Source organism: Emergencia sp. 1XD21-10, assembly GCF_009936045.1.
GTDB lineage: Bacteria > Bacillota > Clostridia > Peptostreptococcales > Anaerovoracaceae > Senimuribacter > Senimuribacter intestinalis.
In genome coordinates this window covers 173,014-230,684 of record NZ_QWEQ01000002.1, presented here as the reverse complement: position 1 = coordinate 230,684, position 57,671 = coordinate 173,014, and the positions used below count along the sequence as shown (strand labels likewise).

Genomic DNA, 57,671 nt, shown 5'->3' with positions numbered 1-57,671 from the left:
CTGCAGCAGGCGTTTCTCGCTTTTTTTGCGGTCTGGATGTTAGAAGGGGAAATCTTTGAGGCAATCAGAAAGGGAAATCTTGCCTATGAATTGGCAAGACCTGTTGACATCTATAATATGTGGTTTGCAAGAAGCGTTGCAAATCGGCTGTCGCGGGCAGTTTTGCGGTGTTTTCCTATTTTGCTGATTGCGGTATTTGTGCCTGCGCCTTACGGGCTGTGCATGCCAGCCAGTTTGCCGTATTTTATGTTGTTTCTGGCAGCGATGGTATTAGGACTTGCAGTGACCGTATCGGTATGTATGCTGATTTATGTTCTTGCTTTTTTTACCATATCGCCTCGAGGTGTTCGCATGGTTTTTACTTCTGCCATAGATTTTCTTGCCGGTGCAATTATTCCCATTCCGTTTTTTCCAGAGAAGTTGGCGAAGGTGCTGGAGATGCTACCTTTTGCAGCTATGCAAAACGTTCCTCTGAGGATTTACAGCGGAAGCCTTAATGGCACTGAACTGGTACAGGCTATCAGTCTTCAGATCTTTTGGCTGGTTGTAATTACCTTGATGGGAAAGATTTTGTGCAGAAAGGCAGAAAAAAGTGCCGTGGTGCAGGGAGGGTGATAACGATGAAGAAAATAAAAAAAGCAGTCAGGCTTTACGGGCATTATGTGTCCATCAGCGTGCGCTCAGCCATGCAGTACAAGGCATCATTTCTCCTTACAGCTGTGGGGCAGTTCTTGGTATCTTTTAACGTTTTTTTGGGAATCCTTTTTATGTTTAAAAGATTTTCAGCGGTGGAAGGCTTTACATACAGTCAGGTGCTTTTGTGCTTTTCTATTTTGCTGCTTGAGTTTTCTTTGGCAGAAATGGTCGCCAGAGGCTTTGATATGTTTCCAGATATGGTACGAACGGGGGAGTTTGATCGTGTTCTGGTTAGACCGCAAAGTGAAGTCTTGCAGGTGCTTGGAAGTGAATTTGAACTGACGCGTATGGGAAGGATGCTGCAGGCAGTAGTGATGTTCGTATATGGGATTTCAGCTGGTGGCGTTTCGTGGGATATTACAAAGGTTCTTACCATTATCAATATGCTTGTAGGTGGTATTGTGGTATTTTCAGCCATGTTTCTGATCTATGCGGCATTCAGTTTTTTTACCTTGGAAGGACTGGAGTTTATGAATATTTTTATTGACGGTGCCAGAGAATACGGGAAATATCCCATGGGTGTTTATGGAAAAAAGATATTGCAGATTACGACTTTTGTGATTCCCTATGCTCTGGTGCAGTATTATCCGTTTCTCTATTTGATTGGACAGGAAACCTCGAGATTCTTTGTATTTGTGCCGCTTCTGGCATGCTGGTTTATGGCGCCGGCGTGGCTTTTATGGCGGTTTGGTGTGCGAAGCTATCAGTCCAGTGGATCGTGATATGTGGTTTGAACACCAGGGTAAAGCAGCAAGAAAAAAGTTGTGCATTGAAGCGGAAAACGCCTCCTGCACAACTTTTTTTATTAAAGTCCCAGACCGAAGTTGTCTTTGACTCTCTGCATTACAGGATTTGCAATTGCCTTAGCTCTTTCTGCGCCATCTTTTAGGATTTCAATCAGTTCCTCTGAATAACGGATTTCTTCGTATCTGGCTTTAATCGGTGCTAAAGCATCGACCACGATTTCCACCAGGTCTTTCTTGAAATCACCGTAACCTTTGCCTTCGTAGGTCTTTTCGATTTCGTCTAAAGATTTGCCGGACAGTACAGAATAGATGTTCATCAGATTGCTGATGCCAGGCTTTGTTTCTGGATCAAAGCGCACTACGCCTTCTGAGTCAGTGGTCGCTTTCATGATGGATTTCTTGATTTTAGCAGGATCATCCAGCAGGGAAATTCTGCTGTGAACATTTTCTGCGGATTTGCTCATTTTCTGGGTCGGATCGTCCAGTGCCATGATGCGGGCGCCTTCTTTCATGTAGCGACCTTCCGGTACGACGAAGGTTTTTTTCTTGGTATTGTTGATTCTGATGGCGATATCGCGAGTTAGTTCAATGTGCTGCTTCTGGTCATTGCCTACAGGCACGACGTCAACATCGTAGAGCAGGATATCGGCAGCCATCAGGAGCGGGTAGGTGAAAAGCCCTGCCGGTGCGGATTCCTTGTTCTTGCTTTTTGCCTTAAACTGTGTCATGCGGGAAAGTTCGCCGGTATAGGAATTGCAGGTCAGAACCCATGATAACTCCGCATGTCCAGAAACATCGGACTGCACGAAAATGATGGATTTTTTTGGATCGATGCCGACTGCGATATAAAGCGCGGCAACGTCCAGGATATGTTCTTTCAGTTCCTTTGGATCCTGCGGAACGGTAATTGCGTGCATGTCCACGATGCAGTAAATACATTCATGATCGTCCTGCAATTCAACAAATTGACGCAGAGCGCCCAGATAGTTGCCAAGGTGAATGTTGCCGGTCGGCTGTACGCCGGAAAATACTCGTTTCATGTTATAAACCTCCGTTTTATTCATGTGTATGGAATATTAGTTATTCCTGTAATCAAAAATTCTCGTTGTCTTTTTTTCGCTGCGGGGCAGGCTGCCTACAGCAACGGCCTTTGGCTCAATCGCCAGTCCGACCTTTGTCTTAAAGGCAGAACCAATGGAGCTTTCAGCGGCGGCAGTGTCAATTCCTTCTTCCGTTTCAACAGAGAGGGTGAGGACATCTTTGCCGTTTATGTGGTCGATGGAAATCTGGTATTCGCTGCTGACGCCATGGATGTCCCGCAGGATATCTTCTACCTGACCGGGATAAATATTGACGCCCTTGACTTTTACCATATCATCACTTCTTCCTATTATACGGTCAATTCTCGGAAATTTCAAGCCGCAGCTGCAGCTTTCCGGTACAATTCTTGAAAGGTCGTGGGTTCTGTAACGAATCAGCGGTGCGCCTTCTTTGCGAAGGGTAGTGATGACGATTTCACCGGTTTCGCTGCCAGGTACGTTCTTGCCAGTCTGTGGATCAATGATTTCGATGTAGAGATAATCGTCCCAGTAGTGCATAGGAGTTTCTCTGCTGCAGTTGATGCCGATTCCCGGACCGTAAATTTCGGTCAGTCCATAAATGTCATAATGTCAATGTCGATGTCCTTATATTTTTTCTGATAGAGATTGCCGGAAAAAGTGGTTACGCAGCGGAGCTGCTGTTTCATCAAATTAAACTGTGTGTCATTCATTTTCATGTTTTGTACCTCATCTTTCTTCGTGTTTTGGAAGGGGAGAAAGACTTTTGACAAACAAAAAAGCTTTCGCCCCGATAGGGACAAAAGCTGCAGCTTCTGCGATACCACCCTAATTCGCTTATCCTCACGGATAGGCGCACTCTGAACATACTACCATATGTCCTTCGATATAACGGTCGAACCCGTCTTCCATACTACGCCTAAGTGATAAAGGCGATTCAGGTTGCCCTCCCAAGTCCATTCACACGACATGCATATCACTGCAATCTCACCACCTGCAGTTCTCTGTAGACAGCTTCTGCCTGCTACTACTCTCGGTCAACGGTTTATTTTTTATAAAATTTGTTATAGAAAATACTAACACAAAGATGAAGTCTCGTCAAGGGAATTTCTCCTTTTTTCTCGGCAGCCGTATTCAGCAGCATCGTGCCATAAAAAATTACACAAATATAGCGTACCATAGCTACCGTGCCGGCTCGCTACGCTTATTTGATATGTGTTCTTTGGCAGGAAGGCGGTATGATAAGGAAGACAGGGGAGGGGAATTGTGGTATAATGAACGCAAAGGATTAAATCGGCGTTGCCGCAAGGAAGCGTTCATTGAATCATGACTTCTGATTCTATTTTCAGCGGAATCGTCATGGTATAATGAACGCAAAGGAGTTTACTAATGACACAGAAAAAATCATCAAATATCTATTTGCCTCAGCTGCCCGGTGCTGACAGGGATTTCTACTCTTGCGCATGGAGGTGTAGGCAGGAGGAGCAGGATATAGAGCAGGTTCGGTTCAGTGGCGAGCATATTGAAGAAGAGGATTTTAGCGGACTGAATTTCGATACCGTAATTTTTGAAAATTGCACGTTGATTCGATGTCGCTTTAAGGGTGCAGACTTTAAAACTGCTCTGTTCAAAAATTGCCAGCTGCCGGGATGCAGTTTTACAGGAAGCTGGTTTAACAGTACTGAGTTTGATAATTGCCAGCTTGTGGGCACGGACTTCAGTCAGTGCAGCATCAGCAACACCTTTTTTACAGACTGTGCTATGGCGATGGCGAATTTTACAGAGACAAAGCTGGAGCAGTGCACCATTGCTACATGTGATTTGACCGATGCATTTTTTGCAAACTGTAAATTAAAAAAGCTACAGATGGATAAGAATCAATGCATTGGAACGGAATTTTTTAAAACGAAACTAAAGGACGTTGATTTCACTACATGTATTTTGGAGGGAATCAGGGTATCTAGCGAAAATGGTGAGCTGAAAGGCGCAAAGGTCAGCCTTTTTCAGGCTGCGGAGCTGGCGAAGATGCTGGGAATTGTCATAAAAGAGTAGCGCGAAGCGTTTGACACCGACTCTGGAACGTGCTATTCTACTATATAGAAGAACTTGCTATTATACAGAAGGAAAAAATATGAAAGATTATAAACTAGAAAAGAAATTTCATGAGTTTCGCGATCTGCGCGATTTGCTTAGAACATCTGCAGAAAAGTATGCGGATAAAGTGGCGTTTGTGACGAAAATCAAGAACAAAGAAACCAAAGAAGTCAACTATATCAACACCACCTATGCAAAGCTCTTTGAGACCATGGGACATCTGGGCACAGCACTGATTGAATGTGGCTATAAGGATAAGCGCATTGCAGTCATCGGTGAGAACAGCTACAGTTGGTGTCTTGCATACTTTGCAGCAAGCTGCGGCGTGGGTATCACAGTGCCTCTTGATAAAGCCCTCCAAAAGGAAGAAATCGTAAGCTGCCTCAATCGAAGCAAGGCGGAAGCAATTTTTTATGATAAGAAAAGTGCGAAAATGATTGAGGAAATCTTTGCGGAGAAATCTACAGGTCTTTCCATGATCGTAGCCATGGATTTTCAGTCAGAGACAGGTGTGCTGCTGATGGATCTTCTGGACAAAGGTCGTGCGCTGGTAGAAGGCGGCGACTTTAGATATCTGGAAGCCGAAATTGATCCGGACGCAATGAATTATCTGCTTTTTACATCGGGAACGACGGAGCAGTCCAAAGCGGTAATGCTTTCTCATCGAAATTTCATGAGCTGTAACTATGGTATGAACTGCGAAGAACTGTTTTTCCCCGACGATGTGAATATGATGATTCTGCCTTTGCATCACTGTTACGGTATGAGTGGGCTTCTGACTTTCCTGTCCCAAGGCATGAAGAACTGTTTCTGCGAAGGACTGAAATATGTAAGCGCAAACATGAAGGAATACGGCGTATCCGTTATTATGAGTGTGCCGCTGCTTCTTGAAAACATGTACAAGAAGATTATGAAGGGCATAGAGAAACAGGGCAAGAGCGGCAAGGTGCAGGCGGCACTGAAGATTTGTGATTTGACTGAAAAAGTAGGAATCAATGTGCGACGGAAGCTGTTTAAAGATATCATCGATCAGATGGGCGGAAGAATGCGCTTTATTATCAATGGCGCAGCGGCTTTGGATCCGGTAGTTGCTAAGGGACTTAATGACTTCGGCATTCTTACAGTACAGGGCTATGGGTTGACGGAGACATCGCCGACCATTTCCAGTGAGACTTATCGCTATCTGAAACCGGGTTCTTGCGGTAAACTGATGCCTAACGTAGAAGGAAAGATTGTCGATGTCAACGAAGAGGGCATTGGAGAACTCGTCATTCGCGGCGACAATGTTATGCTGGGTTACTACGATAATCAGGAAGCTACTGATGAGATGATTGTAGACGGCTGGCTTCACACAGGTGATCTTGCATATTTTGATGAGGAGGGCTACTTGTTCATCTGCGGACGCAAGAAGAACGTTATCGTCATGAAGAACGGTAAGAATGTCTATCCGGAGGAGATTGAAAATCTGATCAACGTACTGCCTTATGTGGAAGAAAGCATGGTCTTTACCAGAAACAAGGCAAATGATGTGGTGCTCTGGGCAAAAGTCGTTTACGACAAATCCTACCTTGATGAAAAGAGCATGAGTCTGGACGACTTGCAGGCGCAGCTTGATCTGGATATGACTGAAATCAATGCCACTATGCCAGCTTACAAGATGGTGAAGAAGTACTTCCTATCGGATAAACCAACCGTCAAGACCACAACGCAGAAAACCAAGAGAAACGAAGAACTCAAGCAGATTGAAGCGGAAATGAAAGAACTTGGATTATAATTTATGGCAGATACAAAAGCAAAACAGATTTATGAGCAGCTGGAAGAAGATTTAATCTTCGGCAGATTTGATTATCGTACTTTTCTCAACGTTGGAGAAATTGCCGCATCGTACGGTGTCAGTAAAGCGCCGGTCCGGGACGCTCTGCAGATTTTATGCAGCAAAGGATTTGTAATCAGTTATCCGGGCAGAGGCTATATGGTAAACTATTTCACCGATGAAGAAGTGAATCAGATTCAGGCTCTGCGCAGACATCTGGAAAAGTTCAGTGTGCAGACTGCTGTAGAAAACGCCAGAGACGAGGAAATACAAGGACTTGAGGTCTATTTGGAAGGACCGAACAAGAGCAACAGCAAATTTCATATCGGTCTTGCGGCAATCGGAGGAAACCGGCAGCTTGAGGATATGGTGCGGGATTTAGTTTTTAAAGTGGCATATTCCCAAAATGAAAGACTCCTTGCACTACAGAAAGAGGATTACAATATTCATCGAGAAATTATCAATGCAATGCTGGCACGGGATTTAGAAAAAGCCCAGCGAGAAATCGAGAAAGATATCATAGCGATTTGAGGAAATTTTAATCTAAGGACAGTAGGAATAAAAGACGAGCGTAGAAGCGCTCGTCTTTGCGTTTGTGTTAGTGGAAATTAAAGGTTGTTTTTATATCGATACAATTTTGTTGACAATTAACGACGCTTGTGATATCATTAGCTTATCGATATTCTGCTGACATGTTCAGCGAAATATCGATAAGGAAAAGAGCGCTCAGGACACTGGAGACGGCCGATCCATTGGCGGAGTTTTCTTTTTCTCAAACTGAACATGCTACAGAAAATGTTAGTCCTGATTCAGTTAAAGCAATGATTCGTTATCACTAAACCAATCTATAAGGAGCTTGTCATGAAAGATAGAAACAAACTACCGATTTCGACTAAATCATGTTTTGCAATAGCAGATTTTGGTAAGAATTGCCTTATTATTTTTAACACGTATTTTTTATTGTACTTTTATACGGATATCATTCAAATTGATCCGGGTGTAGCCGCTATTATCATGGGTATTGCAAGAATTTGGGACGCAATCAATGACCCGATGATGGGCGTTATGGTAGACAGAACCAAGTCAAAAGAAGGCAAGTGCAGATTCTGGCTGAAATATTTCTCCGTTCCTGCAGGTGTATGTCTTTTCCTCAGCTATTTTGTTCCGGAACTTTCCGGCAGCAGCAAGATTATTTGGGTTGCTGTAACCTACATTTTCCAGGGTATGGCAACAACCATTACCAGTGTTCCTCTGAATACGCTTCTTGCTCGTCTTACCGACAACAGAGAAGAACGTGTTAGCCTGGGACAGTACAAGGCTGTCGGCACACTGGCTGCAAACCTGATTATTCCGGCTATTTCTCTGCCTATGGTAACGAAGCTGGGCGGTATGGATTTGGAAAAAGGCTTTGCCCTTGTTGCAGCGATCTATGCCGTTGCTTATGCGCTGTGCCACTTAGTCGCATACTTTGGAACCAAAGGCTATGAGAGAACCTATGAAGAAGAAATCGAGCTGGAACCGGAAAAGAAAGACGATGTTACAATCGGTCAGATGTTATCTGCGCTGATTCACAATAAGTACTGTCTGATTGTCAGCTTGTCGTATATTGGATATCTGCTTTATGCCTCCGTCATGGGAAGCACTTTGGTGTATTACTTACAGTACAATATTCAGAATACCGGTCTGATGTCAGCATATTCCATGATTGGTACAGTGACAGCAGTTCTTCCGATTCTGTTTATGAGATGGCTTTCTTCTAAAATCGGCAATGCGAAAACCTGCTTTTTCGGATGCATTTTAGCAATCGCAAACTATGCGCTGAGATTTATTACAAGAGACGCATTTACACCGCTGCTGTTCTTCTGCTGGGGCGTAGAGGGTATCGGTCTTGGACTCTTTGGAAATATGATTTTCCAGTGTATCTTAGACTCTATGATTTACGGAAAATGGAAAACAGGCGTTGATAATCAGGCCAGCATTATGTCAGTGTTTACTTTTGCGCAGAAGTTCGGACAGGCGATCGGCGGCGTTGTTGCAGCAGCACTGCTCACTTTAGTGCCTTACGTTGCGGGCGCGGAAATGCAGGAAAACTCTGTATTACAGCTGTTCTTTGCTGAAAATATTACCATACCGGCAATCGCCTTTGTTGTAATCGGACTGCTGTTCCTGTATATTGCGAAGATTGAAAAGCAGATTCCGCAAATGCAGAAAGAAATCGAAGAACGCGAAGCTGCTGCAGAAGCAAGATAAACGGCATCTGAAAAGGAGTATTTGAAATGGAAGCTATTTTGAGAAAATTTGAATCAGAAGGCAAAGCGGCTGCAGGTGGAATTGAGATTTCTTATAAAACCTGCTGCGGCGATTATCCTCTTTACGGAGAAGACGGAGCATTGCTTGGCACGATGTTTACATATTCTTATGTGCGGACAGATGTTGAATCTTCTCAGGACAGACCGGTGATATTTGCCTTTAATGGAGGACCGGGTTCTTCTGCTCTGTGGCTGCATACAGGACTTTTGGCGCCGAAGCGCATTAGACTTGAAAATCCTACCGCGCCGCAGACAGTAGCGCCATTTGAACTTGAAGAAAATCCTAATTGCCTTTTGGATCTTTGCGACGTTGTTATCATCGATCCGATGGGAACAGGCTGGAGCCAGATTATAGAGGAAACAAGGCAGGCGGAGGCTTATTCCTACGAAAAAGATGGTGAAATTTTTGCGAGATTCATCGAAGATTGGATTAGAAAAGAAAATCGTTGGGACAGTCCAAAATATCTCATGGGTGAAAGCTACGGAACGATGCGTGCTTGTGTGATTCCGTCAATTCTTATGGGCGGACCGATTTGTGCAGGCGCTGTATCAAAGGGCATTACCATCGATGGCATTATCATGATGGGAACGGGACTCAATGTGAATCCGCAGCCAAACTGGTGGGACGAATACGGTGTTGAGAAGATGGTGCTGGATCTGCCGACTATGGCGGCGTGTAACTGGTATTTTAATCGGGAAGAGAAACCTGATTTACACGCATTTATAGCGGAGGCGGACGCCTTTGCAGGAAAGGAACTTCTCGCTGGATTATACCGTGGAAACAGAATGACCGAAGCAGAGACGAAGTCTTTCATCGAGAAACTGACCTATTTTACAGGACTTTCTCCATCTTATTTAAAGAAAAAGAATTACCGCATCAGTCTTAGCGAGTTCAGCAAGGAGCTCCTCGGCGATGAGGGCCAGGAAATCGGCATGTATGACGGCAGATTTGTCATGCATGCAAGCGGTCAAATCGGTATGGCAGACCCTGTTGCAGATGACGGCGCTATGGGACGCTATACACCTGCTTTCCGTGGTGGATTCCTGAAACTGGCAGAAGAACTGGGAATTGACATTGATATGCCATACCACATCATCAATTTCAATGTAAATGGTATGTGGAAGTTTGACGGAATAAAGACACCGCTGGAATATCTGCGGGCGGCGCTGCGCAGAAATCCGAGCCTTCGGGTACTGCTGACCAACGGCGTATATGATTTGGTAAGTACCATCGGGCAGGCGCGCTATGCGGCGGGACATCTGGATGCTGAGAAAGGGCAGGTGATTCTGAGAGAGTATCCGTCGGGGCATATGTCTTACGTAGGCGAAGAAAGCGGAGAAAAATTATCTCAAGATATCAGAGATTTTATTGAAAAGGAGGAGATGGAATCATGTTATTGAATCGTTGCAGATTAGTAGGTGCTTTGTCTGGCGGTGTGGAGAGTGAATGCGGCGCAGTTGAAATAGAAAATGGGAAAATTTCAGCAGTCTATGACAGGCCAAAGGAAAACTATGAGGGTGAAGTCATCGACTGCGGCGGCAAAACTTTGCTGCCGGGGCTGATGGATACCCATACCCATTTAATTGGAATTCGTTACTTCACGGCGGATATGATGAGAGATCCGATGAAGTTGTTCATGAAAACCGCAGAGGTCAGCAAGCGGTATCTGGATTACGGATTTACAACGTTGAGAGACTGCGGCACACCGCTGCGTGTTGCAAATTATGTTCGTGATGCTTTTGCGTCTGGCTTGATGACAGGACCTAGAGTCATTTCCAGCGGACATATCGTTTCAACGACAGAAATTGAAGAAGCGGATATTATCTATGATATGTATAAGTGGGGTGATGGTCCTGACGAGCTGATGAAGCTGGTGAGAAAGGAGTTAGCTGAACACGCCGATTTTGTAAAAATTATGGCGTCAGGCTCCGCTTTCCACAAGCAGGGCATTCCGGTACAGCCGATTATTACCAAAAGAGAAATAGAGGCGATTATTGAGGCAGCAGATTTAAAGAGCGCTTATGTAGCGTCTCATGCTCATGGCGACGGCGCAATCCGTCTCAGTATTGAAAGCGGGGTAAGAACCGTGGAACATGCGTCATTCATCAGCGATGAAACCATCGAAATTCTGATGGGAAAGAAGAATTGCTATTTGGTACCGACCCTTTCTGCAATGTACCAGAATCCGGCGCAGACACCGCCTGAAATGGAATTTCTTTTAGAAAAGCTGGCAAATATGCTGAAACTGACAGCGGGCAGAATTAAATCTGCCTATGAAGCAGGACTGAAACTGGGTTTTGCGACAGACAGTACTGTAGGCATGGATCAGTACGAGGAGGGCATCGAATTTCGTTTCAGAAAGGAACTTTGCGGCATGAAAGATTTGGATATTTTGCTGCAGGCGACTAAGTACAATGCTGAAATTCTTGGCATTGAAGAAGAAAATGGCGAAATTAAGGAAGGTTTAGCTGCTGATTTGATTCTGGTGAACGGAAAACCGGAACAGGATATTTCTGTCATGTATCATAAGCCGGAAGCAGTATTCCTGGCTGGTGAAAGGGTGAGATAGAAATGAAAATCGAGAAAACAAAATCCTATTTGACAGAGAAAAGCTGCATCTTGCGGGGTGAAGAAGTCGCTTATAAAGCAGCAACTGAGGAATGGACCTTTTTCGATGATTGCGGTGAGGCTGAGGCGACAGCATATACCATAGCTTATGAGCGTACCGACTGCAGCGAGGCAGGAAGACCGGTGCTCTTTGCCTATAACGGCGGGCCGGGTTCTTCCAGCGCTGTGATTCATCTGGGCGCTCTTGGTCCAAAAAGAATAAAGTTTGGCGACGCAGTTTCCATGGATTTTATGCCGCCTTTTGAAATGGAAGATAACCCTGATACGATTTTGGATATTTGTGATATTGTGCTCATCGATCCAGTGGGCTGTGGTTATAGCCGCCTGCTGAAAAAAGAGGCAAAGCATAAATACTATTCGTCTGACGGAGACGCCATTGAAATTGTGCAGCTTATGAACAAATGGCTGAGCAGTCACGACAGATGGAACGCTCCGCTGTTTGTCATGGGTGAAAGCTACGGAACCATTAGAAATGCACTGGTTGCAGATAAGATTTTCTATAACGAGGGAACAGGCCTTAGCAGCTGCAATACGCTCCATTTAAGCGGTGTGGTTATGCTGGGAACGGCGCTGGATCACGGACAAACACCGTTTCCTGTAGATACAGCAGTACTGAATTTTAGCTCCATTGCGGCAAGCTACTGGCTGCACCATCAGGATGGAAAGCCGTCCTTGGAAGACTTTACAAAGGAAGCTTCGGAATTTGCATATCGGGAATATCTGCCAGCGCTGGCCCTTGGCAGCCGTCTTGAAGAAGGGGAGAAAAACCATATTTTGGAAAGACTGGAGTATTTCACAGGGCTGGATGCGGAAACCCTTTTGAAACTGAATTTGCGGGTAGAAACAAAGAATTATCCTTTAATCGGTATGGCGAAAGAGGGATACCGTCTCAGTCGTTATGACGGCAGGTTCAAAATGGACGCATTGGAGGATATTTCTACTTATGATATGTTCGGTGACGATGCAATCAGCGCAATGGCGATGCCTGCTTTTGTCCACTGTTTTAACAGTATGATGAAAAAGGAACTGACCATAGAAAATGACGATCTGTACGATAATTTAACCATGGACGTCAGCGAAAGCTGGGATTTTCATACCATGAAACCGCCGGTTAAGTGTCTTGAAAGCGCTATGCGCAAAAATCCGAAGATGAAAGTTATGTTTGGAACCGGATACTATGACATGGTAACGACTTTGGGCTATACGGAGTATTTGGTTGCATCACATGATTTGCCCAAAGACCGGATTCAGTTTGAAGCCTATGAATCAGGTCATATGCCGTACTTAGGTGAAGTGACAGCGGCTAAGCTGGGCGAAGATCTGCATAAGTTTATCCAGTGGGCATGCAGATAATCGGTTTGATTTTGGCAGGGATGTCCGCAATCCTTGGCGGAAGTTCTGTGGTTGCGACAAAGGCAGGCATGGGAAAGGCGGATGTTTACTGGGTCAACGGCCTGAGTAATACCATCATCTTTTGCATGTTTGCAGCAGCGGCAATCCTGTTTGGCAGCTTCAATCAATGGGGGCTGGTGGAAAGCTGGCCTCTTTTGACGGCTTCCGGTTTTTTTCTGGGCATATCTTGGGTTTTCTATTATCTGGGGCTGAAAGACGGTCCGGTCAGCGTGGTGCTGGCACTGCAAAATCTGTCCATTGTTATGACGATGGTTCTAAGTGCGGTGATACTGCGGGAACATATCTCAGGCGCTATGCTGGCAGGCGCAGTGTTGATGGTAGCGGGGACTGTGCTGATGATTGAAAGAGACGAGGAAAATAAATCATCGCAGGAGAAAAACTGTGCCAGTCGAAAATGGATTGTGTATGAGGTTTTGTCTGCTGCATGTATATCGGTTTCTCATATCTTGACGAAGATGGACAGCTCACCGGTAGACAGCAATTTTGCCAGTGGGATACGGTATTTTATCGTAATGATTATGATGTGGATTTTGTATCTGGCGAAGCAGAAAGAGGAAAAACCAAGGAGCAGGCACCGGCAAAAGGCATGGTCCTTGGCGGCAGGGGACCTGGTAAAAATCGTATTAGGCGCTATTTTGCTTGGCGGCGGATATATCTTTTTCTATAAAGCCTTGATTTTTGCTGATGTCAATGTGGTAACAACGATTTTTCGTATGAGTATCATTTTATCTGCGGTGTTGTCGGCGGTGTTCTTAAAGGAAGCTATGCTACGGAAAAAGATAGCGGCTATTTTGATTATGACGGCGGCTTTGGCGCTGTATGTGATGTGAAGTAAAAATAAAGAAAATAGCAAAGGACGTCCTGATGATTTGGGACGTCCTTTTGCGTAAGACAGTATGCAATTATTTTTGATAGATTACTTTTCCGTTTAATACTGTCATCTCGACCTGAGCATCTTTGATTTTTTCAGGCGGGATATCGTATATATTTTGGTTCAGAACGACTAAATCGGCGTATTTACCGACCTCGATGGTGCCGTTTATTTCCTCGGAGTAGGAAGAGTAGGCTGCGTCTTTGGTGAAGAGACGAACCGCTTCGTGAACAGACATGGCCTCCTCAGGAATCCAGCCTTCCTCCGGCTGTCCGTGAATGTTTTTTCTTGTGACAGCAAAGTAGATGTTTTCCAGTACATCAAAGCTTACAACCGGTGCATCGGAGCCGCCGGACACGGGAATGCCCATGTCCAGCATGGATTTCCAGGCGTAGACCTTATCCATACGCTGGCTGCCGATGCGGGACTCCACGATATCCATGTCCAGATCGAGAAATACCGGCTGAATGTATGCAATGATATGATTTTCCTTCATATCGTCCAGCACCTTTTGACTGGTAATCTGCGCATGGACAATGCCGTGACGGTCTTTGGGATTATCCTTTCGATAAGGGGAGGCAGTAATGGCTTTGATCACCATATCCATAGCCCTGTCTCCGATGCAGTGTACAGCAATCTGCATGTGATATTTGTCGCAGCAGGCAATGATTTCGTTGAGCTCTTCTTGCTTGTAGATAATCAGTCCGGTGTTATCCGGTTCACCCTCGTAGGGCTGCGACAGAGCAGCGGTTCTTGCGCCCAGGGAACCGTCCTGCAGTAGCTTGACCGGACCGATTGTGAAGAAGTCGCCTTGCTGACCAGTTCGATAGCCTTCCTTTAGAAAATCCTTTAAATCCACAAATCTCTCAAAGAGGCATTGTTCATAGATACGAAGATTCATTTCCTTGCGATTGTCCAGGGCTTTGAAAGCAGACATAATTCTGCGCCAGTTTTTACCCGGAAGGGAAGCAAGGTCATCAGACTGAATAGCGGTGACACCTGCCTCGTTTAGTTTGCTGATACCGAATTTGATGTAATCTTCGATCTCTTCCTGACTGGGAGCATCCAATACAGAATAGAAGAACTGAACAGCATTTTCCTTCAGAATGCCGTGAACTTCATCTACGTCACGGCAGATTTCCGGGTATTCTTTGATCTCCTTCAGCCTTTCCAGCCCGCAGGAGTTACATACTGCAGTGTGTCCGCAGACGCGAACCATGATAATAGGAATGTCATCTGCCAGTGCGTCCAGGTCCTTTTTGTCTGGATACTTGGGCACGTCGAAAAGTTCCTCGTTCCAGCCGCGGCCAAAGAGCCATGACAGCGGTTTTTCCTTTCTGATTTCAAGTCTTTTAGCTGCAGCGTCCAAAACGTCCTGCACACTGCGGCAGTCAAAGAGTTTGATGGAGTTTTCTACAAAAGCATAGTGGAGCATATGTAGGTGACTGTCAACAAAACCAGGCAGCAGCATTTTCCCTTTCAGATCGATGCGCTCTTTACAGGAAAGCGCAGCTGCTTCCTCATCGGAGCCGACAAAGGTAATTCTCCCATCAGTAATTCCAACGGCTTCTGCCATGGTATCCTGCTGGTCTAATGTGCTCACAATTCCGTTGTAAAATAATGTATCCATTGTTATGCGTCCTTTTTCTGTGCTTTTTCTTTATCCTCAAAGAACAGGTGCATATCCGGGTCGATTTTGCCTTCACCCAGGTAACGTGCACGGTAGTCCTTTAACAGCTTGATGAAAGTGCCGCTGAGCAGGAACAGGGTTGCAACGTTAAAGAAGGTTGGGAATACAGTAGTAAAGTCTGCAATGACCCAAAGCTGTGCAGGGGTGCCGTTTCCGTATACAGTCAGTACAGTTACGATAAGACCCCACAGCGGTGTTCCGATGAGGAATACTTTGGAAGCAATTTTCTTTACTTTTTCTTTTCCTTTCAGAGCATGGTCTAAAATAACCTGATAGTAGGTGAACCAGCCCGTGGAAGTGGTCATGCCGAACAGGAAGATACTGATAGCGATCATAATTCTTGCGAAGGAGCCGATGACGGATTCGAAAGCTGTCAGTGTCAGGGTCGCTCCCTGCAGACCGCTGTCCCAGTAACCAGTTACAATAATAACAAGTCCTGTCAGGGAACATACGACGATGGTGTCCATGAATACTTCAAAGGCGCCCATCAGTCCCTGTTTTACAGGGTGATCTGTGTTTGCAGTAGCGTGTACCATTGGCGAAGTACCCCAACCGGCTTCGTTGCTGTATACGCTGCGAGCAAAGCCAAGTCGCATAGCGTAAGCCACTGTTGCGCCAAGGAAAGCGCCGGAAGCAGCCTGTGTGGAGAATGCACCTTTAAAGATCATAGCGAAGGTGTGAGGCAACTGGTTAGCGTTGATAATCAGGATAGCGATAGCTGCGATGATGTAAAAAGTGCACATAATCGGTGTCAGATAGGATGCAACAACGCCGACCTTTTTGATACCACCGATGATGACGATGTAAATTCCGATTACGTAAAGAATCGCAGGTACGATGAGAGGCAGTCCAAAGGTGTTGCCGACAGCTTCAGATACGGTGTAGTTCTGTAATGTGATGAACCATGTCATAAAGATACAGCCGCCGAAAATAACAGCAAAGACTTTCCAGAATTTATATCCTTTTTCCTGACCCAGACCTTTCTGCATGTAATAAGTAGGACCGCCGCGGAATTCGCCGCCGGGAGTGGATTCTCTGTAATAAACAGCCAGTGTAACTTCTGCCATTTTGATAATCATGCCTAAAAGAGCGGCAACCCATAGCCAGAAGAGGGCGCCTGGACCTCCTGTTGCAATGGCAGTAGCGACACCGCTCATATTGCTGACGCCGACTGTACCGCCGATAGCGATGGAAATGGCCTGGAAAGGAGTTAGTTTTTTCTTATCATCGGCTCCGCCGCTGCGGCGCTCTTTGTTGAAGAGACTGCCTATAATATGTCCGAAGTGACGGAGCTGAAAAAATCCGGTGCGAAGGGTTAAGTAAATGCCGGTGACCAGTATTACGATCAGAAGCGGCAGTCCGTAGAGGAAATTTGTAAACTGTTCAAAGAGTGCAAACATAGTTTCTACCTTTCTTTCTTGTTTTTTAGATTTGTAAAATTTTAGTTGCGCGCTATTAATTATATAGCAAAAAGCGTGCCAGTACAGAAAAAAGAGAAATTAAGTAAAAGTCAGGAAAGAAATAGGAAATTTTATTGCAAAAATGGGATTATTATCTTATAATTATCCGATAAAGGAAAATGAGCAAGGAAAGGGGAAGATTGATGAAGAACGTATGTTTGGTATTTAATAACAGAGAAAATTTTGCAGTATGTGATTTGCTTTTACGGAATTTAAAGTACGTGCTGGGAGATTGCATTGAGGCGAGAATTTGCTTTCTGGAGGAACTGAACCATGAGGCGCTGATAGATGCAGATTTGTTTGTTGTTTTATATGAAGACCGAGTTTACGCAATGAAGGATTATACTTCTTCGCTGGACAAGGTCATTGTTATGGGAAGAACCATTCAGCGGCAGTTTTTGCCTGAGGTTTTCAGTATTCCGGAAGGAACCAATGTGCTTGTGGTCAACGATTCGAGAGAAAGCACGCTGCAGGTTACCAATAACCTGTATGAGATGGGACTCAATCATTTACATCTGATTCCCTATTTAGAAGGGGAAAATGAGGCGCAGTATCGTGAAATCACCATTGCCATTACACCGGATGAAAAAGTGCCATCGTTTATTAAAAAAGCGATTAACATCCAGAACAGATATATCGATGTGAACACTTTTATTACGATTATCAATAAGCTGGGACTGCATAACGAAAGTGTGACGAGAAATCTTTTGAAGTACACCCAGCTGGTAGCTGAAAACAACAAGGGCATCAATGAGCGCTATGTAACGGAGCATCTCAAGACAGAAATGCTTAAGCGAACGATTAGAGATGCGCAAAATGCTGTTTTGATTTTGGATAAGGAGCTTCGCACTGTGTATGTCAATGATAAAGCACAGACGCTGCTTGGTATTGACGATAGAGAGGGCGTCAGTGTTTCCTCCTTTTTTGATGATGATATGGTGGAGATGATACGTCATGAAGAATTTGACAATCGATTGGTAAAATTTTACGGAGGCAATTATATTGTCACCAAGATTGATGTAAAAATTGTGGATCAGGTGATTGGATATTCGCTGCTGTTTAATGATGTCAAGGACATTAAGAACATGGAAAACGCACTGAATAAGCAGCTTGTAAAGAGCGGATTGGTAGCGAAATACACCTTTGACGATATATGCTGTGAAAGTTCTGCCATGCGTAAATCCATCGAGATTGCAAAGAAAGCTGCGCTTTCGGATTATACAGTTTTAATCAGCGGAGAAAGCGGCACCGGAAAGGAAATGATTGCACAGTCTATTCATAATTACTCCTGGAGAAACAGTCAGCCGTTTGTGGCGATTAACTGTGCGGCGCTGCCGGAGTCACTTCTGGAAAGTGAACTGTTCGGCTACGAAAAGGGCGCTTTTACCGGTGCGTCAGTCAACGGAAAGACCGGTCTCTTTGAGCAGGCCAGCAAGGGTACTATTTTCCTGGACGAAATCGGAGATATGTCTTTAAATCTGCAGGCAAGACTTCTGCGTGTGCTGCAGGAAAAGCAGATTATGCGTCTTGGCAGTGATAAGGTCATCGATGTAGATATTCGGATTTTGGCTGCCACCAACAAGGATCTGCGGGAAGCCATTGCTCAAAAAGAGTTTCGAGAGGATTTATATTATAGGCTCAGCAATATTCCTGTTGAACTGCCGCCTCTTCGCCAACGGTCGGAAGAAATTCCAAAGCTGATGGAGACTTTTCTCGGTGAATCTTACGAGAGGCTGACTGCCGAGGAGAAGACTGCACTTGCGCAGTACTCATGGCCGGGTAATGTGCGTGAGTTAAAAAATGCAGCAGACTACTATCTGCTTCTTGGAGAGTTGCCGAAGGGAATCGGCGCTACCGTGTTGCCGCAGCGGGAAGCAATTGCTACTGAGTCAAAGCCGGAGCCAGCAGATATTAGGGGACTAGTGCTGGATATTATAAGCAGACACACGGACACTGATTCCGGTATTGGACGCACTGCGATTTTGTGGGAGCTATCAAAGAGGGGAATCAGACTCAGCGATGATAAGGCGCGAAAATTGCTTCATACATTGGAATCGGAGGGCCTGATTGAAATCGGAAAGGGAAGAAGAGGATGCAGGGTGATTTGAAGAACAACCCAAGGGGCTTGCTTTGCCGGCAGGTTCCTTGGGCTGAAAAATTCATTTTATAGTTTTTAGTTCTTCGAAAGATATGCTGGTCAGTACTTTTCGCTTATACAATTTTAATATGTTGCTTTTTGGGAACGCGAATTATTTCTCAATCTCCCCAATCAGATTCACCATCTCGATTGCGCCAACTGCACAGTCATAGCCTTTGTTTCCAGCTTTTGTGCCGGCTCTTTCGATGGCCTGCTCGATGTTGTCTGTAGTCAGAATACCGAACATCACAGGAATATCCGCAGCTAAAGAGACGGAAGCAACGCCTTTGGAAACTTCTGCGCAGACGTAATCATAGTGGGAGGTAGTGCCGCGGATTACTGCGCCAAGACAGATGACCGCGTCGTATTTTCCGGACTTTGCCATTTTCTGTGCAATGAGAGGAATTTCAAAAGCGCCTGGGCACCATGCAATTTCAATGTTTTCTTCTTTAACGTCGTGACGTTTTAGACCGTCCAGGGCGCCGCCAAGCAGCTTTGATACGATAAATTCGTTAAATCTGGCGCATACGATGCCAACTTTGATTTCTTTTGATACTAATTTTCCTTCATAAATTTTCATGTTTTATTTCTCCTATCTTAAGATTAGATTTTTGTCAATATCATTTCCGGAGCGTTATACAGTAAGAGCAGTGCAGCTCTCCGGGAAAGATTTGACGTATGGTTTATTTATAATCCAGAATGTGTCCCATTCTTTCCTGTTTGGTTTTCAGATAGAACAGGTCGTGGGCGGTGGCAGGCATCTGAATCGGCACGCGCTCTGTGATGTCCATGCCGAACTCGGACAGTTCGTAAACCTTCTGTGGGTTGTTGGTTAAAAGCCGCAGGGTTTTCGCGCCCAGATCTTTTAGAATCTGCGCGCCGATATAGTATTCGCGAAGATCGCCCGCAAAACCCAGGGCAAGGTTGGCTTCCAGGGTATCCATACCCTGATCCTGTAGTTCATAAGCTTTCAGTTTATTGATTAAGCCGATGCCTCTGCCTTCCTGCCGCATGTAGAGGAGAATGCCTCTGCCTTCTGCCTCAATCTGGGTCAGGGCAGCGGCAAGCTGCTCGCCGCAGTCGCACTTAGCCGAACCGAAGGCGTCGCCGGTCAGACATTCAGAGTGTACACGGCACAAAAGATTTTCTCCGTCTCCGATATCTCCTTTGACCAATGCGATATGATGCTCGCCGTTGAGTTTATTGATATAGCCGTGTGCCATAAAGTTGCCGTATTTGGTTGGCAGTTTGGTAACAGCGACGCATTCTACCAGGTTTTCGTGTTTTTTTCTGTATTCCTGGATAGCTTTGATGCTGATGAATTTTAAGTCATATTTGGCAGCAAGTTCTTTCAACTGCGGGGTGCGCATCATAGTGCCGTCTTCCCGCATGATTTCGCAGCACAGACCGCATTCGGAAAGCCCAGCAAGGCGCATCAGGTCTACGGTTGCTTCTGTATGGCCGTTCCGCTCCAAAACGCCCTGCGGCTTTGCAAGCAGCGGAAACATGTGACCGGGACGACGGAAATCCTCTGGTTTTGCGTCACCTGAGACGCATTTTCTGGCGGTCAGTCCACGTTCCTCAGCGGAAATGCCGGTCGTGGTGTCTACATGATCGATGGAAACGGTAAAGGCGGTGCAGTGGTTGTCAGTGTTGTTGTCAACCATCTGGGGAAGCTGGAGTTTCCTGCAGATTTCTTCGCTCATCGGCATGCAGATAAGACCTTTGCCATGAACCGCCATAAAGTTGACGTTTTCAGTCGTGGCAAACTCTGCGGCGCAGATGAAATCGCCTTCGTTTTCTCTGTCCGGATCATCGGTGCAGAGAATGATTTTACCCTGGCGCAAATCTTCCAAGGCTTCTTCTACTGTACTAAACTCAAATTCTTTCATGGTGATTTTCCTTTCTTTTTTGTTTCTAATAATTGAATCCGTGTTCTGCAAGAAACGCGGCGGTGATGTTACTTTCTTTTTTCGCAGGAGCAGCGTTGGGATACTCAAAGGAGAGCAGCCGCTCCACATATTTTCCGATACAGTCGTTTTCCAGATTGACGATATCCCCCGACTTTTTATCTGCCAGTATGGTTTCAGATAAGGTGTGGGGAATGATGGAGACAGAAAAGCTTCGGTGCTCAAGCCGCGCTACTGTCAGGCTGATTCCGTCGATGGCGATGGAGCCTTTTTCTATGATATATTTTAGCAGTTGATCACCGCAGTTGATGGTGTACCAGACTGCATTGTCGTCCTTTTGAATCTGGGTAATCGTGCCTGTGCCGTCGATATGTCCGCTGACGATATGTCCGCCGAATCTGCCGCCCGCTGCCATAGCACGCTCCAGATTGACCCGGCTACCTGCGGATAAAGCCCCTAGAGAGGATCGGTTCAGCGTTTCGTGCATGACATCAGCGGAAAAGCTGCTTCCGTTAAAGCTTGTGACAGTTAGGCAGACGCCGTTTACTGCAATGCTGTCACCCAGATGAATGTCAGACAGGATTTTTTTGCAGCCGATGTGTAAAACCGCCGAAGCGGCATTTTTCTGAACAGCTGTCACGGTGCCGCACTCTTCTACAATTCCTGTAAACATGGCAAAACCTCGCTTTCTATGAGTAAATCTTCGCCGATGGCGGTAATCTTCGAATTAGTCAGTTTAACAGCTTCCGAAGGAAATTCGACGCCGTCTCCGGCAACAGGGGAGAGGGCATTTTTTCCTCCGAAAATCTTCGGGGCGATATATGCCTGCAGTCTGTTGACAATGCCGGCATGCAGCGCCGACCAGTTCAGAGCAGCGCCTCCTTCCAAAAGAATACTATCTATTTTCATGGTGCCCAGAAGCACCATCAAGATTTTCAGGTCGATAGAGCCGGAAGCATCCTTTGGAACCACTAGAATTTTACAACCTTTTTCCAGATAAGGTGCGTGGTACGTAGGATCATTTTCTGCCGTAGCAATCATTGTTTCCACTTCGGAAGCAGTAGTTACAATTTTTGACGTAAGAGGTGTGCGAAGATTGCTGTCACAGATAATGCGAATCGGATTTTTTCCGCTGCCATCAGCCAGTCTGCTGGTCAAGAGTGGATCGTCAGCAAGAACTGTACCAATACCGACCATAATCGCTGTGTACAGATGTCTGTCCTGATGAACCTTTGCACGGGCAGTCTCGCCTGTAATCCACTGGGAATGACCGGCGAAGGTAGCAATTTTCCCGTCCATAGTCATGGCATATTTCAGCGTCACATAAGGAGTGTGACAGGTGATATAGTGGAAAAAGATTGGATTCAGCTGGTCGCATTCTTCGCGAAGGAAATCGGTTGTGACTTTGATTCCGGCAGCTTTCAGGAGCTCGATACTTTTGTCTAAAACCTGCGGATTGGGATCGCGGGAACCGATGATGACATGGGAAATACCGCTTTCAATGATTGCCTCCGTGCAAGGCGGCGTTTTGCCGTAGTGACAGCAGGGCGTCAGGGTCACGTAGATAGACGCGCCTTTTGGGTCATTTCCACGACTTCTGCAGTCTGCAAGAGCGTTGCGCTCAGCATGAAGCTGTCCGTACTTTTCGTGAAAACCCTGTCCGATAATCTTGTCATTCTTTACGATAACTGCGCCGACCAGCGGGTTAGGGGCGGTATAACCGGCGCCCTTTTTCGCAAGATTGATGGCAAGCCTCATATATTTTTTGTCCATAGGAGGTATTCCTTTCCACAAAGCAAATGCATGAAAGAGCATGGAGACTAGCTGTTAGTACTTATTTCGGTTTTTTTCAAAAAAGGTACTAAAACTTTTAATCTGTGCAGCCTATTATATGGAAATTAAAGAATAAAATCTCATATAATGGAAAATTTGTGCGCAAATAAAGGGGTGATGAACCAAAACTGATGTAAAATTTTGATTGACAGCCGTGAAAGCCTCTGGGTTAGCATCGAATAACTGTTGATTTTTAGTACCTTTTCGTAAAAAATCGTCGAAAAGTACGAAAACAAAGTTTCATGCGGTTGCTATGTTTCTTTCTAAATAAAAAGTCCTGAATCGACATGGATTCAGGACTTTAGTTTGCAAAATATGCTTCGCCTATAAAAAACTCTGGAACTAAAAATTCCAGAGCATCATAAAACGAAACAAGAAATATCTTCTTCCATCCAGACTGTACTGTCGGTTCCGGAATCACACCGGATCAGCGCGGGAAGCGCTCGCGGACTATACCGCCGGTCGGGAATTACACCCTGCCCTGAAGATTCAATATGAACTTTTCAATATGGTCATTTTATACCTGTCAGATAGTTTTGTCAAGAACTATAGGAAATTTTGCTGTAGAAGTTACTATAGTGTGAGAAACTTAACCTAAACTGCGATTTTTAAAAAAAGATGTATAAAGTTTATAGTTAGCGATTTCATACTTCTTGTATTTCTTGCAAGATGATGGATAAATCTTAAAGAAAATTTGCATATAATGCAAGTTTTTTCTTCAAGAAATAATTATAAGTTCGCATCGTGATGAACATTAAGAATATTTTCCAAGATTTTTATACATTTTTTATATGTTTTCTGATTCTCGGTTAAGATTCAAAAATTTTTTTATACACTTTTTTCAAGAATGAATCGTTTTAAGTTAAAGCATTCTCTGTTTGGTGTATACCAATTTTTTCGCCATACTTGACTCGAGTTTCAAATCCAGCTGATGTATTGGCTAAAATGTCCGGGTCGATGATGGCGCTTCCTGCTGGAAGGCAAAGGATAATAGTAGAACCGCCAAAGTCAAAGTGACCTTTTTCCATGCCGCGGACTACTTTGCAGTTTTCTTCATAGTTGCAGATTTTTCCAACCATCAAAGCGCCGACCTCCATCATTAGCATGGTGCCAAAGACCGCACTTTCCAGATAGCAATAGGAGCGTGTGTTTTCTTTGTAAATGGGAAAATAATCGTTTGCGATGGGGTTGACTGTGTGAAACACACCGGGAATTTTATGGATTTTGCTTAGAATTCCGCTGTCTGGATAGCAGTACCGGTGATAATCTTTAACCGTAAGGCGAAAAAGCAGCAGCTGACCTCCTTCATATGCTTTGGCAGCCTCTTCGTCACGGAGCAGACTTTTCATCGTATACTCTGTATTCTTAATTGTAAACCGGCTGTCTGATGTGATGGGATAAACGGTAAGTCTGCTGTCACAAGGTGCGATGAGATGCGTTTCCGTTAGGTCAATGGGACGGCATTCTGGTTTAATTTTTCTGGTAAAAAAATCGTTATAGGAACAAAATTTACGAGATTCGTACTGAGTCATGTCGATTTGATTTTTACGAATAAATGGCTCGATTGCAATACGAGAGATTTTGCGGGACAGGAAAAAACCTCCAAATTTTGAAATTTGGGGGGGTATCAAAAAACGCAAAAGGAAGCGCCCGCAGGCGCTACTGTAAAGTTTTTCTAGAAGTTTGTCCTGACCATCGTCGGTGTAGATGATATTTCCTTTTCTGTCTTTGCAGTCCATAATTTCTACCTCGTTACACCAGCGCCGCAGGCAGCAGGTGTTTTGAATAAGCAAAGGTTACAGCGATGGCAACTGCCACAATGAGAACCAGCAGAGCGAGAACCTTATTGCTAGGCTTTTTCATTTTAAAGTCAGCGATGAACAGAGTACCTGTGCCAAAGAGCATGACGATGAGAATCAAGACAAAAGCTCGGGTGGTTACCACAAAGCGAAGCAGAAAAATTAGCGGCAGAATCACTGCAATAGAAGTAATCGGAAGTCCATGATAAACCTTTTCGTGTTCTTCTTCTGAAAAGAAATTGTTGGTTTCGATTACGTTGAAAAATGCCAGCCTGATGACGCCGCAGATACAGTAAAAGCCGATTGCAAGCATGCCCAGACTGCCGCGAACCCCCAGACAATAGCACAGAAGTCCCGGCAGGGCGCCAAAGGCAACGACATCACAAAGGGAATCCAGCTGAATGCCGAAGAGTTTTTCGTCATCGGTTCTGTCCAATTTGCGTCTGGCAACCTTTCCGTCAAACATATCGAAAAAGCCAGAAAGGGCGAGGCAAAAGACTGCCATTTTGAAGTGCCCTGTGGTGGCAAAAGTCATGCCGATCATAGCTGATAAAAGACTCATATAAGTAAGTATTACTGTGTAGTTATAAAATCCGATCATTTTTTTTCTCTTTTCCCTCTCTAAATACAACAAAATATGCAATAACAGTAAAGACCGCACTGATGAAAAGCTGTGTGTAAAAGCTGATTCCGCGGCTGACAATCATGACAGGAATGGTCAGCACACTGCCGCAAATCGGCAAGAACACCGCCTGAAACAAGTGCTCGCTGATTCCCATACCACCAGGCAGCGGAAGCATGTCGACTGCAACGGAAATCATCGCCTGCAGGGTAACGGCCTCAAGGGCATTAATCCCTGTGATATCAAAGGAACAAAGCACTAGCCATGTGATAAAGAATAAAAAAATTCTCTGCAGGAATGTCAATGCCAAAACGTTGAACAGAATCCTCTTGTGATGTTCAAAATAGCTAGCAGCAGCGCTGTATTTGTCCATACTGCCGGAAAGCTTTGATTCAAAGCTGTGGACTTTTTTTGAGCTGGTAAACCTTTTTAGAAGAAAGAAGCACGCCATAACAATGCGTTTTGCAAGACCGGGTGAAAATACCAGGCATAGCATGCCGCCTACACACAGGACGTTTAGGAAAATCCCAAGCCAAACCCAGTGCATAATTGGATCAAGGCAGGTCATGACGAAAGAGGGTCTTAAAATCAGAACTGCAATTCCGATAATGACCAAAACCAGCTTGTAGGTAATGGTGACAAGTAAAAGCACCAGAGTCGACAGGTGCACAGGCAGTTTGTCCTTTTTCATGAACAAAACCTGAGCAGGCTGTCCGCCAGTGGCAGATGGTGTAACCAGACTGAAGAAGAATCCTACAAAAGAGTAGAGAAAACAGTGATTCAGCTTTGGTTGCTTCCCAAGACTTCTCATCAGATAAAATATAATCACTGATTCGCCGAGAATAAAGCCGATGACCAGCACTACTCCGAGGAGCCAGTAAAGGCTGTGGGCATCTTTCACATAGGACATGATCTTGGAAAAGTCCTGACCGTGAAAGACGTAGTACATGGTAAGGGCAAAACAAACCAGCAGAAATATGCAGTTAAAAATAATTTTTTTCTTATGACTCATTGCAGTAGTCTCCAAATACTTTCATATGTATTTTTGCAAAGAGCCGCTCGGGCAGTTTGTAAGCATTGCAGTGCATGCTCAGCGTAAAACAGCCAAGAGCAACGGTGATGCCGCCGATGACATCGACGATATAGTGCTGCTTGGTAAACTGGGTGGAGATGAAAACCAGAATTGCAAATACCAAAGTTCCATATCGATAAGTCTTTGGAAGCGTACTGCATTTTCGGATTCCCAGATAGCACATCAGGCTTGCCAAACAGTGGATAGACGGAAACAGGTCGTAGGGCATATCCATTGCATAGATGAATGCCATGGCGTTGTCCCAGAATCCGTCACCAGTAATTTCTGGCCTTACATTAGTAGTCGGAATCAGCAGAAAGAACACACCGCAGACGACTCTTGCAAGCATATCGGCAAAGACAAAGCGATACCAAAATTCCTTGCTGTTTTCCCTCGCTGTCAAAGCGTAGCTGATGACCCAGAAAGGAAAGCTGAGTACATAGATTGATACCCAAGCAGGACAAAAGGGCACGCTGCGGTCAAAGCCCGTCGTAAAGTCATAATGGTAAAGATTTGAGCCCAGATGCTGTGTAATAGAGTAGACGAGGCAGTTCCATACAAAACAGCCTATCAATGAAAAAAACGCATAGGCAGGAATCCACTTGTCCATATGCGTCCCGTACCAATTTTGAAATTTCTTCTTCATCTCTTTTTCCCGTTCCCTAACAAAGTTCATCTATTATAGTATATCCTACTAAAGTCTTATTTTCAAGAAAAACGGGAAAAGCTAAGAAAATCTTAAGATTTTATCAAAATTTTTCAAGTTCTGTCGAAACTGATTTACGACCGGAAGATAATCATATCCTCGCCGATTTTCACGATGGACTCCCAGGGAAGCTGCATGGTGTCATGTCCTGCGGTGAAGCGGCTTTTAGACACAAAGTTGGGCACAAGCAGCGCTCTGATTTTTCCTGTCTGCTCGTCAAAGAGAATTTCTGCATCCCAGAAAGAGCCGTGACGGCTGCCTTTGGAAAGGTCGATGACCTCTTTATCTCCGATTTCACTTAATAGCATAAATTACACATCCTTTGCAGATAATATATTTAAATTTTACGACGAAAGGGTGAAAAATATGAGTGAAGAAAAAGAAAAACAGGAAGAAAAAAAAGAAACCAGCGATTTGATTAAGGAGCTGGGTATTTTAACGACAGGAACAAATTTCCAGTCAGACTATCAGTATATCAATATTATCGGCAGCATTGAAGGGCATACCACGCTGCCAAGCGATAACAAGACTACCAAGTATGAACATCTGATTCCGCAGCTTGTGGTAGTGGAGGAAAATCCGGATATTAAGGGGCTTCTGCTGATTTTAAATACTGTCGGAGGCGATGTGGAAGCAGGGCTTGCCCTTGCGGAGCTGATTGCGTCTTTATCAAAGCCAACTGTGACATTAGTCATCGGAGGTGGTCACAGCATCGGTATTCCTCTTGCCGTTTCTGCGGATTATTCCTTTGTAGCTGAGACTGCGACTATGACCATGCACCCCATTAGAACCAGCGGCACACTGATTACAGCGGACGCAACATTTGAGTATATGCGAAAGACGCAGGAACGAGTGGTAGATTTTATTGTCAAACATTCTCATGCATCAAAGGAAGATGTAGAAGAAAAGATGAATCAGACAGGAAATATGTCCAACGATGTGGGCACGGTACTATTCGGCTCTGACGCTGTAAAAATGGGGCTGATTGACGAAATCGGCGGGCTCAGTTGCGCACTGAAAAAACTGAAAGAATTAGCAAATAAATAAAATTATAGGAAAAAATGGTTGACAGTTATTTACAAAAATGATACTATATCCCTACCGAAAGGAGGGAGTGTATGGAAATTATAAAAGTGGGTATTGCTTTGGAGGATCATGCCTTTGCGCAGGCTCTTTCCATTGTCCTTGCCAGAGAGGACAGCTGCATGCGCTTTTATCTTTTAGGCAGTATAGCCGAAGGTGACTTTTGTGATTTGATTCTGACGGAGAAGCCTTCAGGTGATAAACGGGTCATTGAACTTGTCCGCGATATGGCGGCTGTACAGTATACGGGTGAGCCGCCTTACCGGCTATATCGCTATATGGAAAGTCAGAATTTGATGAACAGTCTTCTTTTTATTTACTTTAAGGTAACAGGTAAAGTCATTGAAACCAAAGGTGACAGCAACTGCAGACTGCTGGTGTTTCTCGGAGAAAGCGGCGGCTGCGGCACCACATCGTCAGCCATTGCTACAGCCTGTATGCTGCACAGGATTTATGGTAGCAGATCTTTGTACCTAAATCTCTGTCCCATCGATGATTCCAGAAAATATTTGTCTGAGGATGGGGAACAGAGTTTGATGAAGCTGCTTTACTATCTGGATCAGGAGAAAGAGTTTCCTATCAGCGCATTTATTACAGAAAGGGAAGAGTTGGATTTTGTAAACACGGGCGTGATTAATTCCTACTTCAGCGAGATGAAGCCGTTTCTCATGCGCCGCTTTCTGAACAAGATTGATCAGCTTGGGAAATATGATTTTCTTATCGTGGATATGGGCAATCATCTGAGCCGAGAGAATCGGAAGATGCTGGGCTATGCTGACTGTACCGTCATGCTGTGTGATAGTCAGCGAGTTCGTCCTGGGAAATATAGGCAGAGGATTGCCCGGGAAATATTTAAGCGAATTGATCAGGGCAGGCTTTTACGGGTGGAGAATTTTGCAGATGATATGGTTTGCGAACAAGAGCCTCAGACCCTTTATATCGCGGCTCAGAGGGATACTGATTTGCGTCTTGAGAAGAATTATGGCATGGAAATCGGTATTCTTGCTCGGGAAATTATGGAAGGAGGAGGTCATGGAGAGGGAAAAAGCTATGTACCTGGAGGAGAAGACTGCCAGGGTGCGTGAGAAAATTCTCGCGGCAGAAGAGAATTTAAGCAGGCAGCAGGCTATGGAAATCATAGAAGATGTGGTCTTTGCTGACGCAGAGGAAATAGAACTTTCAGAACTTCACGCTGTCATCAGGACCCTTTATGCGAGGACCAGAAGCAAGCTGGGGATTTTGGAAGAGTACATAGAAGATGCATCAATCAATGAAATTATGATTAACGGAAAGGATCGATTCTTTTTGGAAACCGGCGGAGATATGGTTTGTACCGATGAGCATTTTGATTCTACGGAGGAGCTGGAGGAAATCATCAGAAATATTGCGGCGGGTGTGCATCGAGAAATCAATGAAATGCACCCGATTTTGGACGCGAGGTTGCCCGGCGGCAGCAGAGTCAATGCAGTCTATAAAAATGTCGCGGCAGGAGGCCCTGTTCTCACCATCAGAAAATTTGCCAGAGAGAGAATCACCATGGAACAGATGGTAAAAAGCGGCACTTTGACTGCAGAATGCGCGGAATATCTGAAAACACTGGTTGCCTGCGGCTATAACATCTTCGTCAGCGGTGGGACTTCTTCAGGAAAGACAACATTTCTCAACGCCTTGTCCGATTTTATTCCGGTACAGGAGCGGGTCATCGTCATTGAGGATTCCACGGAACTAGCCATGAATCACATCGCGAATCTGGTGCAGATGGAATGCCGCAATGCCAATGCTTTAGGTCAGGGTATGATTTCTATGGACATGCTGATTAAGACCAGTCTGCGAATGAGACCCGATCGGATTATCGTAGGAGAAGTCAGAGGCAAGGAAGTGGCGGACATGATGAATGCCATGAACACAGGGCATGACGGCTGTCTGGCTACAGGTCACGGCAATTCGGTTTCCGGCATGCTGCGAAGGCTTGAATCCATGTATTTGATGGGTGTGCAGATTCCCATAGATGCTATCAGAGCGCAGATTGTGGAAGGCATAGACATTATGATTCACTTGGGAAGGCTTCCAGGCGGCGACAGGAGGGTGCTTGAGGTGCAGGAACTGGTGGATTTTGAGCATGGCAAATATGTTTTAAACCCACTCTTTTTACTAAGCGATGAAAGGCAGCTTAGTGCTACTGGAAATCCTCTTGTCAGTCAGTCCAAGCTGCGTCTTAGAGGCAGGACTTTATGATTTACGACTACAAAATTTATCAGGCAACCTCAAGGGAAAAAGTGGCAGTAGCCTTAGGCTTTGCATTCGCATGGATTTTCTGTGGTTACATATTTTATGGAACCTTACTGTGGGGCATTTTATTTCCTTTTTTCTATCCCAAATTGCTGTCTGTTTACTGCGGGTATCAGGCGGCGCGCAGAAAGAAACAGCTTTTAGGGCAGTTTCGGGATTTGCTGTTCAGTTTGTCATCTTCCTTTGCTGCGGGCAGACACATGGAAGAGGCGATTGAAGAAGCAGTTTCTAATCTTTCGGAAATTTATGGAGAACAGGCTCTGATTGTTTGTGAGCTGCTCTATATGCTGAGAAAGATGAAGGAAACTGGGGCAACAGATATTTCTGTCTGGGAGGACTTTGCTTCTCGCAGCGGAATTTCGGATATCGAGGACTTTACGCAGGTTTTTCGTGCGGTCAGAGAGACGGGCGGGAATCTGGTTCTTGCAGTCAACAGGGCAGCTGCTGTTATCGGTGACAAAATTGCTATAGAAACAGAGATTAAAACTATGATATCTCAGAAAAAGCTGGAAGGCCGACTGATTACAGCAATGCCGATTTTTATCGTATTGTTTCTGCAGCTGACTTCGCCCGATTATCTGGCAGTGATGTATGAGTCCTTGGCGGGCAAAATTTTGATGAGTCTGGCGCTTCTTGCGACGGTGTTAGCTTACGTGATGATAGAAAGGATTACAGCCATTGAAGTATAGAGAAAAGATAGAGAAACTGCCTATTGCTGTCTTTTGCATAGAAAATAGAAAGCTTGTGGTACTGTTATTTTCAGCAGTCGTTTTTCTTCTGACTTTTCAGGTGATTATCGAAGTAAGACAAGCAGGATATTATGTGACTGGGAAAAACGGTCAGCTGACGGCGCTCCGCATTTCTGACAGACAGAGCGGACAGTCTGTGCCTGTTGTCATCGAAGGAGAAAAGAACGGCGTGCGTACAAGGATTGAGGTGCTTTTATCTTTTACGGATGAAAAGCCTGCTGCAAAGGCGACGCAGAAGAAAACATCTAAGGAGGAGGTTCTAAAATCGGAGCTTCAGGCGCTTTCAGAAAAACTGGAAGAGGAAGAGGGGGAACTCATTGCACTGCCTGCAAAACTTGACGATGGAACGAGAATCATCTGGTCGAAAAACCGAAGTCCTCAATTTCTGCTCAGTCTGCTGCTCTTTCCGCTGGCATTATTTGCTCTTTACCGAAATCAGAAGGAGAAGGAAAAGGCTGCGCAAAAGCGTATAACCGACGGTATTCGCAGGGAATTGCCTGGTTTTAATAATCAGCTTTTACTGCTTTTAAACAGCGGGTTGATTTTTAATGATGCGTTTGCAAGGATTGCAGACGGGTATGCGGCAGGACAGCGGGAAAGTCCGATGGGAGATCTAATTTGCCGAATTAAGGCCGCATCTTTAGAAACGGGAAGCAGTTTAGTTACTGTCATGGGGCAGTTTGGAAAGAAGCTGCAAGTCAGAGAGTTCTCACGTATGATTAACATCATTACAGACAATCAGTTTAAGGGTGTGGACCTGTCGGACAAGCTGGAAAGCGAGCGAGATTTGCTCTGGGAGCAGAGAAAAAAGCTGGCAGAGGAGCGCGGCAGAGCAGCGGAAACCAAGATGGCATTTCCTCTGGCGATTCTGTTGCTAGTGCTGATTCTGATTACGGCGGCGCCTGCAATGCTGCAGATGTAATAAAGTTAAAAAGAAAGAAAATGAAGGAAGGAGTGTACATATAATGAGAATATTAAAAAACAAAAAAGGAATGGAACTGGTACAGGTGGCGATTTTAATTGCGCTTGCTGTGGCGCTGGGACTAATTTTTAAGACGGAGATTACCACCTTTGTCAATAATACCTTTAAAGGACTCAACGGATGATGAGAAGCAGGCGGGGCAGTGATATGGTAGAGGCTACCATAGTGATTCCGCTGCTGATTCTGGTGATTTGCAGTCTCATTTTGCTGATTGTTTACTACTATGCCTGCCTCGACTGCCAGCTGAATCTTCACGAGAGATTGCAAGAAGAAGCTGCTGAAAGCCGTGCTGTATATAAAAAGCTGGAGGATAGGGACTCAGTATCGAAACAGCTGAGAGGCGTGAGCAGTATTGTGATGGAAAATGATATTTTTGGCAGGATTTACGCAGTATATCCTTCGCAGATCATCAGATTGGGGGAGGCGGCAGGTATTGATGTTCAGCAATAAAAGAGGCTCAGTTACAGTTTTTATCTGTGTGTTTTTTGTATCTCTGGTCATGATGATCTTTACCTTTACGGGGGTATCCAAGGAGAAAGCGGTAGCAGGAAGTACCAAGGCGCTTTGCAGCCTTTGGGCGGATTCAGTGCTGGCGGAGTACGATTTGAACCTGCAGAAGAGATACCAAATTTTTGGGTTTTATGGCTATCCAGCGGAGATAAAGGAGAAACTTACTTTCTATGCAAAGGATTCTTTTGACCGAAAAAAATACATAGACTATCAGATCAAAAACTGCAGTTTGTACGACTACTGTCTAATCAATACAGGTGTGATGGAGAAGCAGCTTGAAGCGGCGGGAAAGCTGGCTTTTACGGAGAAGTTTCAAAAGCCTGAGAAAACGATTACACCGGTTCTCGGTTATACGGGACCTGCGGCTGCGTCAGTCATCTTTGATGATTTACCTTCAGAAGGATCCAAAAAAGGATACTCACTTTCAGCGGTGAAAAATCTTTTAGAAGGGGCTTCATCTATCGGAACGGCGCTGGAAAAGACCGGAAAAAACTGGTGGATTAATCAGTATATTTTCGCCTATTTTAAAGATGCTTCTGACGACAAAGACCTAGGGGAGACCTATTTTTCCGGGGAAATCGAATACATCATCTGCGGGAAGAAGAGTGACAGCGCAAACAAAAGCACATTAAAGAGAAGAATTGTGGCGCTTCGAGAGATGATGAATCTTGCCTATCTGCTCAAAGACCCTGTAAAGAGCAATGAGGCTCTTTTGGCAGCGGAGATTTTGACGCCGGGTCCGGCGGCGTTGGTGACACAAAAAGCCTTGCTTTCAGCTTGGGCGCTTGCGGAAAGTTATAACGATTATCAGCTGCTAATCCATGGGAAGAGAGTGCCGGTAGTAAAGTCGGAGCAGACCTTCGCAGTAGACATTAAGTCTGTTATTGAAAATCAGTCAGAGGGTTATATCGATACTGGCTCAGATGTGGGCGAGACCTATGCAGACTACCTGCGATTATTTACCTACACCATGGATTCACAGGTAAGAATGCTTCGGGTGATGGACTTGATTCAGATAAATATGAGACGGTTTTATTACGAAGGATTTCTCCTTCGGGAGTACAACGCAGGACTATCCTTTGTGATGACAGTCAATGGAAAGGATTATGAAACAGAGAGATCTTATGAGAGAGAGGAAAAGAAGTAGGAATTTACGCCGAGGCAGTTACATCGTGGAAGCAGCCATCGTCATGCCAATTTTTATTGCAGCGACAGTAGCACTGATGTCCCTGGTGCCGATCTTTGCGTCTTGTGAAAATCTGGTATTTTCTGCAGCAGATGAAATGCGCATGGAATCTGTAAAGACCATTTTTCGCAAAAATCCCGCCGCGCTGCCGATTCTGATAAAAAGCAGAAGCAGCGAGGAAAATCTCAGAATGGATTCCTGTCAGGTAGTATTTTACAGATATTTGTACAAAGAAGCCGGTATAGAGGATTTGCTGCACCTTGATTTGCGTGCCACTTTTTCAGAGAACAGTCCGGCAGGAGTTTTTGACTCGATTCGTTTTGACTGCAGTCTTACGGCGAGAGCCTTTACCGGAAAACTGCACAAAAAGCCGCCGGATGCAGGTGCCGAAAATGATGACACAATCGTATATATTTTTCCCGAGTGGGGCATGAAATACCACGGAAAGCACTGCACCTACATCAAAGCAAACTGCAAGATGGTGTATCTGTCGCAGGATACAAAAAAAGGGTATACGCCATGTTCATTATGTAATGCCAGTTTTGCCCAAATCGGCAGCCCGGTATTCTGTTTTACGGAAAATGGCAGAGTATATCATCTGGCGGATTGCAGGATTGTATCGCGGTACTACGTGGAAATTGAGAAAGGAAAGGCAGTGCAGCAGGGGTACACACCTTGTTCTAAATGTGGAGGTAAGTAAAATGAATAGCTATTTGACAGCGCAATATGCCAAAGAGGAAATTCCAGATTACATCGTGGAGCTTTTATCCTTAGGTCTTTGTGACCTCTTTCTGCCAGCTGGCTTTGTGGAAGAGGACGGCACTTTGACCTGCATGTATAAAACCGAAGGCTTTAGACCGCTCAGCTCTGTTTTAGAGCTGTCTACTGAGGAAATCTTTTCTGTGGCAATCAGTCTCCTTCACGGTGTCTATCAGTGCGAAAAACATGGTATTTTTTCCGAGAATTTTGCGGTAAATGTGGACTGTATCTTTGTGGACAAAGGGTTCGACCGAATCAAGATGATTTACCGAAAAGAAGTCGGCGCAGGTACGGATTTTTCAAAGAAGCTGGCGGCTCTTATGAGGATGCTTCGAGAAAAAGGTGCCCCCTCTGGGGAAGGTTATATCGACAGCGCGGCAGAGTTTCTGGCATCCGACGAGTACGGTTACAAAGCGCAGCTGCATCATCTGGAAAATTTGCGCAGAGAAGTATATCTGTGCGGCATACAGTAGGACCACAGCACAGTAAAAGCCTGTCTGGAATTGCACCAGGCAGGCTTTTTACATTATACAGTCGCAGAAGAACGCACTTTTTAGTGGTGTCAATGTACCAAAAAAAATATGGTACATGTACCACTTTAGGAAAAACCAATTGGAGTTTTTAGAGATTATTGTTTTTTCCAAGAAAAAGTTTTAGGATCAGACGCAATATGCTGGGATTAAGCGCAAAGTACATGCAAGACATTGCAAAGCTTGGTGTTTCTCATTTTATCAATCAGATTGTTATGATGCTTGTTAATATTGTGATGAATAATACATTAACACATTACGGTGCGCTTTCTGTTTATGGAGAAGATATTCCGTTGGCAGTATCCGGGGTTGTAATAAAACTTAATAGTATTATAGTTGCTTTTACTGTCGGGCTGGCGCATGGCTGTACGCCGATTCTCAGCTTTAATTAGGTCTTAATGGAGTTCTATACGCGGGGCCTCTTGCTGATGGATTGGCTTGCGTGTTGGCGCTGTCTTTGGTTCTCTATAATATGAAAAATCTGGAATTAAATATAGGAACATACAGTATTAAATTTTCTTTGCGCATCTGATTGATTTCTTCAAAAAGGAGATGTCTACTTTTTCCTTTGCCGCATATGATGTAATAATCATATCCACGAGGAGGCAGGAAAAAGTGAATAAGAGAAAAATCAGAAGATACCATCGTCAAAGAAAAAATTCAGGGGTGAATCTTTTAGGAATTGTTGGTATAATGTTAGTGGCAGTAGTTTGCGGATATATGACGGCAAGGTTTATTATTGCGCCGCTTTTAGGCTATGATACGGAGGTTTTGAAACTGGATTTTCCGTCCAATCTGCTAGATGTCTTTCACAGCGACGATGAGAAAGATGGCAGCGAAGAGAGCAGCGATGAAGGCGAAGAACAGAAAGACAAAAATGATGCAGAAAAAGCTGACGCAGAGGGCGAATACACATTGCAGTATGGTGTTTTCAGCAGTAAATCGGGTGCCGAGGAACTAGCAGGAAAATTGAAAACTGAAGACATCGATACGGAGATTATGGAATCGGACGGTCAGTTTAAGGTCATCAGCTCTGAGAGGGGGACAAAGAAAGAGGCGCTGGCTCTTTTGAAGGATACTGAATCGTCCTATGCGAAGGGGATTTTTATTACCCAGCTGTCATGATGAATTTGATAAGAGCAAACAGCCAATCCAACCACTTGAAAGGAATACTATGATACCATTATCGACCCGAATGAGACCGGACAAATTGCAGGATTTTGTAGGACAAGAACACTTTCTATATCCGGGCTCACTTCTTTACAATGCAATAAAAAATAAGACTTTTGATTCGGCGATTTTCCATGGACCGTCGGGAACGGGTAAGACTACACTGGCTAGAATCATCGCAAATGAAATGGACAGCAGCTTTACAGAAATCAATGCGTCGACCACAGGAACTAAGGAACTGAAAGAACTGATTGAAGGTGCAAGACTGCGTTTTTTTGGACTGGAGAAACGGACAACTTACGTGTATATCGACGAGTTTCACAGGTGGAATAAACTGCAGCAGGACTCTCTTTTGAAAGCGCTGGAAGACGGTGTGCTTAAATTTATTGGCAGCACTACGGAGAATCCATATTTTGCTATCAACAATGCAGTACTCAGCAGGGTGCGCAATGTCTATGAGTTTAAGCGTCTTGAGGCGCCGCAAATTAAGAAAATGCTGCTGCGGGCGCTGACTGATACGGAAAAAGGCTTTGGAAATCTGCATATCCAGTATGACGAAGAAGCCCTGGATATTCTGGCGGACTTAGCAGGAGGAGACGGCAGAGTTTCTTTGGATACGTTGGGCTTTATTGTGGACAATCTGGATTTGTCCAAGAAAATCACCAAGGAAATGGTGGCGGAAGCCATGCAGAGAAAGATTGGCTTTTACAGTAAAGGGGATGACCGGTACAATCTGCTTTCAGCGCTGCAAAAGTCCATCAGGGGCAGCGATCCGGATGCGGCAATTCACTATTTTGCAAGATTGGTTGACGGTGGTGCAGATATTCAGATGATCGGAAGGCGGTTGCTTGTCATCGCCAGTGAAGATATCGGCATGGCGTATCCTTCGGCGATATCCATCGTCACTTCCTGCATGCAGGCGGCGCTGATGGTGGGCTATCCGGAAGCGGCTATCAATCTGGCGCAAGCAGTGATTATGCTTGCCTCAGCACCGAAATCGAATGCTGCCAGCATGGCGTATTTTGAGGCTATAGCAGATATCAGAAGCAGAAATATTGACGATGTACCCCTTCATTTGCAGGACAGTCATTATCAGGGGGCAAAGGATAAGGAAATTGGGAAGGATTATCTTTACCCTCACAATTTTGGAGGATACGTGCAGCAGCAGTACCTGCCGGATAATTTGTATGAGGAAGGGGTTAAATACTACAGACCGACAGCGAACGGATCGGAAGCCTCTTTTAAGAAATTTTTAGAAGGACTGGAAGAAAAATATGGCAGAAATCATAAGGGCTGAACACTCCGGCTTTTGTTTCGGCGTGCGGCAAGCCATTGAAAAAACAGAAGAACAGATTCATCTCAATGAGAAATTAGAGAAAAAAAGAAAGATTTATACCTGCGGACCTTTGATTCATAATCGTTTTGTGACAGACGATTTAAAGGCGAGAGGTGTAGGCATCATAGAAAGCCCAGAAGAAGCGGAACCGGGCGATATTGTCATCGTTCGCTCCCATGGCGAGACCAAGGCATTTTTTGATGAATCCAAAAGGAGAAAACTGACTGTTGTCAATGCCACTTGCCCTTTTGTGGAAAAAATTCATCAGCTGGTTCACGGTGCATGGCAGGAGGGAAAAAATATCGTCATCGTTGGCGATAAACATCACCCGGAAGTCATCGGAATTAACGGCTGGTGCGCAGGGCAGGGAATTATCGTGGGAAGCAGGGAGGAAGCTGAGGCAGTGACATGTGAAAAAGTTTTTCTTGTCTGCCAGACCACCATTCAAAAAAAACTGCTGGACGATATCGTTGCGGTCTTTGAAGAGAAACATATTCTTACAGAAATTTACAATACTATCTGTAATGCGACAAAAGAACGACAAGAATCCTGTAAAAATTTGGCAGAAAAAGTCGACGCTATGGTTATCATTGGAGGCAAAAATAGCTCCAATACGGGAAAGTTATACGAAATTTCCAAAAAAAAGTGCAAAAATTCCTTTTTTATTGAAAATATTCGAGATTTACCATTGAAACAATTGCGAAAATGTAATAGAATAGGAGTTGCAGCAGGCGCATCAACACCTGAATGCGTAATTAAGGAGGTTATTGCTAACATGAGTGAAATGATCACTAACGAAAAAATTTCAATGGAAGATTTCATGGATGAAATCGACGCGTCTTTAAGACTACCACGCACTGGCGAAATCGTTGACGGTAAAGTACATCAGGTAACTGAAAAAGAAGTTATCGTAAACATGGGATGTAAAAAGGACGGAATTCTTCCTGTGGAAGAAGTAACATTAGAGGAAGGACAGAAGCTGACAGATTTATTTAAAGAAGGCGATGAAATCCAGGCTAAGGTTGTCAAAACTGATGACGGCGACGGTGGAATCTTACTTTCAAAGAAAAAGCTTGAGATAAATGAGCACTGGAATGAGATTAACGAAGCTCTTGAAAATAAATCAATTATTTCTGTAAAAGTCGTAAGACAGGTTAACGGCGGTGTAATCGCTGCTTACAAGGAAGTTACCGGATTCATTCCGCTTTCCCAGCTTTCCGATAAGTTTGTAGAAAACGCAGATGAATTTATTGGACAGACTATGGATGTAAGAGTAAGCAGAGTTGACCAGAAGAGAGGCAGAGTTGTATTCTCCCGCAAGATAGTTCTTACAGAAGAGAAACAACAGAAGATTGCTGCAATCTGGGAAGGATTGCACGTTGATGATATCGTAGAAGGTACTGTGATGAGATTTACCGATTACGGTGCATTCATCGATCTGGGCGGAATCGACGGACTGCTTCACATCTCCGAAATTTCCTGGGGCAAGCTGAAACATCCGCAGGAAGTTCTGCAGATTGGCGATACTGTTAAGGTAAAGATTCTGGCTATGAACGAAGAAAAAGGAAAGATTTCCTTAGGTTTGAAGCAGACTGTTCCTGAACCATGGTCCGTAATTGACGAGACCTATCAGATTGGACAGGTTGTTTCCGGAAAAGTTGTACAGATTAAGGAATACGGTGCATTCATCGAATTAGAGCCGGGTCTTGATGGACTGGTACATATTTCTGAAGTTGCGCACAAGAGAGTGACTAACATTGCTGACGAACTTTCTATCGGTCAGGATGTTAACGCAAAGATTCTGGAAATTGATAAAGAAAGAAAGAGAATCAGCCTGAGCATCAAGGAAACTTTAGATGCTGAAGAAACTGTTTCTGAAGAGGAATAATCGAGCAGGTTTATTTGTGAGGGATTCCCGAAGCTTTAAAAGCTTTTGGAACCCCTCATTTTTCTTTTGGAAAAGGATACACTAGATGAATTTCGTTGACACCGGAAATACCGGTTACTGGTTCTTTGTGGTGCAGCGCTTTGTAACCGTGGCGAGGATGAACGAAGATGGAATCCTTTTCGGGATTGCGGTGGCTGATGGCAGAAATCACTGCGTCCAGCATCTCCGGCGGATAAGGCGTTTTGGCATGGGAGGCGAGGATTCTGCGGATAGGAAATTTGTCTTTCAGAAGCTGCAGACGACCAGAAAGTTCCTCCGGCGGCGCACTGTGGTCAAACATCATCCAAAGGCTTTTATCTATCGTATCGCCTGCCACCAGCGTGCCGCTTTCGTGGTCGAAGACGGAAAGTGAGCCGAGGGAATGTCCAGGCAGCAGAAAGGTTTCTAAGATGCGGCTACCCAGATCAAAAATGTGTCCATCTGCAGCGCAGCTGAATGGAACCTGCTTATAGGTCAGATAAAATTCGCGATTGAAATTTTTAGGAAACGGATATTTTATTTTGCCTGCGGAATAGCGTTTTTCTAAAAATGCAAGCATGCTGACTTTGTCATGCTGATATAGATCGTAGACAGAAAGCTCGGCAGGATGAATCAATGCGGTTTCAGAGAAACGAAAATTACCGCCAGTGTGATCCAGATGTCCGTGGGTGTTGACGAGGATAAGGGGCAGATCGGTGATGGTACGCAGAAAGGCGGGCAGATCTTCAAAGCCATAGCCTGTGTCGATGAGCAGCGCAGCGTTGGTGCCCGTGATAAGGGTGCAGCAAACATTGCTGTTTTCGTAAATATGATAAATGCCGGTCGAAATGTGACTGACAGAAAAATATGAATCCATGAAGCCGCCTCCTTTTCTTAAAACTATTTTATCACATTGTACATATATTTTCTATATCGGATGAAACTTCAAGATTTTCCCTGTGTTGAAAAGATTGTATATCCGGCTATAATTTAGTATAATATAAATAACCGGCTTTTTTTGCTTCTGTTGAAAAGGGCGTAAGGCGCCTTTCTCAACGGAAGAACGTATGGAGGATTTGACAGATGGAAAAGGAACTTTTAAACAGACTTCATGAGGAAGACAACCATGAAGAGATTATAAAGATACTGGAAAGTGAAGGCGCTGAACACGATTACGATACAATTTGCTATCTGGCGCGAGCCTATAATAACCGCGGCGAGGAAGGCGACTACGATAAGGCTGCCGATCTTTTGCAGATGGTTTACGATATGGGAAAGGACGATCCGCTCTGGCATTACAGACTGGGTTATGCATATTTTTTCAGCGGCAGATACGAAGATGCACTGATGTGCTTTGAAGAATCTCTGCATCTGGATCCTTCTGATGAGGATGTAGATTTTTTCATTACGGAGTGCAAGGAGCAGATTTTAAGGCGCAACGGACTCTTTGATGAGGAACTGAATCCGGAAGTATACAGCAGTGAAGAAGAGGAAATTATAGAAACGTACATAGAAGAAACTTTTGGGGAATTTGAAAGCGTGTTTCATGAGCTGGTTTCACCGGATATTCACGTGGATATCTGTGTGATTCCACCTACAGAGGAACGTAATTTTTATACACTGGTGACCATGGGAATGGGAGCGCATCGCATGAATGTGCCGGAGGATCTTTCCGAGTATAAGCTGCAGAGAGCGGAACTTGTCATTTGCCTTCCGCCTTACTGGGACCTTGAGAGTGAGAAGGAAGAGTGGTACTGGCCGATCAGACTGCTCAAAGTTCTTGCCAGATTGCCGATACAGGAAGATGCCTGGCTGGGATGGGGGCATACCATCGATAATGGAGAAGGCTTTGATGAAAGCACGCAGCTCTGTGGCAGTATGCTGATTACACCGGTTATCTTCGATGAAGAGGAGTACATTTGTCCTCTGACAGAGGGAGAGGAAGTTAATTTTTACCAGATTATTCCACTTTACAGGGAAGAAATGGATTTCAAAATGCAGCACGGCGCTGACGATCTTTTAAAACAACTGGATGGCAGAGTTTTAGTTGTAGATCCGAAACGACAGAAGTTTTCACCGGAAAAACTGCTTAGCTGATTGAACTGAAATAGTTTCCGAATAATACCTTTCATATTTTTTGAAGAACATCAGATAATAACCTTAGAAAAAAGAAAGGAGTTTCAACATGAAAAAGACCAGATTTTTTCTAATGGCTTTATTACTGGTGACTGTTCTAGTCTTTACCAGCTGCGGAAGTGACGACAATAATGACAACGTTTCTGACAACCCGACTAACAATATGGAACAGGATGTCAAGGACGGTGCCGATGACGTTAAAGATGACGTTGAGGATTTAGGCGATGATATGAAAGATGGCGCATCCGATGCGGTAGATGATGTTGAAGACGCTTTAGATCCTGACGGCGGCGATAAAGCAAGAACAGACGGCAGGGACGGCAGCGGTGACAACGATGCAAAGACAGCCGAGTAATAACCAAAGGAATTTCGCCTGAAAAGGTGAAGGGCAAAGCGCAGGGAAATTCCCTGCGTTTTGAATTTGTTCTGGTAATGAGAAGAGTTTTCATATACAATAGAACCATGAGAAAAAGAAGAAAGAAACAGTTTTATACACCGGGGACTGAGAAACTGACCGGTGTACTGGAAAAAACAAAATCGGGATTTGGATTTGTCCGTCAGGAAGAGGGCGGAGATATTTTTGTTGGCAGAAGCAATATGTACGGCGCCATGCACGGCGATACTGTTTCTGTTGATTTGCTGCCGGAACAGTTTAGAACCAGAAGCAGAGAAGGCATTGTAGACAAAATTTTAGAGAGAGGCAATACAGAAGTTGTAGGAACTTTTCAAAAGAATAAGCGATTTGGATTCGTGGTTTCTGATGATAAGAGAAATAATGATGATGTTTTTGTAAAGAAATCGGATTTTCGAGGTGCACAGAATGGAGATAAGGTAGTTGCAAAGATTACTAAGTATCCTGAGAAAAATGTCAGTGCAGAAGGAAAAATCACTGAGATTATTTCACGCTTTGGAGAGACAGGCGGCGAAATCAAAGCGCTGATTCGAGCAAGCGGTCTCTATGAGACTTTTCCAAGCAGGGTCAATGCAGAGGCAAAGGCAAAGTCCAGGGAGGAGATTACTGCAGAGGAAATTAGAAGAAGACGGGATCTGCGGGATAAAACGATTATTACCATAGACGGTGCGTCGGCAAAGGATTTGGACGATGGTGTTTCTATAGAGATTACTGACGGCGGCAATTATCTTTTAGGCGTCCATATCGCTGATGTCAGTCACTACGTGGCGGCGGACGGTCATCTTGATCGGGAGGCATTAAAACGGGGCAACAGTGTGTACCTTTTAAGCAGAGTAGTTCCCATGCTGCCTAAGGTGCTTTCCAATGGAATCTGCAGTCTGAATCAGGGCGAAGATAGACTGACCCTGACCTGTCAGATGGAAATTGATGAGAGCGGCAGCGTAGTGCACTATGAGATATTTGAAAGCATTATTTGTTCCAAGGCGAGAATGGTCTATGATGATGTTTCGGATATTTTGGAGCATGAAGATGAGGCGTTGATTAAAAAATATGAGGATATTTATGACGACCTTCTTGCTATGGGAAGCCTTGCAGAAATTCTCAGAAAGAAGAGAAAGGAGAAGGGAAGCTTAGATTTTGATTTTGATGAGGCGGAAATAGAACTGGATGAAGAGGAAGTGCCGGTGGCCATCGGGATTTCCGAGAGGCGCACTGCCAACAGACTCATTGAGGAGTTTATGCTGGCGGCCAATCAGACTGTAGCGGAGCATTTTTACTGGATGGAATATCCTTTCGTCTATCGTGTTCACGAAAAACCGGACACAGACAAAATCGTAGAGCTGAAAGCTTTCCTTGCTGGCTTTGGAATTAATCTGCCGGGAAATCCTGACAACATTCATCCGAAGGCTCTCAATGATATTCTACAGAAAGTGGAGGGCATGCCTTACGAAAATATCGTCAGCACTGTCATGCTGCGTTCTATGAAAAAGGCATTTTACAGCACCGACTGTCAGGGACATTTTGGATTGTCCTTTCCGTATTACTGTCATTTTACTTCACCGATTCGAAGATATCCAGATCTTTGTATTCACCGAATTATTAAAGACTCTATTTGCGGCAGGGCAGATGAGCAGAAGCTGAAAAAATATAAGGCTGATTCGCAGGTCACGGCAGAAATTGCGTCACTGACTGAGCGAAAAGCGCAGAGTCTGGAGCGAGAAGTTGCAAAGATGAAAAAAGCGCAGTATATGCAGCAGTACATCGGAGAAAGCTTTGAAGGAGTCATTAGCGGCGTGACTAATTTTGGCATTTATGTGCAGTTGCCTAATACAGTGGAGGGTATGGTGCGCCTTGACAGTCTGCGTGATGATTATTACGATTACGAGCCGGGAAAATATCGGGTTATCGGCAGACTCAGTCACAATATTTATGCCCTGGGAGACCGGGTTACCATAGAGGTGCTGGCGGCAAACCCGGAAGAAAGACAGATTGATTTTCTGATAGTTTGATAACCAAGTAAGAAGTGCACAGCATTAAAGGTGCACTTCTTTTAATGTTTCCCGGCAGACGTAAAGCACCATATCAGGGTTTGCACAGACAGACCATTTGACCAGACTTGCAGTGTGATTCTGAATTTCTATGGCGGTGATGGCGGAAGGGTGAACACAGCTTCCGCAGTTAAAATACATGCCGCAGTCGGTTTTCATTAGAGCAGGTTTGTGGGTGTGACCTGCAATGAGAATGCACTTCTTTCTACAGCTGTAGTTGATGAAATTCTCTTCGATTTTACGCACTTTGGTGTAGTTTTTTGCAGCACTGGTAGGGTCTTTAACACCGCGAAGCTCTAAAGGACGCCACAGGTAGCGTACCAGCCAGCGAGTGATTTTCCAAAGTTCATCGTTCATATGATCGCCCTGATATCCGTGAAACATGCAAAGAGGAGGCATACCGGGGCTTTCCACGATGATGGATTCATAAAAGGGGATAGCACCGGAAAGGCCCCGCCACAGATAAGCGCCGTTTTCTTTGACTCGGTCGTGATTGCCAAAGACCATGAAGAGACGGCTCTCATCGTGGAATTTTTGCAGAATCTGATAGATTTCCTGATGGGTATTATAGACGTCGGCAAATCGGCGGTTTTCCCACAGTTCATCACCATCGCCAAGTTCTATGTAGGTGAAATTCTCCTGATAGTAGTGTTTTAACGCAGCAGTATAGATGGGTCTGTTTCTGAGAAAGTTATCAGCCCAGGTTCCTGTGCCGCGGTGGCAGTCGCTCATGATGACAAGCTTTGGAAGCACATTGTAAGAAAGACGCAGCGCTTTTGAAAAAGATTTTTCGATACGATTGTAATTAGACATAAAAACACCTCTGCAGCAGTATATGCGGGCAGAGGTTTATTTTTTCGATATTTATTGCTTCCTTCGATGTTCTTTTTTGGCTTTTTCAATATCGGTTGGAAGAAAAATGACATTACCTTCTTTTTTTAAGTCAGAGGCTTGAGACGTTTTTTCGTAGGGATCTTTGCTGGGCGTATTGTCCTGACCACTTCCGCTGGTAGAAACCATATAGTAGATAAATAAACCGACCGCAAAGACCAGTCCTAATATAAATAGCGGCATATGTTCACCTCCTGTTAAATCTATTATATCATGAAAGAATGACATGGCAAGGTGTTTTTTATTACTGTACAATCAGATTTGTCGATTGAACTAAATTGCCTTTCTGGTGTATAATGAACTGGAAAAGCCACAGCGCATGAAATGAAAATTTAGATTGGAAAGACAGACTATGAACTACAGAACCATAGAAATATTTCTTGATTTAGTACGTACGAGAAATATCACAAAGACTGCCCAGCGGCTGTATCTTTCTCAGTCCACTGTGAGCAAGCGGCTTGCCGCCTTGGAGGAAGAACTGAATTGCACGCTGATTCGAAGAACCAAGGGGCGTCGTGAGATTTTGCTGACCAGACAGGGGGAGCAGTTTATTTCCGTGGCTGAGCGGTGGAAAAATCTCTTTGAGGAGACGGAGAGTCTGAAAAATTCTTCTCTTTCTACCATTATGCTGGGAATCAGTGAAAGCTCCTATTACGGATTTATTGCGCCTTTTTTGAAGGAGTTTTTGGAAGACCATGCAGATATTCGCGTCGTGGCAAGTATTTACAATTCCGATCAGATTTATCAAATGCTTGAAAACCGCACGCTGGATTATGGAATTGTAGCCTATGAGTCGGAGCGGGCGGGAATACAGCGGCAGTGTATCAGCAGGCAGAAGCTTTGTATTATCCGCTACTGCGAAAATCCAAAGGAAGGTGAGATTATGTCTATTTCACCTGAGGAGCTGGATCCGGCGAAAGAAATCCGTTTTACCGGTGGTAATTTCCGCAGTATGAAGCACTGGCGGCAAAGCTGGTTTTCCGGTAAAAGTGAAAGCAGACTGGAACTGAACACGGTGCAGGGAATTGTGCCGTTTCTGGATGGAACCGATTACTGGGCTGTTTGTACGCCCTCTATGGCAGCTTCTATTGGCCGCAATGTCAGCCTGCAGATTTATCAGCTGCAGGATTGCGACGATACATGGGAATTGTTCTTTTTGAAAAAGGAAAGCGAAGGAGAGAAACCGACTGCCGCGGCAGCAGCCTTTGAAGCGGAGCTCTTTGCCTATGTGCAGACCTTTTGCGATGAAGAAGACGAAAAACAAAATATTCTATAATAGAATTTTTAATATGACTTTTTACCGTTTTATGAATAATTCGAATGATGGTAAAATCCTCCATAGAAGAAAAGTGTGAAATCAATACTTCTAAGGAGGATTTTTTCTATGGATAAACAACAGTACATCATGGTAGCAGACGGAAATGAGGCGGCAGCTTATGCGGCTTACGCTTTTTCGGAAATTGCAGCCATTTACCCGATTACACCCTCTTCACCGATGGCGGAAAAGACCGACCAGTGGTCAGCCCTTGGAAAAAAGAATTTATTCGGGCAGTCGGTAACCCTGGTGGAAATGCAGTCGGAAGCAGGTGCAGCGGGCGCAGTACATGGGGCGCTGGAAGCAGGTTCCCTTGCAACGACTTTTACATCTTCCCAAGGGTTAATGCTGATGATTCCGGCATTGCACAGAATCAGCGGCACCAGACAGCCGGGCGTGCTTCACGTCGCTTCACGTACTGTGGGGACTCACGCCATGTCTATCTTTGGCGACCACAGTGATGTGATGAACTGCAGACAGACAGGTTTTGCCCAGCTGTCATCGGGCAGTGTGCAGGAAACCATGGATCTCGCGGGAATCGCCCATCTGGCAGCGATTAAAAGCAGAGTGCCGTTTATGCACTTCTTTGACGGCTTCAGAACTTCCCACGAAATCCAGAAAATCAGAGCAATTTCCTATGAAGAATTTGACCGGCTGCTGGACAGGAAAGCGCTGGCGCAGTTCCGGAAAGAAGCCCTCAACCCTGATCATCCGACCCTGCGCTGCACAGTGCAAAATCCGGACGTATACTTTCAGTTCCGTGAAGCCAACAACAAGGCCTATGACAATGTTACTGCTATTGTAGAGGAATATATGGCAGAAATCAACAAAATCACAGGAGAGGACTATCATCTGTTTAACTATTACGGCGCCAAGGACGCAGAGCGTGTCATCATAGCTATGGGCTCCGTCAGCGGCGCAGCGAGAGAAACTGTAGAAGCCCTGAATCTTTGCGGTGAAAAAGTCGGATATTTGCAGGTTCATCTGTTCAATCCGTTTTCCGTAGAATATTTTCTGAGGGCGCTGCCAAAGACGGTGAAAAAAATTGCTGTGCTGGACCGCTGCAAGGAAATGGGCGCTATGGGCGAACCTCTGTATTTAACTGTTTGCGGTGCTTTTGCCAATGAAGAGCAGAAACCGTATCTTTGCGGCGGACGTTACGGCCTTTCTTCTAAGGATACAACACCGGCGCAGATAAAAGCGGTCTTCGACCATCTTGTGAAAGATTGCCCTGCGAAAGAGTTCACTGTGGGCATAGAGGACGACGTGACCGGACTTTCCATTCCGGTTGACGAGAGTTTTCAGATTGCAGACAAAGGCACGAAAGCGTGTAAATTCTGGGGGCTGGGCAGTGATGGAACGGTAGGTGCAAATAAGAATTCCATTAAAATTATCGGACAAAATACACCGATGTATGCCCAAGGGTATTTTGAATATGATACGAAAAAATCCTTTGGGATCACCAAGAGCCATCTTCGCTTTGGAAACGAGCCGATTCTGTCCACTTATCTGGTGAAATCAGCGGATTTCATCGCCTGCCACAATCAGTCTTTTCTAGATAAGTATGACATCGTGACAGAGTTGAAAGAGGGGGGCATTTTCCTTCTCAATACACGTTGGAGTGTAGAGGAAACCGATAAAAATCTACCAAAGGAAGTTAAGAAAACTCTGCTGAACAAGGGCGCAAGGGTGTACATCATAGACGCAAACGGTATTGCAGAAAGTTTGGGTCTTGGCAGCAGAATCAGCATGGTTTTGCAGGCGGCATTCTTTAAGCTGGCGGAGATTTTGCCGGAGGAAGCGGCGCTGAACCAGATGAAAGAAGCTGCAAGGAAATCCTTTGCGAAGAAGGGCGAAGCAGTGGTGCAGAAGAATCTGCAGGCCATCAATGCAGGTATGCAGTGCGTACAGGCTGTAAAGTTGAGTGATAATGCCGGTACAGAGAAAACTCCCGTTGATGCGACCAAGCTGCCGTCATTTATCAGGGAAATTCTGATGCCAATCAACGGGCAGAAGGGCGACACATTGCCGGTATCTACTTTCGAAGGCTACGAGGACGGCACCATGCCTATGGGAACGACCGCTTACGAAAAGCGCGGTATTGCAGCAAAGATTCCTCTCTGGGACGCCGCAAGCTGTATCCAGTGCAACCGCTGCTCTTACGTATGCCCTCACGGTGTTATCAGACCATATCTTTTAGATGAAAATGAAAAAAAGGCTGCGCCGGAAGGCTTTGCGATTGCTTTAGCAAAGGGTGTAAAGGGCGAAGCGCCTATGTATTTTTCCATGCAGATCAGCGATATGGACTGCACTGGCTGCGGAAGCTGTGTTTCCGTCTGCCCGAAGAAAGGGGAGGCTTTGAAGATGTGTTCTGCGCCTGCTGACATGGCTGTAACACCGCAGTGGGAATACGGACTTACTATAAAGGAGAAGGATTGTTTTGCAAAAAATACCGTCAAGGGAAGCCAGTTTAAACAGCCACTGTGCGAGTTTTCCGGGGCCTGCGCGGGCTGCGGCGAAACCCCTTATGCGAAGCTTTTGACGCAGCTTTACGGAGACAGAATGTACTGGGCAAACGGCACAGGTTGTACCCAGGCGTGGGGCGCCGCAATGCCATCGGTTCCATATACGGTAAATGCGGAAGGGAGAGGTCCTGCATGGAGTAATTCACTCTTTGAAAACAATGCGGAATTTGCGCTGGGCATGCTGCTGTCTATGAAGCAGCAGAGAAACAAGGTGCGCATGTGGATTAGCGAACTCATGGAACTGGAAAACACATTGGATGCGCCGATTCAGACATGGCTTGATACCTTTGACGATGTGGACGCTTCTATGGATGCAGCGAAAGAACTGCTGGGAGCCCTTGAGGCGGCAGAGCTGACAGGCCGCAGCAGAGTTTTAAAAGAACAGATTATCGGTGCGAAAGATCAGCTGGCGAGAAAAACTGTCTGGATGTACGGCGGCGACGGTTGGGCTTACGATATAGGATTTGGCGGACTGGATCATGTGATCGCCCAGGGCGAAGATATCAATGTCTTTGTGGTGGATACGGAAGTTTATTCCAATACCGGCGGACAGAGCAGCAAAGCGACGCCTCTTGGCGCTGTAGCCCAGTTTCAGAGTGCAGGCAAAAAATCTGCTAAGAAGGATTTAGGACGGATGATGATGTCTCAGGGCAACTGCTATGTTGCCAGTGTAGCTATGGGCGCAGATCCGAATCAGCTGATGAAAGCCATCGACGAAGCGGAACACTTTTGCGGTCCGTCCATTGTTATTGCCTATGCGCCGTGCATTAATCACGGCTTGAAAATAGGTATGGACAAAGCCCAGGAAGAAATGAAGCGTGCGGTAGATGCAGGCTACTGGTTCCTGTACAGATACAATCCGCACAAAGAAACCGGCAAGTTCTGTCTGGACTCCAAAGAACCTTCCTTGAACTACCAAGAATTTTTGGAAGGGGAAAATCGTTATGCCTCCTTACATAAAGCTTTTCCTGAAAACGCAGAGCGTCTCTTTGCACAGGCGGAGAAGGACGCCAAAGCACGCTATAAGGAGCTTGTCAGACTTGCCGGGGAGGATAAGTAATGCTATTACAGACAGAGTACAGCAGAAAGAAAGTTAGCGCGCAGAGCGCAGCTCTTTTGGTGGAGAGCGGGGACTGGGTAGACTATGGAATGATTTCTCAGATTCCATATCTCTTTGATGAAGCCCTGGCAGAGCGAAAGGAGGAACTGCAGAATGTAAAGATTCGCGGCGCCATGCTGCTGAAACCTTTGGCAACACTGGAAGCAGATCCTTGCAGCAGTACCTTTTATTATCACAGCTGGCATCTTTCCGGGCTGGAACGAAAATATGCGGATCAGGGACTGTGCAGTTATATTCCAATGAACTACAGCAGTCAGCCCAAATATTACAGAGATTTTCTGAAGGTCGATGTGGCGTGTATCACGGTTTCGCAGATGGACAGACACGGGTACTTTAACTTTTCACTGACCAACTCAGCGGCTTATGCGATTTTGGAAAAGGCAAAGACGGTGGTAGTTGAAGTCAACGAGCATCTGCCGCGGGTTTACGGCGGCGAAAAGGAATGTATCCATATTTCTCAGGTGGATTATATTATAGAAGGCGAGCACGAGCCGTTTCCTGTTCTGAAAGCAGCAGCGCCTACAGAAACGGACAGCGCTATCGCAGCGTATATTTGTGAGGAAATCGGTGACGGCGCAGTGCTGCAGCTGGGAATCGGCGGAACGCCAAATGCGGTGGGCAAACTGATTGCGCAGTCCGATGTAAAGAATTTGGGCATGCACACGGAAATGCTGTGCGACGCATATCTGGATCTTTATAAGTGCGGAAAACTGACTAACCGATGTAAGAATTTGAATCGGGGTAAAGGTGTATGGAGCTTTTGTCTGGGAAGTAAAGAACTGTATCAGTGGGCAGCTGAAAATCCGGGGCTTGCCAGCTATCCGGTGGATTATACCAATTTACCTCAGGTGATAGGACAGCAGGATAATATGGTCTCTATCAATAACTGCCTTACGACGGATTTGTTCGGACAGACCTGCGCTGAGACGGCAGGTTTTCGTCAAATCAGCGGAACCGGCGGTCAGTTGGATTTTCAGTATGGTGCATTCCTGTCAAAGGGCGGAAAGGCATTTCTCTGTATGGCGTCGACCTATGTGAATAAGGAGACAGGGCTGTTGGAATCCCGTATTGTGCCATCTCTTGGCGCAGGCGATGTAGTGACAGACCCGCGCAGTCACGCTTACTATCTGGTGACAGAACAGGGAATGGTTAACCTGGCAGGCGCAAGTCTTTGGGAAAGGGCAGAAAAAGTGATTTCCGTAGCGCATCCGGATTTTCGGCAAGACCTGATTTCTCAGGCGGAAAAAATGGGTATCTGGAGAAGAAGCTATAAGTAAAAATAAATAAATTACCTCCTAGTGGGCTGTGCCAGAAATGGACAGCCCTATTTTTAGATATTTTCCTGGATTGAGGTGACAATAAGGTGGAATTATATTGACAAAATGTTTAAAATATGCTATTATTGTGTCAATAAGTAAAGTGAATTGACGCTATGCAAGGAGAATTTTTATGAAGAAACAATTTCAACCTGATGATATGAAATATATCCGTTATCTATCAGGGATTGCAGTAAATCCACAGGGGAGCCTGGCTGCCTGGGTCAATTATAAAGGGGATGAAGAAACTGGGCTGTTTTCCGGACAAATCCACCTGACGGATTTGAAAGACAGCGCTCCGCAGGTTTTACAGCTTGCAGGCAGCTGCAGTCAGCCGCAGTTTTTAGATGACGATACGCTGCTTTATTTGTCTGATGCAAGCGGCGAGAGACAGTTATATCAGTATAATATTTTAACACAAAGTTGTGAAATGCTGACATCTGCAAGACATGGAGTCAATCGTTACAGCTTGTCGAGAAATGGGAAAAAGGCTGTTTTAGAAATTGATTTATGGCAGCAGGAGGTTGACGATGCGTCCATGTTTGTCATCATGTCAAATGAAGAGAAGACTGCGTGGAAAGAAGAAGTGGAATACAGTCCTTACGAAATCACCGATTTGACCTACAAAATGGATGAATGGTATGGCATGCGAAAAGGTCAGCTGCCGAAGATTGCAGTTCTGGATATTGAGAGCGGAGCGCAGGAACTTTTGACCGTAGATGGATTGGAATATGTGTATCCACAGATTTCACCTGATGGCAGTACAGCCGCTTTCTATGGATATCCCCATACAGGTGCAAAGGGACGGCAAGCGGAGCTATTCCTTTGTGATATTCAGGGAGGGAAGCCAAAGCTGCTGACAAATGACATCGGAGTTTATGCGGATACTTGTCCGGCTTTTTCAGAAGATGGCAAAGAAATTGTGTTCGCTGTCTGTCCGATGCTGGAAGATGGAAGTACCATCATACTGCCTTATGCATACAGTCTGAAAGATAATAAAACGAGAGCCGTAATCGGGGAGGAAGAAGATCAACTTTGCCATGGACTCAATGGATTTCCTGTGGGACGTTCAGTATATGGAGAGAGCAGCAGTTATTTTGACTGTGCGAAGGATGATTATCTGTACTTTTTGTCAACTTTCTGCGGAAGAGAAAGCTTGTACAGAAAGCACTTACACAGAATTGAAGAACCTGTAGAACTGATTTTAGCGGGAGAAACCTGCATTCACGAATTTGCGATAGCAAAGGAGGGAAGTCTGGTATATTTAATGGCAAATTTTGAAGGACCGGCAGAAGCTTACGTCAAATTGGCAGGCACTAAGGAGGCACACAGGCTAACTGATGCGAATCCTTGGCTTTCTGATTATGAACTGCCAAAGACAGAGGAACTTTCTGTGAAATCCTTTGACGGAAAGGCTGATTTGCAAGGCTGGGTGATGCACCCGGAAAATCAGGAAAAGGGACAGAAATATCCGGCGGTGCTTTATATTCACGGCGGTCCGGAATGTACCTTTACAGCAGAATACTGGCATGAGTTTCACGCTCTGGCAGCTGCCGGCATGGCGGTAATTTTTGCAAATCCAAGGGGCAGCGTCGGCTATGGCAGAGCTTTTTGTGCAGGCGGAATCGCTTGGGCGAAGGAAGCCATGGACGACTTGATTGCTGTGGTGCAGGCAGCCTGCGAAAAGGGCTTCATCGATGAAAAGCGAATCGGTGTAACCGGAGGCAGCTATGGCGGATATATGACAAATAAATTTATTGGCAGAACAAACCATTTTGCAGCAGCAGTAACGCAGCGTTCACTGATTAATCCGTCAACTTCTTACGGAACAGGTGATATGGGATTCATTTCAGCAAGACCGAACTGGGAAGGCATGAAAATGCTGGATGAGCTTTTGGATAGAGCAAGAGGGAATGCGATTACCTATATCGACAACATGAAAGTGCCGCTTCTGATTTTGCACGGCTATAAAGATTACCGCTGCAGCTTTGAGCAGGCAGAACAGCTTTTTATTGCGATGAAGGATAGAAATCCTGGAATTCCGGTGCGTCTTGTTATGTTCCCGACAGAAAATCACGGCGTAGACAGAATTGGAAAACTATATAATCAGATTAGGCATCTTTCGGAGATGACAGACTGGTTTACCACATATTTGTGCGGAGGTGGGAAACATGAGTAAAAGAACTTCTAAATTTGCAGATTGTCTGGAGCTTCAGAGATTTACCGGAGCGGATTATTTAGAATCAAAAAGCTTGATCGCATATGCGGTAGAAGGAGCTGTCAAACTGAGAAACCTGGCAGATGGGACCGAAAAAACGATTACAGCCGGAGGAGGCGGTGAGGGGAGCCCTGCTTTTAGTCCCGATGGAAAATTGCTGCTGTTTATTTCTTCTACAGCAGCAGGACGTCAAATTCATATCTGTGATTTAGAAACTGAGGCAGTTAGACGGGTTACTTCTATGAAAACGCCTGTCATGGAGCCAATCTGGTCACCGGACGGCAGCAGAATTTTGTTTGCTTCTCCATCGGCAGGCAGCAGCCCGCAGCGCAAATATGAGGATGAGGCAATTGTAATAGAGGATTTTGGGTATAAATTTGACGGTATTGGATTTTATACCCCGGATAGTCATATGCATCTTTACATGACAGAGATTGAGACGGGAAAGACCACACAGCTTACAGACGGGGATTTTGACTATATGCACCATAACTGGTCGGCAGATGGAAGCTTTGTAATTTGTGGAAGCAGTAGATTTCGTGATAAAGAACAGCTTCTGGGCATGGATCTTCTTCGGATTGAAGCAAAAGAACCGGCACAGGTTGGCAAAATCAGTCGTTTAACGCAGGATTTATGGCTGGTTTCCTACCCGAATCCGGTTAGACCGGTGGCAACACCTGACGGAAAATATATTATCGCAGGCTGTTTGGAAATGCCAAATGATATACAACTATCAGACGAAATAACCTATCCGGATGTGTACCTTTATAAAATCGCAACAGATGGAAGCGGATATCAGTGTATTTTCGAACCTTCCGAGGATTGCTTGCAGTGCGTACAGTTTCCGTATAATGCTTTCTGCGGTTGGGGTTTTGACAAGCTGCAGGTCAGTGAAGATGGAAAGGAAGCGTTTTTCCACGCAGGCTGGCAAGGTCAGTGCCGGCTTTACGGTGTACCGGTTGATGGCGGTGCAGCCCGCGTAATACAAAGCGGGAAGAAGGTCGTCCATGGTATTTCAACCATTCAGAACGGCAAGGCTCTGATTGCGGTTTGTGAGGAGACGGTACCGGAGAGATATCAGATTTTGGAACTGGCAACCGGCGTATGTACTGAGACCGGTATTCAGTCTGCCCAGGAGTTACTTGATGCAGTGAACTACAGTCAGCCGGAGGAGTTCTTTGTGGATACACTGGATGGAGACAGTCGTGTACATGGGTGGGTCATGCCGCCTCAAAATCTGGATGCGTCTAAAAAGTATCCGGCGATTCTGTATGTACATGGCGGACCGCATCCGTTTTATACCTACGGCTTTACTATTGAGCACCAGTGCTTCGCAGGAGCAGGCTATGCGGTGATTTACTGCAACCCGAGAGGAAGCTCAAGCTATGGCATGAATCACGGAGATATTAAAAAGGCTTATGATAACAGGGCTTATGAGGACTGTCTTCAGATTGTGGACGAAGCCTGCAAGAGGTTTTCTTGGATTGATCCAGAAAGAATCGGTGTGACAGGAGGAAGCTATGGCGGCTATATGGTAAATTATATGGCAACTCATAGTAAGCGGTTTAAAGCCTATGTTACACAGCGGAGTATTTCAAATAATATGATTAGCTACGCCAGCAGTGACATGCAAGGGTGCAGCAAGGATTATGACAGCTTCGAAGAGTTTATGGTTAACCAGCTGAAAGAATCTCCCGTTGCCTATGCGGAGCGTATTGACAGGCCGCTTTTGATTCTCCATGGAACTGATGATTTGCGTACACCGGTAGAAGGCGCTCACCAGCTCTTTGTGGCGGTGAAGGATTTGCACCCGGATCTTCCTGTAAAGATGGTGCTTTATCCGCACGTAGCGCATGAGCAGCCGTCTCATCCTAAGCAGCAACAGCATTACTACGATGAGATGCTGCAGTGGTTTGATACATATCTATAACCCGGTAAAAAAGGAACGCCTCATTTGCTGTCGCCAGATAAGGATATTTTTATGTAGGGTACGGTGCAACTCTGTAAAAGGGGTTACACCGTATCCTTTTGTTATGCTACAAATTTGAAATCCTGCGGATTGTTCCGTATTTCTTCCATCGTGGCAAGGATTTCTTTCTCCGTGAGAATATCTATCTTATGGTATGTACCGACCGAAAACAGTCAGACTTCTCCCTTGGCTTGGAAGAAGGGTAATCACATCCAAATGTAACCAGCTTATTGCTGACCTTATCCGATTTAAAGTCGTCCTCTCAATTTGGAATATTGTCTACATATAGTTGTTGCTATTTTCAAAACTGTATGGTATAATAATTGCATACATTATTTATTTTTGTATGAGGAAAGTTGGTGCCTGCTTGAGTAAAAAAGAAATTTTAAAAACGGTAATTGAAAATAACGGAGGCATTGCAAAAACTTCAGATTTTGTCGCTAACGGGATAAATAAATACGAGGTAGCGGCTTTTTGTAAAGAAGGAGTCATTGAAAGAATTCGCAGAGGATTTTATCAGCTCCCCCAAAGTAAAAGTATTACAGAAGAACAGCTCATACGGGAGCTTCTTCCGCAAGGAGTTATTTGTGTGGAGTCCGCTTTGTTTCACTACGGATATAGTGATTTTTCTCCCCGTGCATGGTCGATTGCTGTGCCGAGAACAGCGTCCCGTGCCGTAAAGAACATTGAAGAATTTCCGATGAAGGCTTACTATATTCAAAAGGAATTTTTAGATATAGGTAAGTCCACAAGCAATTTTAACGGTGTAATATTGCCTGTGTATGACCGTGAGCGAACAATATGCGATTGCTTTAAGTACCGCACAAAACTTGACAACGAAATTTTTAATAAGGCTGTCAACGCCTATGCTGTTGACGAAAAAAAGAATCTTGCAAATTTGTCTAAATACTCAAAGCAAATGAAGCTTTATACAAAGGTTATGAATGTAATGGAGGTGCTGCTTAATGGCTGATATAGCTGCGTCCGTGCTGGCACGGCTCAAAAACAAAGCTGCTGAAAGCGGCAGAAGCTATCAGCTCTGCTTACAACTCTTTTGCCAAGAGGAATTTTTGCGCCGTTTGGAAAAGTCCAAGTATGCTGAAAACCTCGTGCTGAAAGGCGGTTTGTTCCTCTATTCTCTTACTGACTTTGATAGCCGAGTGACAGTTGATGTGGATTTTTTGCTTCGACAAATACCTAATACACCAGAGCAGTTAAGAGGTATCCTTGAAGAAATTATAGCAGTTCATACCGGCAATGATTTTGTTACCTTTGAGATAAAGGATGTTGCACCTATTGCCGTTGCAAAGAAATATGCCGGTATAGGTGCATCAATAGTTGCTCGTATAAAAAACACACGCGCACCGTTTGGCATTGATTTCGGTGTTGGCGATGTTATCGTGCCGAAGCAGGAAAGGCGAAAAATACCCACTCAGCTTGATGATTTTATTGCACCCACAGTTAATACTTATTCCATTGAAGCGACTGTTGCTGAGAAAATTGATGCAATCCTTAGCCTGATGGAATTTTCCAGCCGCATGAAAGACTATTACGATATTTATTATCTTGCAAATAAATTTGATTTTGATGGTAATGTGCTGACCGAAGCACTCAGAAAAACCTTTTCGAACCGTGAACACAATTTTACAGCGGAGCAATTTGAACAGGTTATGGGCTTTGATAACGATGTGGCAATGCAGAAGAAATGGAAAGCTTTTGTCCGCAAAATCGATACGAAAACAGATGACTACAGTACCGTACTGAAAACAATAAAGGCTTTCTTGGCAAAACCATTTACAGCAGCAGTTGAAGACAAAGAATTCACTGAAAAATGGTTTGCCACTAATGGCGAGTGGATATAAGGGAGAAAGAAAAATGGAATGTAAAGATATATTGAATTTAATTGCAATAGTTGTAATTCCCATAGCTGCTGTCTTGATTGGACAGTATTTACAAAACAGAGCAGAAATAAGAAAAGATAAAATGCAGATTTTTAAGACACTTATGACCTCGCGAATATATGGATGGACACAGGAAAGCGTACATTGTCTTAATATAATTGATATTGTGTTTGCAGACGATAAAACAGTTCGTGATGCTTGGAAAGATTTATATGACAAGTATTGCGTTCAAAACCCGGACGCAGCACAACTTAAAAAAATCCAAAATGCACAGTACAAATTGCTGGAAACTATATCAAAATCTCTTGGATATAAAGATAAGGTTACTTGGGAAACAATTCAAAACCCATATGTTCCAAATGGAATGATTAAGCAATGGCAAGAGCAAGCGGCATCACAGCAAGCGTATAATACTCTGTTAAATACAATGGCTAATATTGTGCCAAAGGAGCAGAAAAATAC

General features: G+C 44.8%; 53 protein-coding genes, 1 riboswitch and 1 other annotated feature (2 of these 55 only partly in view). Of the genes, 36 read left to right on the top strand and 17 right to left on the bottom strand.

The genetic code is table 11. From position 1 onward, the window contains the following. Together D1151_RS01195 and D1151_RS01190 are read left to right on the top strand one after the other, a co-directional pair. Nucleotides 1-615, top strand: the 3' portion of a protein-coding gene (locus D1151_RS01195) for an ABC-2 family transporter protein (protein ID WP_161907642.1). It extends 189 nt beyond the left edge of the window; 615 of the gene's 804 nt are visible here — the last part of the coding sequence; its start codon lies beyond the left edge, outside the window; the stop codon is at nucleotides 613-615. 5 nt (nucleotides 616-620) lie between these two features. After that, nucleotides 621-1,418 (top strand): ABC transporter permease, encoded by a 798-nt coding sequence (locus D1151_RS01190; RefSeq protein ID WP_160203213.1) that lies wholly within the window; start codon nucleotides 621-623, stop codon nucleotides 1,416-1,418. A gap of 83 nt (nucleotides 1,419-1,501) precedes the next feature. Here D1151_RS01190 and trpS read toward each other — a convergent pair whose 3' ends face one another. Genes trpS through D1151_RS16990 form a run of 3 tightly spaced genes read right to left on the bottom strand, consistent with a single transcriptional unit; the run spans nucleotide 1,502 to nucleotide 3,219 of the window. Further along, the gene (trpS, locus tag D1151_RS01185) at nucleotides 1,502-2,482 is read right to left on the bottom strand and encodes a tryptophan--tRNA ligase (protein ID WP_161907641.1); all 981 of its coding nucleotides are present in this window, start codon (nucleotides 2,480-2,482) and stop codon (nucleotides 1,502-1,504) included. A gap of 36 nt (nucleotides 2,483-2,518) precedes the next feature. Further along, a complete protein-coding gene (locus D1151_RS01180) occupies nucleotides 2,519-3,040 on the bottom strand; it encodes a phenylacetate--CoA ligase family protein (protein ID WP_161907640.1) in 522 nt (173 codons plus the stop codon). A gap of 50 nt (nucleotides 3,041-3,090) precedes the next feature. Continuing rightward, nucleotides 3,091-3,219 carry a hypothetical protein gene (locus tag D1151_RS16990; RefSeq protein ID WP_285813876.1) on the bottom strand — a complete coding sequence of 43 codons (129 nt, stop codon included), beginning with the start codon at nucleotides 3,217-3,219 and terminating at the stop codon, nucleotides 3,091-3,093. 73 nt (nucleotides 3,220-3,292) lie between these two features. Beyond that, nucleotides 3,293-3,550, bottom strand: a binding site (T-box leader). A 339-nt stretch (nucleotides 3,551-3,889) separates the two neighbouring features. Between D1151_RS16990 and D1151_RS01175 the strand changes: the two genes are divergently transcribed. The 8 genes from D1151_RS01175 to D1151_RS01140 all read left to right on the top strand — a co-directional run bounded on the left by D1151_RS01175 (nucleotide 3,890) and on the right by D1151_RS01140 (nucleotide 13,588). Beyond that, nucleotides 3,890-4,552, top strand: a complete 663-nt coding sequence (locus tag D1151_RS01175; protein WP_161907639.1) for a pentapeptide repeat-containing protein — start codon at nucleotides 3,890-3,892, stop codon at nucleotides 4,550-4,552. 79 nt (nucleotides 4,553-4,631) lie between these two features. Next, entirely contained in the window at nucleotides 4,632-6,368 is a 1,737-nt protein-coding gene (locus tag D1151_RS01170; protein WP_161907638.1) for an AMP-binding protein, read from the top strand. A 3-nt stretch (nucleotides 6,369-6,371) separates the two neighbouring features. Next, entirely contained in the window at nucleotides 6,372-6,938 is a 567-nt protein-coding gene (locus tag D1151_RS01165; protein ID WP_160203208.1) for a GntR family transcriptional regulator, read from the top strand. Nucleotides 6,939-7,268: 330 nt separating this feature from the next. Next, a complete protein-coding gene (locus D1151_RS01160) occupies nucleotides 7,269-8,657 on the top strand; it encodes an MFS transporter (protein WP_161907637.1) in 1,389 nt (462 codons plus the stop codon). 26 nt (nucleotides 8,658-8,683) lie between these two features. After that, on the top strand, nucleotides 8,684-10,117 hold the full coding sequence (locus tag D1151_RS01155) for a S10 family peptidase (RefSeq protein WP_161907636.1): 1,434 nt from the start codon (nucleotides 8,684-8,686) through the stop codon (nucleotides 10,115-10,117). Then, nucleotides 10,108-11,286: an amidohydrolase family protein gene (locus tag D1151_RS01150; protein WP_161907635.1), complete on the top strand. Its 1,179-nt coding sequence runs from the start codon at nucleotides 10,108-10,110 to the stop codon at nucleotides 11,284-11,286. Before D1151_RS01155 ends, D1151_RS01150 begins: the two co-directional genes overlap by 10 nt. 2 nt (nucleotides 11,287-11,288) lie before the next feature. Further along, nucleotides 11,289-12,698 carry a S10 family peptidase gene (locus tag D1151_RS01145; RefSeq protein WP_161907634.1) on the top strand — a complete coding sequence of 470 codons (1,410 nt, stop codon included), beginning with the start codon at nucleotides 11,289-11,291 and terminating at the stop codon, nucleotides 12,696-12,698. Continuing rightward, nucleotides 12,689-13,588, top strand: coding sequence for an EamA family transporter (locus tag D1151_RS01140; protein WP_243151133.1), 900 nt, complete (start codon nucleotides 12,689-12,691; stop codon nucleotides 13,586-13,588). The genes D1151_RS01145 and D1151_RS01140 overlap by 10 nt, the downstream gene beginning before the upstream one ends. A 72-nt stretch (nucleotides 13,589-13,660) precedes the next feature. Here the strand turns inward: D1151_RS01140 and D1151_RS01135 are convergent, their stop codons facing one another. Next, on the bottom strand, nucleotides 13,661-15,259 hold the full coding sequence (locus D1151_RS01135) for an amidohydrolase (RefSeq protein WP_161907632.1): 1,599 nt from the start codon (nucleotides 15,257-15,259) through the stop codon (nucleotides 13,661-13,663). A 2-nt stretch (nucleotides 15,260-15,261) separates the two neighbouring features. After that, a complete protein-coding gene (locus D1151_RS01130) occupies nucleotides 15,262-16,719 on the bottom strand; it encodes a sodium:alanine symporter family protein (RefSeq protein ID WP_161907631.1) in 1,458 nt (485 codons plus the stop codon). A 203-nt stretch (nucleotides 16,720-16,922) separates the two neighbouring features. Here D1151_RS01130 and D1151_RS16985 point away from each other — a divergent pair, with 203 nt between their 5' ends. Continuing rightward, a complete protein-coding gene (locus D1151_RS16985) occupies nucleotides 16,923-18,887 on the top strand; it encodes a sigma-54-dependent Fis family transcriptional regulator (protein WP_161907630.1) in 1,965 nt (654 codons plus the stop codon). A gap of 141 nt (nucleotides 18,888-19,028) precedes the next feature. Here D1151_RS16985 and ribE (D1151_RS01120) read toward each other — a convergent pair whose 3' ends face one another. The 9 genes from ribE (D1151_RS01120) to D1151_RS01085 form a co-directional block, all read right to left on the bottom strand. Continuing rightward, nucleotides 19,029-19,496 carry a 6,7-dimethyl-8-ribityllumazine synthase gene (gene ribE, locus D1151_RS01120; RefSeq protein WP_160200750.1) on the bottom strand — a complete coding sequence of 156 codons (468 nt, stop codon included), beginning with the start codon at nucleotides 19,494-19,496 and terminating at the stop codon, nucleotides 19,029-19,031. A 103-nt stretch (nucleotides 19,497-19,599) separates the two neighbouring features. Continuing rightward, nucleotides 19,600-20,808 (bottom strand): bifunctional 3,4-dihydroxy-2-butanone-4-phosphate synthase/GTP cyclohydrolase II, encoded by a 1,209-nt coding sequence (locus tag D1151_RS01115; protein ID WP_160200751.1) that lies wholly within the window; start codon nucleotides 20,806-20,808, stop codon nucleotides 19,600-19,602. A gap of 25 nt (nucleotides 20,809-20,833) precedes the next feature. Continuing rightward, entirely contained in the window at nucleotides 20,834-21,499 is a 666-nt protein-coding gene (ribE, locus tag D1151_RS01110) for a riboflavin synthase (protein WP_161907629.1), read from the bottom strand. Further along, nucleotides 21,481-22,599, bottom strand: a complete 1,119-nt coding sequence (ribD, locus tag D1151_RS01105; RefSeq protein ID WP_161907628.1) for a bifunctional diaminohydroxyphosphoribosylaminopyrimidine deaminase/5-amino-6-(5-phosphoribosylamino)uracil reductase RibD — start codon at nucleotides 22,597-22,599, stop codon at nucleotides 21,481-21,483. The genes ribE (D1151_RS01110) and ribD overlap by 19 nt, the downstream gene beginning before the upstream one ends. Nucleotides 22,600-23,035: 436 nt before the next feature. Further along, nucleotides 23,036-23,152, bottom strand: a riboswitch (FMN riboswitch). Nucleotides 23,153-23,516: 364 nt separating this feature from the next. Continuing rightward, nucleotides 23,517-24,398, bottom strand: coding sequence for a phosphatidylserine decarboxylase (locus tag D1151_RS01100; RefSeq protein WP_161907627.1), 882 nt, complete (start codon nucleotides 24,396-24,398; stop codon nucleotides 23,517-23,519). Between the two features lie 13 nt (nucleotides 24,399-24,411). After that, complete coding sequence (locus D1151_RS01095; RefSeq protein WP_161907626.1) at nucleotides 24,412-25,059, bottom strand: phosphatidylcholine/phosphatidylserine synthase; 648 nt, start codon at nucleotides 25,057-25,059, stop codon at nucleotides 24,412-24,414. Then, nucleotides 25,043-26,092, bottom strand: coding sequence for a lysylphosphatidylglycerol synthase transmembrane domain-containing protein (locus D1151_RS16600; protein ID WP_201759515.1), 1,050 nt, complete (start codon nucleotides 26,090-26,092; stop codon nucleotides 25,043-25,045). Before D1151_RS16600 ends, D1151_RS01095 begins: the two co-directional genes overlap by 17 nt. After that, complete coding sequence (locus D1151_RS16595; protein WP_243150991.1) at nucleotides 26,082-26,798, bottom strand: phosphatase PAP2 family protein; 717 nt, start codon at nucleotides 26,796-26,798, stop codon at nucleotides 26,082-26,084. The genes D1151_RS16600 and D1151_RS16595 overlap by 11 nt, the downstream gene beginning before the upstream one ends. 134 nt (nucleotides 26,799-26,932) lie before the next feature. Further along, nucleotides 26,933-27,166 (bottom strand): YlmC/YmxH family sporulation protein, encoded by a 234-nt coding sequence (locus D1151_RS01085; protein ID WP_160200756.1) that lies wholly within the window; start codon nucleotides 27,164-27,166, stop codon nucleotides 26,933-26,935. 58 nt (nucleotides 27,167-27,224) lie between these two features. Between D1151_RS01085 and D1151_RS01080 the strand changes: the two genes are divergently transcribed. The 14 genes from D1151_RS01080 (at nucleotide 27,225) to D1151_RS01015 (ending at nucleotide 39,340) form a co-directional block, all read left to right on the top strand. Next, the gene (locus tag D1151_RS01080) at nucleotides 27,225-27,905 is read left to right on the top strand and encodes a ClpP family protease (protein WP_161907625.1); all 681 of its coding nucleotides are present in this window, start codon (nucleotides 27,225-27,227) and stop codon (nucleotides 27,903-27,905) included. A gap of 71 nt (nucleotides 27,906-27,976) precedes the next feature. Continuing rightward, nucleotides 27,977-29,026, top strand: coding sequence for a hypothetical protein (locus D1151_RS01075; protein WP_161907624.1), 1,050 nt, complete (start codon nucleotides 27,977-27,979; stop codon nucleotides 29,024-29,026). Then, nucleotides 28,974-30,176 (top strand): CpaF family protein, encoded by a 1,203-nt coding sequence (locus tag D1151_RS01070; RefSeq protein ID WP_161907623.1) that lies wholly within the window; start codon nucleotides 28,974-28,976, stop codon nucleotides 30,174-30,176. Before D1151_RS01075 ends, D1151_RS01070 begins: the two co-directional genes overlap by 53 nt. Beyond that, nucleotides 30,173-30,919, top strand: coding sequence for a type II secretion system F family protein (locus D1151_RS01065; protein ID WP_161907622.1), 747 nt, complete (start codon nucleotides 30,173-30,175; stop codon nucleotides 30,917-30,919). Before D1151_RS01070 ends, D1151_RS01065 begins: the two co-directional genes overlap by 4 nt. After that, the gene (locus D1151_RS01060; protein WP_161907621.1) at nucleotides 30,909-31,901 is read left to right on the top strand and encodes a type II secretion system F family protein; all 993 of its coding nucleotides are present in this window, start codon (nucleotides 30,909-30,911) and stop codon (nucleotides 31,899-31,901) included. The genes D1151_RS01065 and D1151_RS01060 overlap by 11 nt, the downstream gene beginning before the upstream one ends. Before the next feature lie 43 nt (nucleotides 31,902-31,944). Next, nucleotides 31,945-32,085: a Flp1 family type IVb pilin gene (locus tag D1151_RS01055; protein WP_161907620.1), complete on the top strand. Its 141-nt coding sequence runs from the start codon at nucleotides 31,945-31,947 to the stop codon at nucleotides 32,083-32,085. Beyond that, entirely contained in the window at nucleotides 32,082-32,411 is a 330-nt protein-coding gene (locus tag D1151_RS01050; protein ID WP_161907619.1) for a hypothetical protein, read from the top strand. Before D1151_RS01055 ends, D1151_RS01050 begins: the two co-directional genes overlap by 4 nt. Next, nucleotides 32,398-33,618, top strand: a complete 1,221-nt coding sequence (locus tag D1151_RS01045; protein ID WP_160200764.1) for a DUF5702 domain-containing protein — start codon at nucleotides 32,398-32,400, stop codon at nucleotides 33,616-33,618. Before D1151_RS01050 ends, D1151_RS01045 begins: the two co-directional genes overlap by 14 nt. Further along, nucleotides 33,596-34,357 carry a TadE/TadG family type IV pilus assembly protein gene (locus D1151_RS01040; RefSeq protein ID WP_160200765.1) on the top strand — a complete coding sequence of 254 codons (762 nt, stop codon included), beginning with the start codon at nucleotides 33,596-33,598 and terminating at the stop codon, nucleotides 34,355-34,357. Before D1151_RS01045 ends, D1151_RS01040 begins: the two co-directional genes overlap by 23 nt. 1 nt (nucleotide 34,358) lies before the next feature. Further along, complete coding sequence (locus D1151_RS01035) at nucleotides 34,359-34,889, top strand: DUF6382 domain-containing protein (protein ID WP_160200766.1); 531 nt, start codon at nucleotides 34,359-34,361, stop codon at nucleotides 34,887-34,889. Nucleotides 34,890-35,086: 197 nt separating this feature from the next. After that, nucleotides 35,087-35,338, top strand: coding sequence for a hypothetical protein (locus D1151_RS01030; RefSeq protein WP_201759513.1), 252 nt, complete (start codon nucleotides 35,087-35,089; stop codon nucleotides 35,336-35,338). Between the two features lie 223 nt (nucleotides 35,339-35,561). Continuing rightward, nucleotides 35,562-36,071 (top strand): SPOR domain-containing protein, encoded by a 510-nt coding sequence (locus D1151_RS01025; RefSeq protein WP_161907618.1) that lies wholly within the window; start codon nucleotides 35,562-35,564, stop codon nucleotides 36,069-36,071. 49 nt (nucleotides 36,072-36,120) lie between these two features. Then, nucleotides 36,121-37,413 (top strand): replication-associated recombination protein A, encoded by a 1,293-nt coding sequence (locus D1151_RS01020; protein WP_160200768.1) that lies wholly within the window; start codon nucleotides 36,121-36,123, stop codon nucleotides 37,411-37,413. Beyond that, nucleotides 37,391-39,340 (top strand): bifunctional 4-hydroxy-3-methylbut-2-enyl diphosphate reductase/30S ribosomal protein S1, encoded by a 1,950-nt coding sequence (locus D1151_RS01015; protein WP_161907617.1) that lies wholly within the window; start codon nucleotides 37,391-37,393, stop codon nucleotides 39,338-39,340. The genes D1151_RS01020 and D1151_RS01015 overlap by 23 nt, the downstream gene beginning before the upstream one ends. 55 nt (nucleotides 39,341-39,395) lie before the next feature. Here the strand turns inward: D1151_RS01015 and D1151_RS01010 are convergent, their stop codons facing one another. Beyond that, on the bottom strand, nucleotides 39,396-40,235 hold the full coding sequence (locus D1151_RS01010; protein ID WP_161907616.1) for an MBL fold metallo-hydrolase: 840 nt from the start codon (nucleotides 40,233-40,235) through the stop codon (nucleotides 39,396-39,398). Between the two features lie 206 nt (nucleotides 40,236-40,441). Between D1151_RS01010 and D1151_RS16980 the strand changes: the two genes are divergently transcribed. The 3 genes from D1151_RS16980 to rnr all read left to right on the top strand — a co-directional run bounded on the left by D1151_RS16980 (nucleotide 40,442) and on the right by rnr (nucleotide 43,915). Next, nucleotides 40,442-41,455 carry a suppressor of fused domain protein gene (locus D1151_RS16980; RefSeq protein ID WP_306770822.1) on the top strand — a complete coding sequence of 338 codons (1,014 nt, stop codon included), beginning with the start codon at nucleotides 40,442-40,444 and terminating at the stop codon, nucleotides 41,453-41,455. Between the two features lie 88 nt (nucleotides 41,456-41,543). Continuing rightward, nucleotides 41,544-41,849 carry a hypothetical protein gene (locus D1151_RS01000; protein WP_160200771.1) on the top strand — a complete coding sequence of 102 codons (306 nt, stop codon included), beginning with the start codon at nucleotides 41,544-41,546 and terminating at the stop codon, nucleotides 41,847-41,849. A gap of 107 nt (nucleotides 41,850-41,956) precedes the next feature. Beyond that, nucleotides 41,957-43,915 (top strand): ribonuclease R, encoded by a 1,959-nt coding sequence (gene rnr / locus D1151_RS00995; protein WP_161907615.1) that lies wholly within the window; start codon nucleotides 41,957-41,959, stop codon nucleotides 43,913-43,915. 24 nt (nucleotides 43,916-43,939) lie between these two features. Here rnr and D1151_RS00990 read toward each other — a convergent pair whose 3' ends face one another. Both D1151_RS00990 and D1151_RS00985 read right to left on the bottom strand, forming a co-directional pair. After that, nucleotides 43,940-44,767 carry a metallophosphoesterase gene (locus tag D1151_RS00990; protein WP_161907614.1) on the bottom strand — a complete coding sequence of 276 codons (828 nt, stop codon included), beginning with the start codon at nucleotides 44,765-44,767 and terminating at the stop codon, nucleotides 43,940-43,942. 51 nt (nucleotides 44,768-44,818) lie between these two features. After that, complete coding sequence (locus tag D1151_RS00985) at nucleotides 44,819-45,028, bottom strand: hypothetical protein (protein WP_160200774.1); 210 nt, start codon at nucleotides 45,026-45,028, stop codon at nucleotides 44,819-44,821. 169 nt (nucleotides 45,029-45,197) lie between these two features. On the opposite strand from D1151_RS00985, the gene D1151_RS00980 reads away from it, so the two are divergent. The 8 genes from D1151_RS00980 to D1151_RS00945 form a co-directional block, all read left to right on the top strand. Next, nucleotides 45,198-46,121, top strand: coding sequence for a LysR family transcriptional regulator (locus D1151_RS00980; protein ID WP_161907613.1), 924 nt, complete (start codon nucleotides 45,198-45,200; stop codon nucleotides 46,119-46,121). Between the two features lie 108 nt (nucleotides 46,122-46,229). After that, entirely contained in the window at nucleotides 46,230-49,745 is a 3,516-nt protein-coding gene (gene nifJ / locus D1151_RS00975; protein ID WP_202620359.1) for a pyruvate:ferredoxin (flavodoxin) oxidoreductase, read from the top strand. Then, the gene (locus tag D1151_RS00970; RefSeq protein WP_161907612.1) at nucleotides 49,745-51,082 is read left to right on the top strand and encodes an acetyl-CoA hydrolase/transferase family protein; all 1,338 of its coding nucleotides are present in this window, start codon (nucleotides 49,745-49,747) and stop codon (nucleotides 51,080-51,082) included. Before nifJ ends, D1151_RS00970 begins: the two co-directional genes overlap by 1 nt. Nucleotides 51,083-51,254: 172 nt before the next feature. Further along, a complete protein-coding gene (locus D1151_RS00965) occupies nucleotides 51,255-53,300 on the top strand; it encodes a S9 family peptidase (protein ID WP_161907611.1) in 2,046 nt (681 codons plus the stop codon). Then, nucleotides 53,293-55,269 carry a S9 family peptidase gene (locus D1151_RS00960; RefSeq protein WP_161907610.1) on the top strand — a complete coding sequence of 659 codons (1,977 nt, stop codon included), beginning with the start codon at nucleotides 53,293-53,295 and terminating at the stop codon, nucleotides 55,267-55,269. Before D1151_RS00965 ends, D1151_RS00960 begins: the two co-directional genes overlap by 8 nt. A 406-nt stretch (nucleotides 55,270-55,675) precedes the next feature. Then, a complete protein-coding gene (locus D1151_RS00955) occupies nucleotides 55,676-56,281 on the top strand; it encodes a type IV toxin-antitoxin system AbiEi family antitoxin domain-containing protein (protein WP_243151126.1) in 606 nt (201 codons plus the stop codon). Next, nucleotides 56,274-57,170 (top strand): nucleotidyl transferase AbiEii/AbiGii toxin family protein, encoded by an 897-nt coding sequence (locus D1151_RS00950; protein WP_161907608.1) that lies wholly within the window; start codon nucleotides 56,274-56,276, stop codon nucleotides 57,168-57,170. The genes D1151_RS00955 and D1151_RS00950 overlap by 8 nt, the downstream gene beginning before the upstream one ends. Before the next feature lie 13 nt (nucleotides 57,171-57,183). Beyond that, nucleotides 57,184-57,671: the 5' portion of a DUF6680 family protein gene (locus D1151_RS00945; RefSeq protein ID WP_161907607.1), read on the top strand. It continues 16 nt past the right edge of the window; the window shows 488 of its 504 coding nt (coding positions 1-488); its start codon is at nucleotides 57,184-57,186; its stop codon lies off the right edge, out of view.

Excerpts from the sequence above, each read along its gene's own strand:
- D1151_RS01190 (WP_160203213.1), top strand. The coding sequence starts at position 621 with ATGAAGAAAATAAAAAAAGCAGTCAGGCTTTACGGGCATTATGTGTCC.
- trpS (WP_161907641.1), bottom strand. The coding sequence starts at position 2,482 with ATGAAACGAGTATTTTCCGGCGTACAGCCGACCGGCAACATTCACCTT.
- D1151_RS01180 (WP_161907640.1), bottom strand. The coding sequence starts at position 3,040 with ATGCACTACTGGGACGATTATCTCTACATCGAAATCATTGATCCACAG.
- D1151_RS16990 (WP_285813876.1), bottom strand. The coding sequence starts at position 3,219 with ATGAAAATGAATGACACACAGTTTAATTTGATGAAACAGCAGCTCCGC.
- D1151_RS01175 (WP_161907639.1), top strand. The coding sequence starts at position 3,890 with ATGACACAGAAAAAATCATCAAATATCTATTTGCCTCAGCTGCCCGGT.
- D1151_RS01170 (WP_161907638.1), top strand. The coding sequence starts at position 4,632 with ATGAAAGATTATAAACTAGAAAAGAAATTTCATGAGTTTCGCGATCTG.
- D1151_RS01165 (WP_160203208.1), top strand. The coding sequence starts at position 6,372 with ATGGCAGATACAAAAGCAAAACAGATTTATGAGCAGCTGGAAGAAGAT.
- D1151_RS01160 (WP_161907637.1), top strand. The coding sequence starts at position 7,269 with ATGAAAGATAGAAACAAACTACCGATTTCGACTAAATCATGTTTTGCA.
- D1151_RS01155 (WP_161907636.1), top strand. The coding sequence starts at position 8,684 with ATGGAAGCTATTTTGAGAAAATTTGAATCAGAAGGCAAAGCGGCTGCA.
- D1151_RS01150 (WP_161907635.1), top strand. The coding sequence starts at position 10,108 with ATGTTATTGAATCGTTGCAGATTAGTAGGTGCTTTGTCTGGCGGTGTG.
- D1151_RS01145 (WP_161907634.1), top strand. The coding sequence starts at position 11,289 with ATGAAAATCGAGAAAACAAAATCCTATTTGACAGAGAAAAGCTGCATC.
- D1151_RS01140 (WP_243151133.1), top strand. The coding sequence starts at position 12,689 with ATGCAGATAATCGGTTTGATTTTGGCAGGGATGTCCGCAATCCTTGGC.
- D1151_RS01135 (WP_161907632.1), bottom strand. The coding sequence starts at position 15,259 with ATGGATACATTATTTTACAACGGAATTGTGAGCACATTAGACCAGCAG.
- D1151_RS01130 (WP_161907631.1), bottom strand. The coding sequence starts at position 16,719 with ATGTTTGCACTCTTTGAACAGTTTACAAATTTCCTCTACGGACTGCCG.
- D1151_RS16985 (WP_161907630.1), top strand. The coding sequence starts at position 16,923 with ATGAAGAACGTATGTTTGGTATTTAATAACAGAGAAAATTTTGCAGTA.
- ribE (WP_160200750.1), bottom strand. The coding sequence starts at position 19,496 with ATGAAAATTTATGAAGGAAAATTAGTATCAAAAGAAATCAAAGTTGGC.
- D1151_RS01115 (WP_160200751.1), bottom strand. The coding sequence starts at position 20,808 with ATGAAAGAATTTGAGTTTAGTACAGTAGAAGAAGCCTTGGAAGATTTG.
- ribE (WP_161907629.1), bottom strand. The coding sequence starts at position 21,499 with ATGTTTACAGGAATTGTAGAAGAGTGCGGCACCGTGACAGCTGTTCAG.
- ribD (WP_161907628.1), bottom strand. The coding sequence starts at position 22,599 with ATGGACAAAAAATATATGAGGCTTGCCATCAATCTTGCGAAAAAGGGC.
- D1151_RS01100 (WP_161907627.1), bottom strand. The coding sequence starts at position 24,398 with ATGGACTGCAAAGACAGAAAAGGAAATATCATCTACACCGACGATGGT.
- D1151_RS01095 (WP_161907626.1), bottom strand. The coding sequence starts at position 25,059 with ATGATCGGATTTTATAACTACACAGTAATACTTACTTATATGAGTCTT.
- D1151_RS16600 (WP_201759515.1), bottom strand. The coding sequence starts at position 26,092 with ATGAGTCATAAGAAAAAAATTATTTTTAACTGCATATTTCTGCTGGTT.
- D1151_RS16595 (WP_243150991.1), bottom strand. The coding sequence starts at position 26,798 with ATGAAGAAGAAATTTCAAAATTGGTACGGGACGCATATGGACAAGTGG.
- D1151_RS01085 (WP_160200756.1), bottom strand. The coding sequence starts at position 27,166 with ATGCTATTAAGTGAAATCGGAGATAAAGAGGTCATCGACCTTTCCAAA.
- D1151_RS01080 (WP_161907625.1), top strand. The coding sequence starts at position 27,225 with ATGAGTGAAGAAAAAGAAAAACAGGAAGAAAAAAAAGAAACCAGCGAT.
- D1151_RS01075 (WP_161907624.1), top strand. The coding sequence starts at position 27,977 with ATGGAAATTATAAAAGTGGGTATTGCTTTGGAGGATCATGCCTTTGCG.
- D1151_RS01070 (WP_161907623.1), top strand. The coding sequence starts at position 28,974 with ATGGAGAGGGAAAAAGCTATGTACCTGGAGGAGAAGACTGCCAGGGTG.
- D1151_RS01065 (WP_161907622.1), top strand. The coding sequence starts at position 30,173 with ATGATTTACGACTACAAAATTTATCAGGCAACCTCAAGGGAAAAAGTG.
- D1151_RS01055 (WP_161907620.1), top strand. The coding sequence starts at position 31,945 with ATGAGAATATTAAAAAACAAAAAAGGAATGGAACTGGTACAGGTGGCG.
- D1151_RS01050 (WP_161907619.1), top strand. The coding sequence starts at position 32,082 with ATGATGAGAAGCAGGCGGGGCAGTGATATGGTAGAGGCTACCATAGTG.
- D1151_RS01045 (WP_160200764.1), top strand. The coding sequence starts at position 32,398 with ATGTTCAGCAATAAAAGAGGCTCAGTTACAGTTTTTATCTGTGTGTTT.
- D1151_RS01040 (WP_160200765.1), top strand. The coding sequence starts at position 33,596 with ATGAGAGAGAGGAAAAGAAGTAGGAATTTACGCCGAGGCAGTTACATC.
- D1151_RS01035 (WP_160200766.1), top strand. The coding sequence starts at position 34,359 with ATGAATAGCTATTTGACAGCGCAATATGCCAAAGAGGAAATTCCAGAT.
- D1151_RS01030 (WP_201759513.1), top strand. The coding sequence starts at position 35,087 with ATGCTGGGATTAAGCGCAAAGTACATGCAAGACATTGCAAAGCTTGGT.
- D1151_RS01020 (WP_160200768.1), top strand. The coding sequence starts at position 36,121 with ATGATACCATTATCGACCCGAATGAGACCGGACAAATTGCAGGATTTT.
- D1151_RS01015 (WP_161907617.1), top strand. The coding sequence starts at position 37,391 with ATGGCAGAAATCATAAGGGCTGAACACTCCGGCTTTTGTTTCGGCGTG.
- D1151_RS01010 (WP_161907616.1), bottom strand. The coding sequence starts at position 40,235 with ATGGATTCATATTTTTCTGTCAGTCACATTTCGACCGGCATTTATCAT.
- D1151_RS16980 (WP_306770822.1), top strand. The coding sequence starts at position 40,442 with ATGGAAAAGGAACTTTTAAACAGACTTCATGAGGAAGACAACCATGAA.
- D1151_RS01000 (WP_160200771.1), top strand. The coding sequence starts at position 41,544 with ATGAAAAAGACCAGATTTTTTCTAATGGCTTTATTACTGGTGACTGTT.
- rnr (WP_161907615.1), top strand. The coding sequence starts at position 41,957 with ATGAGAAAAAGAAGAAAGAAACAGTTTTATACACCGGGGACTGAGAAA.
- D1151_RS00990 (WP_161907614.1), bottom strand. The coding sequence starts at position 44,767 with ATGTCTAATTACAATCGTATCGAAAAATCTTTTTCAAAAGCGCTGCGT.
- D1151_RS00985 (WP_160200774.1), bottom strand. The coding sequence starts at position 45,028 with ATGCCGCTATTTATATTAGGACTGGTCTTTGCGGTCGGTTTATTTATC.
- D1151_RS00980 (WP_161907613.1), top strand. The coding sequence starts at position 45,198 with ATGAACTACAGAACCATAGAAATATTTCTTGATTTAGTACGTACGAGA.
- nifJ (WP_202620359.1), top strand. The coding sequence starts at position 46,230 with ATGGATAAACAACAGTACATCATGGTAGCAGACGGAAATGAGGCGGCA.
- D1151_RS00970 (WP_161907612.1), top strand. The coding sequence starts at position 49,745 with ATGCTATTACAGACAGAGTACAGCAGAAAGAAAGTTAGCGCGCAGAGC.
- D1151_RS00965 (WP_161907611.1), top strand. The coding sequence starts at position 51,255 with ATGAAGAAACAATTTCAACCTGATGATATGAAATATATCCGTTATCTA.
- D1151_RS00960 (WP_161907610.1), top strand. The coding sequence starts at position 53,293 with ATGAGTAAAAGAACTTCTAAATTTGCAGATTGTCTGGAGCTTCAGAGA.
- D1151_RS00950 (WP_161907608.1), top strand. The coding sequence starts at position 56,274 with ATGGCTGATATAGCTGCGTCCGTGCTGGCACGGCTCAAAAACAAAGCT.